The 57501-nt window shown below is 55.3% G+C and carries 54 protein-coding genes (2 of these 54 running past the window's edge); 31 read left to right on the top strand and 23 right to left on the bottom strand.

Features of this window, described 5'->3' with window-relative positions; all coding sequences use genetic code 11:
• The 3 genes from proY to RTU33_RS01575 form a co-directional block, all read left to right on the top strand.
• Positions 1-1024, top strand: the 3' portion of a protein-coding gene (proY, locus tag RTU33_RS01585; RefSeq protein ID WP_312624823.1) for a proline-specific permease ProY. Its footprint begins 350 nt before the window's first position; the window shows 1024 of its 1374 coding nt (coding positions 351-1374); its start codon lies off the left edge, out of view; the stop codon is at positions 1022-1024.
• 257 nt (positions 1025-1281) lie between these two features.
• Positions 1282-2604, top strand: coding sequence for an MFS transporter (locus RTU33_RS01580; RefSeq protein WP_312624822.1), 1323 nt, complete (start codon positions 1282-1284; stop codon positions 2602-2604).
• The gene (locus RTU33_RS01575; RefSeq protein ID WP_312624821.1) at positions 2601-3389 is read left to right on the top strand and encodes a substrate-binding domain-containing protein; all 789 of its coding nucleotides are present in this window, start codon (positions 2601-2603) and stop codon (positions 3387-3389) included. Before RTU33_RS01580 ends, RTU33_RS01575 begins: the two co-directional genes overlap by 4 nt.
• Here the strand turns inward: RTU33_RS01575 and RTU33_RS01570 are convergent.
• Positions 3367-4260, bottom strand: coding sequence for a LysR family transcriptional regulator (locus RTU33_RS01570; protein WP_312624820.1), 894 nt, complete (start codon positions 4258-4260; stop codon positions 3367-3369). The two genes, RTU33_RS01575 and RTU33_RS01570, sit on opposite strands and share 23 nt — an antisense overlap.
• Positions 4261-4446: 186 nt before the next feature.
• Here RTU33_RS01570 and malZ point away from each other — a divergent pair, with 186 nt between their 5' ends.
• The gene (malZ, locus tag RTU33_RS01565) at positions 4447-6267 is read left to right on the top strand and encodes a maltodextrin glucosidase (protein ID WP_312624918.1); all 1821 of its coding nucleotides are present in this window, start codon (positions 4447-4449) and stop codon (positions 6265-6267) included.
• A gap of 93 nt (positions 6268-6360) precedes the next feature.
• Here malZ and RTU33_RS01560 read toward each other — a convergent pair whose 3' ends face one another.
• Positions 6361-7263 (bottom strand): LysR family transcriptional regulator, encoded by a 903-nt coding sequence (locus RTU33_RS01560; protein WP_312624819.1) that lies wholly within the window; start codon positions 7261-7263, stop codon positions 6361-6363.
• A 293-nt stretch (positions 7264-7556) separates the two neighbouring features.
• Here RTU33_RS01560 and RTU33_RS01555 point away from each other — a divergent pair, with 293 nt between their 5' ends.
• The 3 genes from RTU33_RS01555 to RTU33_RS01545 are packed head-to-tail and all read left to right on the top strand — an operon-like array spanning position 7557 to position 10687.
• Positions 7557-8198, top strand: coding sequence for a hydrolase (locus tag RTU33_RS01555; protein WP_312624818.1), 642 nt, complete (start codon positions 7557-7559; stop codon positions 8196-8198).
• A gap of 54 nt (positions 8199-8252) precedes the next feature.
• Entirely contained in the window at positions 8253-8798 is a 546-nt protein-coding gene (locus RTU33_RS01550) for an antibiotic biosynthesis monooxygenase (protein WP_312624817.1), read from the top strand.
• Between the two features lie 20 nt (positions 8799-8818).
• On the top strand, positions 8819-10687 hold the full coding sequence (locus RTU33_RS01545; RefSeq protein ID WP_312624816.1) for an amidohydrolase: 1869 nt from the start codon (positions 8819-8821) through the stop codon (positions 10685-10687).
• A gap of 206 nt (positions 10688-10893) precedes the next feature.
• Here RTU33_RS01545 and RTU33_RS01540 read toward each other — a convergent pair whose 3' ends face one another.
• Together RTU33_RS01540 and acpH are read right to left on the bottom strand one after the other, a co-directional pair.
• Entirely contained in the window at positions 10894-11496 is a 603-nt protein-coding gene (locus tag RTU33_RS01540) for a peroxiredoxin C (protein WP_097161464.1), read from the bottom strand.
• Between the two features lie 169 nt (positions 11497-11665).
• Entirely contained in the window at positions 11666-12247 is a 582-nt protein-coding gene (acpH, locus tag RTU33_RS01535; protein ID WP_312624814.1) for an ACP phosphodiesterase, read from the bottom strand.
• Between the two features lie 94 nt (positions 12248-12341).
• On the opposite strand from acpH, the gene queA reads away from it, so the two are divergent.
• The 6 genes from queA (at position 12342) to RTU33_RS01505 (ending at position 19309) form a co-directional block, all read left to right on the top strand.
• Complete coding sequence (gene queA, locus RTU33_RS01530; RefSeq protein ID WP_312624812.1) at positions 12342-13412, top strand: tRNA preQ1(34) S-adenosylmethionine ribosyltransferase-isomerase QueA; 1071 nt, start codon at positions 12342-12344, stop codon at positions 13410-13412.
• A gap of 53 nt (positions 13413-13465) precedes the next feature.
• Positions 13466-14593 (top strand): tRNA guanosine(34) transglycosylase Tgt, encoded by a 1128-nt coding sequence (gene tgt / locus RTU33_RS01525; protein WP_312624810.1) that lies wholly within the window; start codon positions 13466-13468, stop codon positions 14591-14593.
• 22 nt (positions 14594-14615) lie between these two features.
• Complete coding sequence (gene yajC, locus RTU33_RS01520; RefSeq protein WP_097161468.1) at positions 14616-14948, top strand: preprotein translocase subunit YajC; 333 nt, start codon at positions 14616-14618, stop codon at positions 14946-14948.
• Positions 14949-14975: 27 nt separating this feature from the next.
• Entirely contained in the window at positions 14976-16823 is a 1848-nt protein-coding gene (secD, locus tag RTU33_RS01515; RefSeq protein ID WP_312624807.1) for a protein translocase subunit SecD, read from the top strand.
• A 10-nt stretch (positions 16824-16833) separates the two neighbouring features.
• Entirely contained in the window at positions 16834-17805 is a 972-nt protein-coding gene (gene secF, locus RTU33_RS01510; RefSeq protein WP_312624805.1) for a protein translocase subunit SecF, read from the top strand.
• A 112-nt stretch (positions 17806-17917) separates the two neighbouring features.
• A complete protein-coding gene (locus RTU33_RS01505) occupies positions 17918-19309 on the top strand; it encodes a M24 family metallopeptidase (protein WP_312624803.1) in 1392 nt (463 codons plus the stop codon).
• Between the two features lie 101 nt (positions 19310-19410).
• Here RTU33_RS01505 and RTU33_RS01500 read toward each other — a convergent pair whose 3' ends face one another.
• The gene (locus tag RTU33_RS01500; RefSeq protein ID WP_312624916.1) at positions 19411-20295 is read right to left on the bottom strand and encodes a nucleoside-specific channel-forming protein Tsx; all 885 of its coding nucleotides are present in this window, start codon (positions 20293-20295) and stop codon (positions 19411-19413) included.
• A gap of 309 nt (positions 20296-20604) precedes the next feature.
• Positions 20605-21147 (bottom strand): DUF3251 domain-containing protein, encoded by a 543-nt coding sequence (locus RTU33_RS01495; RefSeq protein WP_312624914.1) that lies wholly within the window; start codon positions 21145-21147, stop codon positions 20605-20607.
• 143 nt (positions 21148-21290) lie between these two features.
• Between RTU33_RS01495 and nrdR the strand changes: the two genes are divergently transcribed.
• The 6 genes from nrdR (at position 21291) to pgpA (ending at position 25384) form a co-directional block, all read left to right on the top strand.
• A complete protein-coding gene (gene nrdR, locus RTU33_RS01490; RefSeq protein ID WP_312624801.1) occupies positions 21291-21740 on the top strand; it encodes a transcriptional regulator NrdR in 450 nt (149 codons plus the stop codon).
• Positions 21741-21743: 3 nt separating this feature from the next.
• On the top strand, positions 21744-22847 hold the full coding sequence (gene ribD, locus RTU33_RS01485) for a bifunctional diaminohydroxyphosphoribosylaminopyrimidine deaminase/5-amino-6-(5-phosphoribosylamino)uracil reductase RibD (protein ID WP_312624799.1): 1104 nt from the start codon (positions 21744-21746) through the stop codon (positions 22845-22847).
• Positions 22848-22935: 88 nt separating this feature from the next.
• Positions 22936-23406, top strand: a complete 471-nt coding sequence (gene ribE / locus RTU33_RS01480) for a 6,7-dimethyl-8-ribityllumazine synthase (protein WP_312624798.1) — start codon at positions 22936-22938, stop codon at positions 23404-23406.
• Positions 23407-23425: 19 nt separating this feature from the next.
• Positions 23426-23845: a transcription antitermination factor NusB gene (gene nusB, locus RTU33_RS01475; protein ID WP_312624796.1), complete on the top strand. Its 420-nt coding sequence runs from the start codon at positions 23426-23428 to the stop codon at positions 23843-23845.
• A 71-nt stretch (positions 23846-23916) separates the two neighbouring features.
• On the top strand, positions 23917-24891 hold the full coding sequence (gene thiL / locus RTU33_RS01470) for a thiamine-phosphate kinase (protein ID WP_312624795.1): 975 nt from the start codon (positions 23917-23919) through the stop codon (positions 24889-24891).
• The gene (pgpA, locus tag RTU33_RS01465; protein WP_312624794.1) at positions 24872-25384 is read left to right on the top strand and encodes a phosphatidylglycerophosphatase A; all 513 of its coding nucleotides are present in this window, start codon (positions 24872-24874) and stop codon (positions 25382-25384) included. The genes thiL and pgpA overlap by 20 nt, the downstream gene beginning before the upstream one ends.
• Positions 25385-25475: 91 nt before the next feature.
• Here the strand turns inward: pgpA and RTU33_RS01460 are convergent, their stop codons facing one another.
• From RTU33_RS01460 to xseB, 4 genes are read right to left on the bottom strand one after another with little or no spacing between them, the layout of a single operon-like run.
• Positions 25476-26450: an aldo/keto reductase gene (locus RTU33_RS01460; protein ID WP_312624793.1), complete on the bottom strand. Its 975-nt coding sequence runs from the start codon at positions 26448-26450 to the stop codon at positions 25476-25478.
• 57 nt (positions 26451-26507) lie between these two features.
• Positions 26508-28370, bottom strand: coding sequence for a 1-deoxy-D-xylulose-5-phosphate synthase (gene dxs / locus RTU33_RS01455; protein WP_312624792.1), 1863 nt, complete (start codon positions 28368-28370; stop codon positions 26508-26510).
• 23 nt (positions 28371-28393) lie between these two features.
• A complete protein-coding gene (gene ispA, locus RTU33_RS01450; RefSeq protein ID WP_312624791.1) occupies positions 28394-29293 on the bottom strand; it encodes a (2E,6E)-farnesyl diphosphate synthase in 900 nt (299 codons plus the stop codon).
• Between the two features lie 3 nt (positions 29294-29296).
• Positions 29297-29539 carry an exodeoxyribonuclease VII small subunit gene (xseB, locus tag RTU33_RS01445; RefSeq protein ID WP_312624790.1) on the bottom strand — a complete coding sequence of 81 codons (243 nt, stop codon included), beginning with the start codon at positions 29537-29539 and terminating at the stop codon, positions 29297-29299.
• Between the two features lie 198 nt (positions 29540-29737).
• Between xseB and thiI the strand changes: the two genes are divergently transcribed.
• Positions 29738-31189: a tRNA uracil 4-sulfurtransferase ThiI gene (gene thiI, locus RTU33_RS01440; RefSeq protein WP_312624789.1), complete on the top strand. Its 1452-nt coding sequence runs from the start codon at positions 29738-29740 to the stop codon at positions 31187-31189.
• A 98-nt stretch (positions 31190-31287) separates the two neighbouring features.
• Here thiI and yajL read toward each other — a convergent pair whose 3' ends face one another.
• Both yajL and panE read right to left on the bottom strand, forming a co-directional pair.
• Positions 31288-31881 carry a protein deglycase YajL gene (gene yajL / locus RTU33_RS01435; protein ID WP_312624787.1) on the bottom strand — a complete coding sequence of 198 codons (594 nt, stop codon included), beginning with the start codon at positions 31879-31881 and terminating at the stop codon, positions 31288-31290.
• On the bottom strand, positions 31841-32755 hold the full coding sequence (gene panE, locus RTU33_RS01430) for a 2-dehydropantoate 2-reductase (protein WP_312624785.1): 915 nt from the start codon (positions 32753-32755) through the stop codon (positions 31841-31843). The genes yajL and panE overlap by 41 nt, the downstream gene beginning before the upstream one ends.
• 144 nt (positions 32756-32899) lie before the next feature.
• Between panE and RTU33_RS01425 the strand changes: the two genes are divergently transcribed.
• Complete coding sequence (locus RTU33_RS01425) at positions 32900-33391, top strand: YajQ family cyclic di-GMP-binding protein (RefSeq protein WP_312624783.1); 492 nt, start codon at positions 32900-32902, stop codon at positions 33389-33391.
• Here RTU33_RS01425 and RTU33_RS01420 read toward each other — a convergent pair.
• Positions 33388-35169 (bottom strand): sigma-54-dependent Fis family transcriptional regulator, encoded by a 1782-nt coding sequence (locus tag RTU33_RS01420; RefSeq protein ID WP_312624781.1) that lies wholly within the window; start codon positions 35167-35169, stop codon positions 33388-33390. The genes RTU33_RS01425 and RTU33_RS01420 overlap by 4 nt on opposite strands.
• A 257-nt stretch (positions 35170-35426) precedes the next feature.
• Between RTU33_RS01420 and RTU33_RS01415 the strand changes: the two genes are divergently transcribed.
• Positions 35427-36944 carry an aldehyde dehydrogenase family protein gene (locus RTU33_RS01415; protein ID WP_312624779.1) on the top strand — a complete coding sequence of 506 codons (1518 nt, stop codon included), beginning with the start codon at positions 35427-35429 and terminating at the stop codon, positions 36942-36944.
• A gap of 68 nt (positions 36945-37012) precedes the next feature.
• On the opposite strand, the gene RTU33_RS01410 is transcribed toward RTU33_RS01415, so the two are convergent.
• From RTU33_RS01410 to RTU33_RS01375, 8 genes are all read right to left on the bottom strand, one after another.
• Positions 37013-38377 (bottom strand): MFS transporter, encoded by a 1365-nt coding sequence (locus RTU33_RS01410; RefSeq protein WP_312624778.1) that lies wholly within the window; start codon positions 38375-38377, stop codon positions 37013-37015.
• A 149-nt stretch (positions 38378-38526) separates the two neighbouring features.
• Positions 38527-39414 carry a heme o synthase gene (gene cyoE / locus RTU33_RS01405; RefSeq protein WP_312624777.1) on the bottom strand — a complete coding sequence of 296 codons (888 nt, stop codon included), beginning with the start codon at positions 39412-39414 and terminating at the stop codon, positions 38527-38529.
• A gap of 11 nt (positions 39415-39425) precedes the next feature.
• Positions 39426-39752 (bottom strand): cytochrome o ubiquinol oxidase subunit IV, encoded by a 327-nt coding sequence (locus RTU33_RS01400; protein WP_312624776.1) that lies wholly within the window; start codon positions 39750-39752, stop codon positions 39426-39428.
• Entirely contained in the window at positions 39752-40366 is a 615-nt protein-coding gene (locus RTU33_RS01395; RefSeq protein WP_154160238.1) for a cytochrome o ubiquinol oxidase subunit III, read from the bottom strand. Before RTU33_RS01395 ends, RTU33_RS01400 begins: the two co-directional genes overlap by 1 nt.
• Positions 40356-42347, bottom strand: a complete 1992-nt coding sequence (gene cyoB, locus RTU33_RS01390) for a cytochrome o ubiquinol oxidase subunit I (RefSeq protein ID WP_312624774.1) — start codon at positions 42345-42347, stop codon at positions 40356-40358. The genes RTU33_RS01395 and cyoB overlap by 11 nt, the downstream gene beginning before the upstream one ends.
• Before the next feature lie 18 nt (positions 42348-42365).
• Positions 42366-43310, bottom strand: coding sequence for a cytochrome o ubiquinol oxidase subunit II (gene cyoA / locus RTU33_RS01385; RefSeq protein WP_312624773.1), 945 nt, complete (start codon positions 43308-43310; stop codon positions 42366-42368).
• Between the two features lie 468 nt (positions 43311-43778).
• On the bottom strand, positions 43779-45254 hold the full coding sequence (ampG, locus tag RTU33_RS01380; protein ID WP_312624913.1) for a muropeptide MFS transporter AmpG: 1476 nt from the start codon (positions 45252-45254) through the stop codon (positions 43779-43781).
• 43 nt (positions 45255-45297) lie between these two features.
• Positions 45298-45876 carry a lipoprotein gene (locus RTU33_RS01375; protein ID WP_097161501.1) on the bottom strand — a complete coding sequence of 193 codons (579 nt, stop codon included), beginning with the start codon at positions 45874-45876 and terminating at the stop codon, positions 45298-45300.
• Between the two features lie 321 nt (positions 45877-46197).
• Here RTU33_RS01375 and bolA point away from each other — a divergent pair, with 321 nt between their 5' ends.
• The 9 genes from bolA (at position 46198) to RTU33_RS01330 (ending at position 56551) form a co-directional block, all read left to right on the top strand.
• Entirely contained in the window at positions 46198-46515 is a 318-nt protein-coding gene (gene bolA / locus RTU33_RS01370; RefSeq protein WP_312624771.1) for a transcriptional regulator BolA, read from the top strand.
• A 347-nt stretch (positions 46516-46862) separates the two neighbouring features.
• Positions 46863-48161 carry a trigger factor gene (tig, locus tag RTU33_RS01365; protein WP_312624770.1) on the top strand — a complete coding sequence of 433 codons (1299 nt, stop codon included), beginning with the start codon at positions 46863-46865 and terminating at the stop codon, positions 48159-48161.
• A gap of 257 nt (positions 48162-48418) precedes the next feature.
• A complete protein-coding gene (gene clpP, locus RTU33_RS01360; RefSeq protein WP_097161504.1) occupies positions 48419-49042 on the top strand; it encodes an ATP-dependent Clp endopeptidase proteolytic subunit ClpP in 624 nt (207 codons plus the stop codon).
• A 107-nt stretch (positions 49043-49149) separates the two neighbouring features.
• Positions 49150-50424: an ATP-dependent protease ATP-binding subunit ClpX gene (gene clpX, locus RTU33_RS01355; RefSeq protein WP_312624769.1), complete on the top strand. Its 1275-nt coding sequence runs from the start codon at positions 49150-49152 to the stop codon at positions 50422-50424.
• Between the two features lie 183 nt (positions 50425-50607).
• Positions 50608-52962, top strand: a complete 2355-nt coding sequence (lon, locus tag RTU33_RS01350; RefSeq protein WP_312624768.1) for an endopeptidase La — start codon at positions 50608-50610, stop codon at positions 52960-52962.
• 210 nt (positions 52963-53172) lie between these two features.
• Complete coding sequence (hupB, locus tag RTU33_RS01345) at positions 53173-53445, top strand: nucleoid-associated protein HU-beta (protein ID WP_002444653.1); 273 nt, start codon at positions 53173-53175, stop codon at positions 53443-53445.
• Positions 53446-53656: 211 nt separating this feature from the next.
• Positions 53657-55531, top strand: a complete 1875-nt coding sequence (gene ppiD / locus RTU33_RS01340; protein ID WP_312624767.1) for a peptidylprolyl isomerase — start codon at positions 53657-53659, stop codon at positions 55529-55531.
• Positions 55532-55678: 147 nt separating this feature from the next.
• A complete protein-coding gene (locus tag RTU33_RS01335) occupies positions 55679-56053 on the top strand; it encodes a helix-hairpin-helix domain-containing protein (protein ID WP_312624766.1) in 375 nt (124 codons plus the stop codon).
• Positions 56054-56152: 99 nt separating this feature from the next.
• Positions 56153-56551, top strand: a complete 399-nt coding sequence (locus RTU33_RS01330) for a YbgC/FadM family acyl-CoA thioesterase (protein ID WP_312624764.1) — start codon at positions 56153-56155, stop codon at positions 56549-56551.
• 49 nt (positions 56552-56600) lie between these two features.
• On the opposite strand, the gene queC is transcribed toward RTU33_RS01330, so the two are convergent.
• Positions 56601-57296 (bottom strand): 7-cyano-7-deazaguanine synthase QueC, encoded by a 696-nt coding sequence (queC, locus tag RTU33_RS01325; RefSeq protein ID WP_312624762.1) that lies wholly within the window; start codon positions 57294-57296, stop codon positions 56601-56603.
• Positions 57297-57370: 74 nt separating this feature from the next.
• A protein-coding gene (locus tag RTU33_RS01320; RefSeq protein ID WP_312624760.1) for an SgrR family transcriptional regulator crosses the window boundary here: on the bottom strand, positions 57371-57501 show its 3' end. Its footprint extends 1573 nt past the window's final position; 131 of the gene's 1704 nt are visible here — the last part of the coding sequence; its start codon lies beyond the right edge, outside the window — the gene reads right to left on this strand; its stop codon occupies positions 57371-57373.

Raw genomic sequence — 57501 nt, 5'->3', positions numbered from 1 at the left:
GTTCCCGGCGGTGCCGCACTGGATTTGGGTGCTGAGCGTGGTGCTGCTGATTTGTGCCATTAACCTGATGAGCGTGAAGGTCTTCGGCGAGCTGGAATTCTGGTTTTCGTTCTTTAAGGTCGCCACCATCATCGTGATGATCGTTGCCGGGTTTGGCATCATCATCTGGGGGATCGGCAACGGCGGGCAGCCGACGGGTATTCACAACCTCTGGAGCAATGGTGGCTTCTTCAGCAACGGCTGGATCGGGATGGTGATGTCCTTGCAGATGGTGATGTTCGCCTACGGCGGGATTGAAATCATCGGCATTACTGCCGGTGAGGCGAAAGACCCGGAGAAATCTATTCCGCGCGCTATCAATTCGGTACCCATGCGTATTCTGGTGTTCTATGTGGGCACGCTGTTTGTGATCATGTCGATTTACCCGTGGAACCAGGTCGGCACCAACGGCAGCCCGTTCGTGATGACCTTCCAGCATATGGGCATTACTTTTGCGGCCAGCATCCTGAACTTCGTGGTGCTGACGGCTTCGCTTTCCGCGATTAACTCTGACGTCTTCGGCGTGGGGCGCATGCTGCACGGCATGGCGGAGCAGGGCAGCGCGCCGAAGGTGTTCGCCAAAACCTCGCGTCGCGGCGTGCCGTGGGTGACGGTGGCGGTGATGACCATTGCTCTGCTGCTGGCGGTCTACCTGAACTACATCATGCCCGAAAACGTCTTCCTGGTGATTGCATCGCTCGCGACGTTCGCCACCGTCTGGGTGTGGATCATGATCCTGCTGTCGCAAATTGCCTTCCGTCGTCGCCTGTCGCCGGAAGAAGTGAAGAATCTTAAATTCAGGGTGCCTGGCGGCGTATTTACCACCGTTGTCGGTCTGCTGTTCCTGGTCTTTATCATTGTGCTGATTGGCTGGCATCCGGATACCCGTATTTCGCTTTACGTCGGCTTCGCGTGGATTGTGCTGCTGCTGATTGGCTGGCAGTTTAAGGTTCGTCGCGAGCGCCAGCGGGCTTTCGCGCAGTAATCTTTTTAAGCCCGGCGGCGTTCTGCTGCCGGGTTTCCCTTCTGGTTCAAACGTGTGAGAAATCACAAAACGCGTTAAGCGATTCCCTGCTCATATATGAGCAATTTGTGCATGGTGACTCGTCTTCTCCGGCATTAATGCGTCTGACGCATTAACAGATGCGGTAAATGCACTTATTCAGTCGCGCACTTTCACGCATCCTCATGGTTGATAAAAAGTTAAATATGTTAACTGATTTGTTAATCATGGAGGGCGAGATGCCTGTCACCACTGAAACTACTGCATTCCGCGCCAGGGCGATGGCCATTCTGCGCGTGACGTCGGGCAACTTCCTTGAGCAGTTCGACTTCTTCCTGTTTGGCTTTTACGCCACCTATATTGCCCACACCTTTTTTCCGGCAGAAAGCGAATTTGCTTCGCTGATGATGACCTTCGCGGTGTTTGGCGCAGGCTTCCTGATGCGCCCGATTGGGGCGGTTGTCCTGGGGGCGTGGATCGACAAAGTTGGACGCCGCAAGGGGCTTATCGTCACGCTCTCCATTATGGCTGCCGGGACGTTTATGATCGTGCTGGTGCCGGGCTATCAGTCCATCGGGCTGTGGGCGCCGCTGCTGGTGTTGTGTGGACGTTTGCTGCAAGGCTTCTCTGCCGGTGCGGAACTGGGCGGGGTGTCGGTCTATCTGGCAGAAATTGCCACGCCGGGGCGCAAAGGGTTTTACACCAGCTGGCAGTCGGGTAGCCAGCAGGTGTCAATCATGGTGGCGGCGCTGCTGGGTTTTACCCTGAATGAAATGATGGGGGCAGACACTCTGCAGGCCTGGGGATGGCGTATCCCGTTCGTTGTGGGCTGTCTGATTGTGCCGTTCATCTTTATGCTGCGCCGTCAGCTGACGGAGACGCAGGAGTACGAACAGCGCGACAACCATTTGCCGCTGAAACAGGCGATGAGTACGCTGCTGCAAAACTGGCGTGTGGTGGTGGCAGGCATGCTGATGGTGGCAATGACGACCACCGCGTTTTATCTGATCACCGTTTATGCCCCGACGTTTGGCAAAAAAGTCCTGCTGCTCAGCGCCTCCGACAGCCTGCTGGTCACTTTGCTGGTGGCGATTTCTAACTTCATCTGGCTACCGATCGGCGGCATGATTTCGGACCGGTTTGGCCGCAAGCCGGTGCTGATTGCCATGACGCTGCTGGCGATTTTCACCAGCTGGCCTGCGTTAACCGTGCTCGCCCATGCGCCGAGTTTTAGCATGATGCTGATTGTGCTGCTGTGGCTCTCCTTTATTTATGGCATATACAACGGCGCGATGATCCCGGCACTAACGGAAATCATGCCCGGGGAAGTGCGCGTCGCTGGTTTCTCTCTGGCCTATAGCCTTGCGACGGCGCTTTTTGGCGGCTTCACGCCGGCCGTTTCCACCGCGTTAATTCAATACACCGGCGATAAAGCGGCACCAGGATACTGGATGAGTTTCGCTGCTATCTGTGCGCTGCTTGCCACGCTCTATCTCTATCATCGAGCCTCATCTCACGGCTGGAGCAGCCGTCACTCTCACCCTTCAGGAGCAACACGATGAAACGTTTGGCCTTTTGGATGGCACTCACCTTTGCGGGCACCTTTAGCCTGAGCGCCAGTGCTGAAGAGATCACGGTGATGATTTCCGGTGGCTTTTCCGCAGCGCTCGATAAGTTGGCCCCGCAGTATGAAAAGGCAACGGGCGATACGGTGCATATTGTTCATGGTCCGTCGATGGGGAAATCTCCGGAGGCCATTCCGAACCGGCTGGCGGCAGGGCAGCCTGCTGATGCGGTGATCATGGTGGGATATGCGCTGGATAACCTGCAAAAAGCGGGAAAAATTGCGCCAGCTAGCCGAATGGAATTGGCAGACTCCCGCATCGGCATGGTGGTGAAAGCAGGTGAACCCGCGCCGGATATCCGTTCCGAAGCGGCACTCAAAGCGACGCTGCTGAAAGCCAAATCGATAGCCTACTCTGACAGCGCCAGCGGACGCTACGTACAAAGCGAGCTTTTCACTAGACTCGGTATTGCACAGGACGTGCAGGGCAAAGCAAAGATGATCGAAAAAACGCCCGTCGCCTCGCTGGTGGCAAAAGGAGAGTACGCCGTGGGCTTCCAGCAGGTTAGCGAGCTGCTGCCGGTGAAAGGGGCGGAATTTGTCGGGCGAATTCCTGAGCAGGTTCAGTACGTCACACGCTTTGCCGGTGCGGTGGTTAACAAAGCGGCACATGAGAACCAGGCCCGTGCTTTACTGCGTTATCTTGCTTCGCCGCAGGCCCAGGCGATAGTCCGCGAAACCGGGCTTGATCCCCTGCCCGCTAAGGCCGGAACAGGCCGATAATCATCTGCTCCAGTTCGGTTGCCAGCGGGGAAAGTTCGGTCCCCGCTTTTTTGATCAGGCCAACCTGTCTTTTTACTACCGGGTCAGTCAGCGGTTTTTGCACCAGCGCCGGGTTACCGCCTTCCGGTAGCGCCATGGACGGCACGGCGGCAATACCCAGCCCGGCTTCCACCATTCCGATCATCGTTGTGACATGGCGGGTTTCACAAACCGCAGGTCTGCGCGCGGTAATGTCGCCTAATGCCTGGTCGAGCAAATGCCGGTTACCGGACGATTTATTGAGCCAGATGTAATCGGCTTCGAAAAATGTTTTCCAGCTCAGGGAGGGCAGATGCGCCAGCGGGTGATCGTGCCGGCAAATGAGCTGATAGGTTTCATCCACCAGCGGCATAAAGGTGAGATCGGATTCCCCGCTGGAAAGAAAGCTGAGCCCAAAATCGGCCTGCCGGTTCTGCACGGCGGAGTAGACGTTACCTGCGCTGGTATCCACCAGTTTGATCCTGGCCCTGGCGAAGCGTTGACGAAAGTGAGCGATCACTTTGGGCATAAAATAGTAGGCGGCAGAAGGGATACAGGCCACGGTGACAATGCCGCTGCCGTAAAACATTTTGTCGCTAATGCCGGTCAGCGCATCTTCGAAATCCGCCAGCAGCTGCTGGGCTCGCGGGGCAAAGGTTCTGCCTACCTGCGTTAAGGTGACGCTGCGGGTCGTTCTGTCGAAGAGTCGAACGCCAAGGGCCGATTCCAGTTTTTCAATCCGGCGGCTGAGGGCCGATTGCGAAATACAGATGGCTTCCGCCGCATAGCGAAAGCTGCCGTGTTCACACAGGGCGATAAAAGCGTACAGATCCTGGAGGTCAAAATCAGGCACGGTGCGTCTCAGTTAACATTTGGATAACATACAGTGTATCGTAACTCTCTTTGCCGACGCACTCACACTTTTCAGCCTTATTTCGGTTTCTCCACCCCCTCTCTCCACCCAAAGAAAGCGCCATAATGATGAGTTGTACGCCGTCTGACTGTGGCATGGTGAACGCATTTTGAACAAAGGGGAATGATGATGTTGAAGGCATGGCATCTGCCTGTTGCGCCGTTCATTAAACAGCAGCAGGACCGACTGACGATTACGCTGTGGCTGAGCGGGGAGACGCTGCCGCTGAAGGTTACGCTTCGTGCGGAAGAGGATAACGAGGAGATCTCGCTGCCGATGCACCGTTTGCGCAGTGAGCCGCATCCGGGCGTGACCGCCTGGCGTGCGGAAATCGATCTGAGTCGCGGCCAGCCCCGCCGCCGCTACAGCTTTAAGCTGCTGTGGGCCAACCGTCAGCGCTGGTTTACGCCGCAGGGCTTTAGCGCGTATCCACCCGCGCGGCTGGAGCAGTTTGCGGTTGACGTGCCGGATACCGGGCCGCAGTGGGTCGCCGATCAGGTCTTCTATCAAATATTCCCCGACCGTTTCGCCCGCAGTGAACCGCGCACCGCGGAACAGGACAACGTCTATTATCACCATGCCGCCGGGCGCGATATTGTGCTGCGCCGCTGGGATGATCCTTTAACGGCAGAAGCCGGAGGATCGACGTTTTACGGCGGCGATCTCGACGGCATCAGCGAAAATCTGCCGTACCTGAAAAAACTTGGCGTCACGGCGCTGTACCTGAACCCGGTGTTCGTCGCCCCCAGCGTGCACAAGTACGATACCGAAGATTACCGCCACGTTGACCCGCAGTTTGGCGGCGACCAGGCACTGCTGCGGCTTCGGCACAATACTCGTCGGGAGGAAATGAGGCTTATCCTCGACGGCGTGTTTAACCACAGCGGCGATTCGCACAGCTGGTTTGACCGACATAACCGTGGGAGCGATGGCGCCTGCCACAACTCTTCTTCACACTGGCGCGACTGGTATAGCTTCTCAGCAGAAGGTAAAGCGCTGGACTGGCTCGGCTACGCCAGCCTGCCGAAGCTGGATTTCAGTTCCGAAACGCTGATCAATGAGATCTATCGCGATGAGGACAGCATCGTGCGCCACTGGCTGAAGGCACCCTGGAGCATGGACGGCTGGCGGCTGGACGTGGTGCATATGCTGGGCGAAGGCGGCGGGGCGCGCAACAACCTTCAGCACATCACAGGAATTACCCGGGCGGCAAAAGAGACGCAGCCGGAAGCCTATATTCTCGGCGAGCATTTTGGCGATGCGCGCCAGTGGCTGCAGGCCGATGCGGAAGATGCGGCGATGAATTATCGCGGTTTTACCTTCCCGCTGTGGGGCTTCCTCGCGAATACCGATATCTCGTACGATCCGCAGATGATCGATGCGCAGACCTGCATGGCGTGGATGGATAACTACCGCGCCAGCCTGTCGCACCAGCAGCAGCTGAGGATGTTTAATCAACTGGACAGCCACGACACTGCGCGCTTTAAATCCCTGCTCGGCAAGGATGTGGCGCGCTTGCCGCTGGCGGTGGTGTGGCTGTTCACCTGGCCGGGTGTGCCCTGCATTTATTACGGTGACGAGGTAGGACTTGATGGCAACAACGACCCGTTCTGCCGCAAGCCGTTCCCGTGGGATAAAGAGCAACAGGACAGAGATCTGCTGGCGCTCTATCAGCGGATGACGAAGCTGCGTCATCGCACGCAGGCGCTGCGCCACGGTGGCTGTCAGGTTCTTTACGCCGAGGATAATGTGGTGGTGTTCGTCCGCGTACTGAAACAGCAGCGCGTGCTGGTGGCGATAAACCGGGGCGAGCCGTGCGAAGTCGTGCTGGAAGCCTCTCCGCTGCTTGATGTAAAAGAGTGGCATATCAAAGAGGGCAAAGGCACATTGGCGGACGATGTTTTAGCCCTACCCGCTATTTCTGCGTCGGTGTGGGTCGGCAATTAGCGGCCAGGATGCCCGGCGGCGCTTCGCTTGCACGGGCCTACAACGGAAATGTTCTCATGTAGGCCGGGTCAGGCGTAGCCGCCACCCGGCATGTTAATGGTATAACTGCATAAACACATCTTCATCCAGCAGCGCTTCCCGCCACCAGCGCTGGGCCAGCCCATCGTTATGGTTGCGCCATGCCATGTAGGCTACGTCCTTCTCACGAAACGACAGCACCTCTTTCTCCACCAGTTCACCGTTTTCAAGCCACGGCCGCGCGATGTGGTGGGGGAGGAAACCGCAGCCCATGCCCGCCCGCAGCAGCATGACTTTGGAATGAAAATCATCCACGCGAATTTGCGGCTGTTCGTCCATCAGATTGCTGTTGATAGGCTGACAGCTGCGGGCGCTGTCGCTGATCACTACTGCGCGATGCAGGCAGAGCTGATCGTTGGAGAGTGGCATATGTATCTGCGCCAGCGGGTGTGAAGGGGCCACAACAAAGACGTTATCCAGCGTGCCGAGCATTTTGTACGACCACGCGGCTGACGTGGGTGGCTCGTTGATGGCGCCGAGGATCATATCCGCCCCATGATGCGTCAACTCTTCCCACGCGCCCGCGAGTGTGTGATGGGTGAAATTGAGTCGTGTTTGTTTGTTGAGGGCGTGAAACTCATCGATCAGCGGAAGCAGGGCTTTGAATGGAAAGGAGTCATCCAGCGCGATTGACAGCTCTTTCTCCCAGCCGGAGTGCACCTGCACCGCCTGTTTCTCCAGATCTTTTGCCGCGTTCAGCAGCAGACGCCCCTTCTCCAGCATCATCCTGCCCGTATCGGTGAATTTAGCCCGGTGACCGGAACGATCTAACAGCGTGATATTCAGATCGCTTTCCAGCTTTTGAATCATATAGCTGAGCGCGGCGGGGGTTTTGAACAACGATTCCGCCGCCGTGGCGAAGGATCCATGTTTGTCCAGTGCATCCAGAATCAGTAAGACATCAAGGTTTAAGCGCATGGTGGGAAAGCGTCAGAGGAAACAATACTGAGATTTTCCCTGAACCCGTTTATCGATAAAAGTGAAAAAATAAGAACGCTCCGGCGCAATTTTTTGACTAAGCCTGATAATTATTGCCGGGTGAATGAGTGTGGCGAAAATATATTTCGGCCTGCTGTCAGCAAACGGAAAATTTCTTTAATAACTCGTTAGATATTTCCGCCTATACTCATCTGACTTTCTCCCTCAGGATCCAACTGTTTACAACAGTCTTAGACCGTTGCCTTTTAACTTATTGATTAAGAAGGTGTGATATGTCTATCCGGGAACTGATTGACCCACAAAATTCTGCGCTTATTTTTATTGACCACCAGCCGCAAATGTCTTTTGGCGTAGCGAATATTGACCGTCAGACGCTGAAAAATAATACCGTCGCACTGGCTAAGGCCGGCAAAATTTTTAATGTGCCAACCCTTTATACCTCCGTGGAAACCAAAAGCTTTAGTGGATATATCTGGCCAGAGCTGCTGGCCGTGCATCCGGACGTCAAACCGATTGAGCGTACTTCCATGAACTCCTGGGAGGATGAGGCGTTTGTGAAAGCGGTGAAGGCAACCGGGCGCAAAAAGCTCATTATTTCCGCGCTGTGGACCGAAGTGTGCCTGACCTTCCCGGCGCTGATGGCGCTGGATGAAGGTTTTGAAGTTTACGTGGTGACTGATACCTCAGGCGGTACGTCCGTCGATGCCCATGAACGCGCTATCGATCGTATGGTGCAGGCGGGCGCGGTGCCGTTGACCTGGCAGCAGGTGCTGCTTGAGTACCAGCGTGACTGGTCACGTAAAGCCACTTACGACGCAGTAATGGATCTGGTGCGTGAACACTCCGGCGCTTACGGGATGGGCGTGGACTACGCTTATACCCTGGTGCACGGCGCGCCTGAACGTAAAGCGTAATGCTGACCGGCGGGCGATGGCCCGCCTTTTTGCGACCGTAAGGAATCCATCGCCATGAGCCAACAGAAACACGTGACGCTGGTCATCACCCATGCGCTGAACCCGCAGGATAGCTCCCGATACGAAGCGTGGCTGGGGAAAATTATGCCCGTGGCGGCGGAATTTCCCGGCCATCTTGGGGCCAACGTTATTCGTCCGGCCGACGGGCAGGGGATGTGGAACATCATTATTCGTTTCGATACGCTTGAGCATCTCTACGCCTGGACGCAGTCCGAAACCCGCAGGCAGCTGGTGGATGAGATCACGCCGCTGCTGACCGAAGGCGACCGGACAGAGGTGCGCACCGAAGCGGCCTTCTGGTTCACCCCGCCTGCCGCAAACGTTTGTCAGCCTAAACGCTGGAAGCAGTTTCTCATTACGCTGCTGGTGATTTTCCCGAGCACGAACCTGGTGCCTGCCGTCACCGGCACGCTGTTCCCGATGCTGAAAGGCTCGTTGCTGCTGCATCTGATAAACGATGCCTGCGTGGTGGCACTGGTCGTCTGGCTCTGGATGCCCCTCGTTACCCGAATTTTTGCCGGCTGGCTGAAAAAAGCCTGAGCCGGTCTGAGGAGTCTGAAATGTCTCAATACGCCACTTTGATCCTGACCCACGGTGACATTCATACGCTTGATAAACAGAACCCGCTGGCGGAAGCCGTTGCAATAGCTAACGGGAAGATCATCGCTGCGGGCACTCACGAACGCGTGATGAGTTTCGCCAATGACGGAACGCAGATTGTCGATCTGAAAGGTCATACGGTGATCCCCGGCCTGAACGATTCCCACCTGCACCTGATCCGCGGCGGCCTGAACTACAACCTGGAGCTGCGCTGGGAGGGCGTGCCGTCGCTTGCCGACGCGCTGCGCATGCTGAAAGATCAGGCCGATCGTACGCCTTCGCCGCAGTGGGTGCGCGTGGTGGGCGGCTGGAGTGAGTTCCAGTTTGCTGAACGCCGTATGCCAACCATTGAAGAACTGAACGACGCCGCGCCGGACACGCCGGTGTTTGTGCTGCATCTCTACGATCGTGCACTGCTTAACCGTGCGGCACTGAAGGCGGTGGGCTACACCAAAGATACGCCCGATCCGGCCGGCGGCGAGATCGTTCGTGATAAAAACGGCAATCCGACAGGGATGCTGGTGGCGAAGCCTAATGCCATGATCCTTTATTCGACGCTGGCGAAGGGGCCGAAGCTGCCGATCGAGATGCAGGTAAACTCCACTCGCCAGTTTATGCGTGAGCTGAACCGTCTTGGGTTAACCAGCGCCATCGACGCGGGCGGCGGCTTCCAGAACTATCCGGAAGATTATCAGGTGATCGACGAGCTGCACGCCAAAGATCAGATGACGGTGCGTATCGCCTATAACCTCTTCACTCAGCGTCCGAAACAGGAGCTGGAGGACTTCGAACGCTGGACTGATATGCTTAAACCGGGGCAGGGCACTGATTTCTACCGTGCCAATGGTGCCGGGGAGATGCTGGTGTTTTCGGCGGCCGATTTTGAAGACTTCCTGCAGCCGCGCCCCGATCTGCCGGAAGGGATGGAAGACGAGCTGGAACGCGTGGTGCGCCACCTGGTTGAGCACTGCTGGCCGTTCCGTCTGCATGCCACCTACGACGAGTCCATCAGTCGGATGCTTGACGTGTTCGAGAAGGTGAACCGTGATATTCCCTTCAACGGCCTGCACTGGTTCTTTGACCATGCGGAAACCATCACCGAGCGTAACATTGAGCGCGTAAAAGCGCTGGGCGGCGGCATTGCCGTGCAGCACAGAATGGCGTTCCAGGGGGAGTACTTTGTCGACAGATACGGCAAAGAGGTGGTGAAACACACCCCGCCGGTGGCAAAAATGCTCGAACTGGACGTGCCGGTTGGTCTGGGTACGGATGCAACTCGTGTGGCGAGCTACAACCCGTGGACCGCGCTGTACTGGCTGGTGTCTGGCCGTACCGTCGGCGGGATGGCAATGTATGACGATAACAACCGACTGCCGCGCGACGTGGCGCTGGAGCTGTGGACGGCGGGCAGCGCCTGGTTCTCCAGCGAACAGGGTAAAAAAGGGCGTATTGTTGCCGATCAGCTGGCGGATTTGGTGGTGTTGTCGAAAGACTACTTCCGCGTGCCGGAAGAGGAGATCAAAGGCATTGAATCGGTGCTGACAATTGTCGACGGCAAGGTGGTGTACGCCGCCGGGCACTTCAGCCCGCTTGCGCCGCCGTCTATCCCAATCGTACCGGACTGGTCGCCGGTGGTGAAAGTGCCCGGACATTATCGTTCCGCACCGCCAGCCGCAGCGAAGGTTGGCGCGGTGGTGCAGATGCATCAGTGCGCCGGCAGCTGTGGTGTGCATGGGCATTCGCATGATATTGCGCGGAAGTCAGGTATTCCGGTATCGGATGACCAGGCCTTCTGGGGCGTGCTGGGGTGCAGCTGTTTTGCTTTTTGAGATCGGAGCGGCCTGATCCCCTCTCCCCGGCCCTCTCCCAAAGGGAGAGGGAGAAAAAAGAGCCCAGCTCAAGAGGGGGAGGGAGAAAACCGCACAGAACAGTTCCCTCTCCCTGCGGGAGAGGGTTAGGGAGAGGGAGAAACCTCAATCACCAGACATAAAAAAGGCCCGCATTCGCGGGCCTTTCGTTCATCAATCAGCGCTGATTACAGGCCGTTGACGTTCTCAGTCAGGTATTTAGCAACACCGGCTGGAGAGGCGTTCATGCCTTCTTTGCCTTTTTCCCACTGAGCCGGGCATACTTCGCCGTGCTCTTCGTGGAACTGCAGCGCGTCAACCATACGCAGCATTTCGTCGATGTTACGACCCAGCGGCAGATCGTTCACAACCTGGTGACGAACGATGCCGTTCGCGTCGATCAGGAAGGAACCGCGCAGCGCAACGCCTGCGTCCGGATGTTCGATGCCGTAAGCCTGCTGGATTTCACGTTTAATGTCCGCAACCATCGCGTATTTCACTGCACCGATGCCGCCTTTGTCGACAGGGGTGTTGCGCCATGCGTTATGAACAAATTCAGAGTCGAAGGAAACGCCAACCACTTCTACGCCGCGTTTCTGGAACTCTTCGTAACGCTTGTCGAAAGCAATCAGCTCAGACGGGCATACGAAGGTGAAATCCATTGGCCAGAAGAACAGCACGGTCGCTTTGCCAGCGGTGTGCTGCTTGAAGTTGAAGTTATCAACGATTTCGCCGTTACCCAGTACAGCAGCGGCGGTAAAGTCAGGAGCAGGACGGGTTACCAGAACCATGAGGTTCTCCTCTAAATTTATAAGGTTAATGGAACGCAACGCGGGCCAGTATAGGGAGAGGAAGCAGGTGACTCAATGAGGCGCTGACAATCGTTGAGACAGGTTTTACCTATCAATTATTATTTTAACAACCGTTCCAGCTTAGCGATTCTGTGAGAAAGCGCAAGTTTTACAGCGCTTGTGCTTTCGCCTGCGCCATCATGCGCGGGTAAAACGCCCAGAAAGTTTCTTCGAGCTGTGCGTAATGCATGTCCAGATCCTGCCAGGAATCACGCAGGGCATCCAGACGCGGGCGGCGGCTTGCCATGCCGTTCAGTACGCTCTGAATAAAATCCATATCGCTGTAGCGCTCGAGCCAGCGTTCGGACCACAGGTAGTGGTTGAGATTCACAAAGCGCGGCGGCGAGTCGGGCAAAATGGTGGATACCTGCGCGTGAGCGTGGCGAACAAATGCGGGCAGCGACATCTCTGGTGACAATTTTTCCCAGTCCCGCGATAAGAAGTGATCCCACATCACGTCGAGCGTAATGGGCGCCACGCGGCGGGTTTCCGGGCGAAACCACGCTTTCGCAGTTTTCACTTCTGCCAGGTTATCCGTCAGCACGTCGATGCGGCGATGCATGTAGATACCGCTGACGACATCAGGGGCATAGTCATCGTCCGGGTTACCGCGAACAAAATCGGCCAGCAAATTGCCCGGCAGCGAGCTGTTGGCGAGGTGTGCGAGATGCAGGTGAGCCAGAAAGTTCATGAGTCCGTTATCCGTATTTAAAGGGCTTACAGGTTGCAGCCAAAGCAGCCTGCCACTAGACTACCCGCCTCTTTATTATGCTTGAGTTACCGTCATGCGCGTCGCCGATTTTTCTTTTGAACTGCCCGAATCTCTTATTGCCCACTACCCACAGCCGGAGCGCAGTGGCTGCCGTTTGCTGTCGCTGGATGGGCCAACGGGCGCGCTGACGCACGGTACTTTCACCGATCTGCTCGAGAAGCTCAACCCTGGCGATCTGCTGGTCTTTAACAATACCCGCGTGATCCCGGCGCGCCTGTTCGGTCGTAAGGCCAGCGGCGGCAAGATTGAAGTGCTGGTTGAGCGGATGCTCGATGATAAACGTATTCTGGCACATATTCGCGCCTCGAAAGCGCCTAAGCCTGGTGCGGAACTGCTGCTGGGCGACGATGAAAGCATCAACGCGACGATGGTCGCTCGCCATGACGCGCTGTTTGAAGTTGAGTTCAACGATGAGCGCCCGGTGCTCGATATCCTCAACGCTATCGGCCATATGCCGCTGCCGCCGTACATCGATCGTCCGGACGAAGACTCAGACCGCGAGCTGTACCAGACCGTCTACAGCCAAAAGCCCGGCGCGGTAGCTGCGCCGACGGCGGGTCTGCATTTCGATGAGCCTCTGCTGGCGAAACTGCGCGAAAAAGGCATTGAGATGGCGTTTGTGACGCTGCACGTCGGTGCGGGTACCTTCCAGCCGGTACGTGTCGACAGCATCGAAGATCACATCATGCACTCCGAATATGCGGAAGTGCCGCAGGAAGTCGTGGATGCGGTGCTGGCAGCGAAAGCGCGCGGCAGCAAAGTGGTTGCGGTAGGCACCACGTCTGTTCGTTCTCTGGAAAGCGCGGCGCAGGCGGCGAAGGGGGATCTCATCGAACCGTTCTTCGGCGACACGCAAATCTTCATCTATCCGGGCTATCAGTACAAAGTGATCGATGCGCTGGTGACCAACTTCCACCTGCCGGAGTCCACGCTCATCATGCTGGTCTCGGCCTTTGCCGGTTATCAGCACACGATGAACGCCTATAAGTCTGCGGTAGAACAAAAATATCGCTTTTTTAGCTACGGGGATGCCATGTACATCACGTACAATCCGTCGGCTATTCATGAACGCGTTGGGGAATAATTCCGCGGCGCTGGGTTAATACGTCAGACTGTCTTTCTGACGCTGGAGCAATAATGAAATTTGAACTGGATACTACCGACGGACGCGCACGCCGCGGCCGCCTGGTCTTCGATCGCGGCGTGGTTGAAACGCCTGCCTTTATGCCCGTTGGTACCTACGGCACCGTAAAAGGAATGACGCCGGAAGAAGTCGAAGCCACCGGCGCACAGATTATTCTCGGCAACACCTTCCATCTGTGGCTGCGTCCGGGCCAGGAGATCATGAAGCTGCACGGCGATCTCCACGATTTTATGCAGTGGAAAGGCCCGATCCTCACCGACTCCGGCGGCTTCCAGGTGTTCAGCCTCGGCGACATCCGTAAGATCACGGAAGAGGGCGTGCACTTCCGCAACCCGATCAACGGCGATCCGATTTTCCTCGATCCGGAAAAATCCATGGAGATTCAGTACGATCTCGGTTCTGACATCGTCATGATCTTTGACGAATGTACGCCGTACCCGGCGGACTGGGATTACGCTAAGCGCTCAATGGAAATGTCCCTGCGCTGGGCGAAACGAAGCCGCGATCGTTTTGATTCGCTTGAGAATAAAAACGCGCTGTTCGGTATTATTCAGGGCAGCGTTTACGAAGATTTACGTGATATCTCCGTGAAAGGTCTGGTGGAGATTGGCTTTGATGGCTACGCTGTCGGCGGCCTGGCTGTCGGCGAGCCGAAGGAAGACATGCACCGCATTCTTGAGCATGTTTGCCCGCAAATCCCGGCAGACAAACCACGATACCTGATGGGAGTGGGCAAGCCGGAAGACCTGGTGGAAGGCGTTCGTCGCGGTATCGATATGTTCGACTGCGTGATGCCAACGCGTAATGCCCGCAACGGTCACCTGTTTGTCACCGACGGCGTGGTGAAAATCCGTAATGCGAAGCATAAAAGCGACACCAGCCCACTCGACGCAGAGTGCGATTGCTACACCTGTCGCCATTATTCACGCGCTTATTTGCATCATCTCGATCGTTGCAACGAGATTTTGGGCGCGCGTCTCAATACCATCCATAATCTTCGCTACTATCAGCGCTTAATGGCTGGTTTACGCAAGGCTATCGAAGAGGGTAAATTAGAGAGCTTTGTGACGGAGTTTTACCAACGCCAGGGTCGGGATGTTCCGCCTTTAAACGTTGATTAATTTTAATAATGAGGGAAATTCAATGAGCTTTTTTATTTCTGATGCGGTAGCCGCTACCGGTGCACCGGGCCAAAGCAGCCCGATGTCTCTGATCCTGATGCTGGTGGTGTTCGGTCTGATTTTCTACTTCATGATCCTGCGCCCACAGCAGAAGCGTACCAAAGAGCATAAAAAGCTGATGGACTCCATCGCTAAAGGTGATGAAGTGCTGACCAACGGCGGTCTGGTTGGTCGCGTAACCAAAGTTGCTGAAGCGGGCTACATCGCTATCGCGCTGAACGATACCACCGAAGTGGTTATCAAGCGTGACTTCGTCGCTGCCGTGCTGCCGAAAGGCACCATGAAGGCGCTGTAATTTCTTGTTTTCCCAAAGGGAACTGCCGTGTTAAACCGTTATCCTTTGTGGAAGTACATTATGCTGGTCGTCGTGATTCTCGTCGGCCTGCTTTACGCACTTCCCAACCTGTATGGTGAGGATCCGGCTGTTCAAATCACTGGCGTGCGTGGTAACGCCGCCAGTGAGCAAACGCTGATCCAGGTCCAGAACACTTTAGAAAAAGAAAAAATCACCGCGAAGTCTGTGGCACTGGAAGAGGGCGCAATTCTTGCTCGCTTCGACTCCACTGACATCCAGCTGCGCGCGCGCGAAGCGCTGGTCGATCTGCTGGGTGACAAGTATGTCGTGGCGCTTAACCTGGCTCCGGCGACGCCGCGCTGGCTCGCTATGCTGAAAGCTGAGCCGATGAAGCTCGGCCTTGATCTGCGCGGCGGCGTACACTTCCTGATGGAAGTGGATATGGACACCGCGCTGGGTAAACTCCAGGAACAAAACATCGATGGCCTGCGCAGCGATCTGCGTGAAAAGGGCATTGGCTACACCACGGTTCAAAAAGCCGATAACTACGGTCTGAGCATTACGTTCCGCGACAGCGCGGCGCGCGATCAGGCTATCGACTATCTTGCGCCTCGCCATCGTGATTTGGTTATCTCAAGCCAGGGCGGCAACCAGCTGCGTGCGGTGATGACCGATGCACGCATGAAAGAAGCGCGCGAGTATGCCGTACAGCAGAACATCAACATCCTGCGTAACCGTGTGAACCAGCTGGGCGTTGCCGAGCCGGTGGTACAGCGTCAGGGTGCAGACCGCATCGTGGTGGAACTACCTGGTATTCAGGACACCGCCCGTGCGAAAGAAATTCTGGGCGCGACCGCGACCCTGGAGTTCCGTCTGGTGAATACCAACGTCGATCAGTCTGCTGCCGCTTCAGGCCGCGTACCGGGCGACTCTGAGGTGAAAAACACCCGTGAAGGCCAGCCGATTGTGCTGTACAAGCGCGTGATCCTGACCGGTGACCACATCACCGATTCCACCTCAAGCCAGGACGAATACAACCAGCCGCAGGTTAACATCTCGCTCGACAGCGCCGGTGGTAACATCATGTCTAACTTCACCAAGGACAACATCGGTAAGCCGATGGCGACCCTGTTTGTGGAGTACAAAGACAGCGGTAAGAAAGATGCGAAAGGCCGTGCCGTTCTGGTGAAACAGGAAGAGGTGATTAACGTCGCTAATATCCAGTCTCGCCTGGGCAACAGCTTCCGTATTACCGGGATCAACAACCCGAACGAAGCGCGTCAGCTTTCGCTGCTGCTGCGTGCCGGTGCGCTGATTGCGCCAATCCAGATTGTTGAAGAACGCACCATCGGTCCAACTCTCGGCCTGCAGAACATCAAGCAGGGCCTGGAAGCCTGTCTGGCCGGTCTGGTCGTGTCGATTCTGTTCATGATCTTCTTCTACAAGAAGTTTGGTCTGATCGCGACCTCTGCGCTGATTGCGAACCTGGTGCTGATCGTCGGCATCATGTCGCTGCTGCCGGGGGCGACGCTGAGTATGCCTGGGATTGCGGGTATCGTGTTAACCCTTGCGGTAGCGGTCGATGCTAACGTACTGATTAACGAACGTATTAAGGAAGAGCTCAGCAACGGACGTACCGTTCAGCAGGCGATTGACGAAGGTTACCGTGGCGCATTCAGCTCCATCTTCGATGCGAACATTACCACGCTGATCAAAGTCATCATCCTGTATGCGGTCGGTACCGGTGCAATTAAAGGCTTCGCCATCACCACCGGTATCGGTGTGGCGACTTCCATGTTTACCGCGATCGTCGGCACCCGTGCCATCGTAAACCTGTTGTACGGCGGCAAACGCATCAACAAGCTGTCTATCTGAGGAGTGCGTTGTGGCACAGGAATATACCGTTGAACAATTGAACCACGGCCGTAAAGTCTATGACTTTATGCGCTGGGACTTCTGGGCCTTTGCAATATCAGGCCTGTTGCTGGTGGCGTCCATCATCGTGATTGGCGTGCGCGGCTTCAACTGGGGTCTCGACTTCACCGGTGGTACGGTGATTGAAATTACGCTGGAAAAACCAGTGGATATGGAGCAAACGCGCGCCTCGCTTGAAAAAGCAGGCTTCGTTGAGCCACTGGTGCAGAACTTTGGCAGCAGCCACGACATCATGGTGCGCATGCCTCCGGTGAAAACCGAGAGCGGCAGCCAGGAGTTGGGCAGCAAAGTGCTGAACGTGATTAACGAATCTACCTCTCAGAACGCGGCGGTGAAGCGTATTGAGTTTGTAGGGCCGAGCGTTGGTGCCGATCTGGCGCAGAGCGGGGCAATGGCGCTGATGGCGGCACTGATCTCCATTCTGGTCTACGTTGGTTTCCGCTTCGAGTGGCGTCTGGCGGCGGGGGTGGTTATCGCCCTTGCGCACGACGTGGTGATCACCATGGGCATTCTCTCGCTGTTCCATATTGAGATTGACCTGACTATCGTCGCGTCGCTGATGTCGGTTATCGGCTACTCGTTGAACGACAGCATCGTGGTTTCGGACCGTATTCGTGAGAACTTCCGTAAGATCCGTCGCGGTACGCCTTACGAGATCTTTAACGTCTCCCTGACCCAGACGCTGCACCGTACGTTGATCACATCCGGTACCACTTTGATGGTTATCCTGATGCTGTTCCTGTTTGGTGGCCCGGTGCTGGAAGGCTTCTCGCTGACCATGCTTATCGGTGTCTCCATTGGTACGGCATCCTCCATCTACGTGGCATCTGCGCTGGCGCTGAAGCTGGGCATGAAGCGCGAGCACCTGCTGCAGCAGAAAGTGGAGAAAGAGGGCGCCGATCAGCCTTCAATCCTGCCGTAAGGCCTGCGTTGCAAAATCAAATCCCGGTCAAATGGCCGGGATTTTTTTATGCCAAATTTATGGGTTTCCGGTAGGGTTAGCGGATTATCTCTGTTTAAAGGACGCTACAGAAATGACCACGTCTCATCACATTCGCCTGCAAAATGTTTCACCACCGCAAACCTGGACCGACTTACCATCCGTCATCCTGAGTGATGCCACGCTTGCGGAACGTAAAAACCGCGTGCTGGCAGGTATGCGTCAGCAGAAAATCGATACGCTGATTGTCTATGCCGACAAAGAGCACGGCGGCAATTTCGAATACCTCACCGGGTTTATTCCGCGTTTTGAAGAGGCGCTGTTGGTGTTGCATCAGGATGGGGAAGCGGTGCTGGTGCTCGGTAACGAAAACCTGAAGCTTGCCCCTCATGCGCGGCTCAAAAACCGGGTGCTGCACGCGCCGTGGTTCTCTTTACCGAATCAGCCGATGGATAACACGCAGTCTTTGCCCGAAATTTTGCGGGATGCGGGCCTGGCGTCGGGAAAAATTTTGGGGCTGGCGGGCTGGAAGCTGTTTACAGGCCTGAATGAAAACGTACGCCAGATGTTCGACATGCCGGCGTTCATTGTCGATGCCATTCGCGAAGCGGCCCCGGACGCAGAATTGTGCAATGCCACCGGCCTGTTTATCTCACCGGCAAACGGTGCGCGCGTTATCAATAATGCCAATGAGCTTGCGCACTACGAGTACGGCGCAAATCTGGCTTCGACGGCTATCCTGCGTGCGCTGAATGCGATAGAGGTGGGGAAAACTGAAAAGCAGATTGCCAGCCTCCTGGCGGCAGACGGGCAGCTCAATAACGTTGTGACCATCGCTGCCACCGGCGATCGTTTTGCACATGCGAATCTCTATCCTGGCGATAAGCAGGTTCAGAAGGGTGACAAATTCTCTTTGACCGTCAGCTACAAAGGCGGCCTCAGCAGTCGCGCAGCTTACGTGGTGGAAAACGCGGCTCAGCTGCCGGAAGCCGTCAATGATTATCTGGACGTGGTTGCGATACCTTATTTCTGTGCTGTTGTAGCGTGGCTGGAGAACATCCATCCGGGCATGACCGGCGGTGAGCTGTATCAGCTGCTCGAAGATGTTTTACCGAAAGCCGACTATCACTGGCATCTGAATCCTGGACACCTGGTGGCGGATGAAGAGTGGCTCTGTTCGCCGGTGTCAGCCCGGTCGGACATTCCATTAGCCAGCGGTATGCTGCTGCAAATTGATATTATTCCCTCCCGCGCGGGTTATGCGGGGGCAAGCATTGAGGACACCGTGGCGCTGGCCGATGAAGCGCTGCGTCAACAGCTTGCTTCTGAGTATCCGCAACTTTGGGCGCGAGTTCAGGCAAGGCGTGAGTGGATCCAGAGAGAAGTGGGGATTAACTTACCGGAGTGCGTGCTGCCGTTTTCCAATACCGTTGGGTATTTGCGCCCGTGGCTGTTGGATCAAAGTAAAGCGTTGAGTCTGAGGTAATAAAAAAAGCCGGGTGGCCGCAATGCCCACCCGGCCTGTGGTTCATATCAGGATTGACTTCTGTAGGCCCGGCAAGCCTGCGCCGCCGGGCATCACGCTTATCAGAAGTTGTAACCCACGACCAGATAACCACCCCAGCCGGTTGAACGGACGCTGAAGTCGCCGTTGCCGAAGTTCAGGCTGGCGTCGTCGTTCCACTGGCCGCCGTTGTGCCAGTAACGGGCAACTACGGAGTAGTGCCAGTGATCGTAGTTCAGCGCCAGGATGTGGCTGGAGGCGATAGAGTTATTGGTACGCGCTTTGTTGCCATTATTATCGCGGAAGCCAATATCGCCCAGCTCTGAGCCCCAGTCAAAGTTGGTGAAGCCGATGTAGCTCAGCTGGCCGCCCCACAGCTGGGTGATTGGCACGAAGTATTTCACCTTGAAGCGGTAGCCGTCCCACTCGTTCTGGTTCTCTGCACCGTAGTTTTGCCATTGGTATTTTGCATAGACGTTCATGGACAGGCTCATTGGCAGGCCGGTGTCGATATCCGTACCCAGGCCCATATACCAGGTGCTCTGACGACCCGAGGCGTTGCGGCCCATGTCGTAGATGTAGTTGTTGGCGAAGTACCACTCTTTGAACGGGCCGAAGCTCAGATCTGCACCGGTCAGCTTATCTATGGAGAAGCGTGGTTCAATTTCCATAAACAATGGAGAGCCGTGGTTCCAGATACCTTTTGCGTCGGTGTTACCACCGAAGAAGACGGGTGCATCCATATAACCATAGAAATCGAACCAATCTTTCTTGGCGAAGGCTTCGTATTCCAGATAGGTATCGTTACGGATCTGTGGTCCGAAACGGGTGTGATAGCTTCCTACCACGTTGACACTCTGGTGCCACCAGTCAGAAACGTATTCAGGTTTGCTGTTTTCTGCTGCGCCTGCGGTGAAAGATGTAGAAAGAGCGAGCACTGCACTGGCTGCAAGTAATGTTTTTTTCATCATGATGCCACTTGTTGAAATCCCTCGCGGGGAGTGAAAAGAATCGCCGGAGCGTTTCTAAATGTAACGGTTTTCTGCGAGGCCTATTATAAGAATCATTGCTCACAAAAATATGTGGTGTTTCACAGTTTTCTCAAGTACGTAATCGATTGCGTTCACGTTTGCGTACATTGTCGGCGGGGATTGTACGGATTATCGTAAATGTTTCCAGGGTTTTCTGAAAAACGGAAAAGATTGCAGAGGGTGTCGAAAGATAAGCGGAAGGAGTCAAACGTTGCCGGATAACGGGCGCTATCCGGCCATAAAGGATTACTGCGGCGTGACGGGCTGAATATCGTGGATGCGCACAAATACCGGCTGTTTGGCATCACTGCCGCTCAGCTGCAGCGGAATGTCCACATCGCTCGGGGCCAGAACGCTGGCCGGAGCGTTGATCAGCTGGTTTTTAACGTTCACTTCCTGGAAGCTATCGGTGGTGCCCTGAATCACGCCCCACTCGACGGTGCCGCTAAATGCGGGGAGCGGATCGTTGGATTCGCCCTGAATACGCAGCGTGGCGCGCAGGCCATCGGCGTTTGGCGCAATATTAATCAGCGACATTTTCAGGGTGCCAATCTGGCTTTCCAGACGTGCTGGCGTATGAGAGCCCGGCAGCAGATAGACGCCGCTTGCCGATTTGGCGTTCAGCGAATTTTGCTGGGTGATTTTCACCGTTTCCTGATTGAGCTTACTCATATCCTGATTCAGCGCGCTGACGCTCTGCTGCATCTGGTGAATTTCGGTTTGCTGTGCACAGGCGCTCAGGGTAAACAGGCTGCCCAGCGCGAGAAGTCGAACGAAACGTCTTGTCATCATGAGGATCCTTGTAGGGGTCTGCCGGGGATAATGGTAGCAGGAGAGGGGATTATTCCTCACGGGGGATTGTCTCAAAATGACGGCTGAGTACGGGTCGTGGTAAAATAGAAAGATGTCACACTTCTTCGTCAGGACGCGCCATGCATTGCCCATTTTGTTTCGCTGTAGATACCAAAGTGATCGACTCCCGCCTGGTCGGGGAAGGATCCTCCGTACGCCGCCGCCGCCAGTGCCTGGTGTGTAACGAACGCTTCACCACCTTTGAAGTGGCAGAACTCGTTATGCCGCGGGTGGTGAAAAGTAACGATGTGCGTGAACCGTTCAATGAAGATAAGCTGCGCAGTGGTTTACAGAAAGCGCTGGAAAAACGCCCGGTGAGCTCAGATGACGTCGAGATGGCGGTCAATCACATTAAATCTCAGCTTCGTGCAACAGGCGAACGTGAAGTACCGAGCAAGCAAATCGGTAATCTGGTGATGGAACAGCTCAAGAAACTGGATAAGGTCGCCTACATTCGTTTCGCTTCCGTCTACCGCAGCTTTGAAGACATTAAAGAATTCGGCGAAGAGATCGCCCGCCTACAGGATTGACCGATGCAAGACGAAATGTACATGGCGCGAGCCCTGCAGCTGGCCGCTCAGGGGCGTTTTACCACGCATCCTAATCCACGCGTCGGCTGCGTTATCGTGAAAGACGGCGAAATAGTCGGGGAAGGGGCACACTATCGTGCGGGGGAACCTCACGCGGAAGTGCACGCTCTGCGCATGGCGGGCGAAAAAGCCAAAGGCGCAACGGCCTACGTTACTCTCGAACCGTGCAGCCATCATGGCCGCACGCCGCCGTGCTGCGAAGCGCTCATTACTGCAGGCGTTAGTCGCGTCGTGGCCGCAATGCAGGATCCTAACCCTCAGGTGGCCGGGCGCGGGCTGTATCGTTTGCAGCAGGAAGGCATCGAAGTCAGCCACGGGCTGATGATGAGCGAAGCAGAAGCGCTCAATAAAGGCTTCCTGAAGCGTATGCGCACCGGCTTTCCGTATATTCAGCTCAAGCTGGGCGCATCCCTCGATGGCCGTACGGCAATGGCGAGCGGTGAAAGCCAGTGGATAACTTCCCCGCAGGCACGCCGTGACGTGCAGCGTCTGCGCGCCGAAAGCCACGCAATTTTAACCACCAGCGCCACGGTGCTGGCGGATAACCCGGCGCTGACCGTGCGCTGGGAAGAGCTCAACGAAGAGGTGAAGGCCAGCTATCCGCAGGAAAATCTGCGGCAGCCCGTGCGCATCGTGCTCGACAGGCTGAATCAGGTCACGCCGGAGCATCGCATCGTGCAGCAGCCGGGCGAAACCTGGTTTGCCCGAACTCAGCCTGACTCACGTGAATGGCCGGAGTCTGTGCGCACTGTGCAAATTCCGGAACACAACGGCCATCTCGATCTCGTCCTGCTGATGATGCAGCTTGGCAAACAGCAAATTAACAGCATCTGGGTGGAAGCAGGTCCGACGCTCGCGGGAGCGCTGCTCCAGGCCGGGCTGGTTGATGAGCTGATTGTGTACGTCGCGCCTAAACTATTAGGCAGCGATGCCCGTGGATTATGTGTCCTGCCAGGGCTTGAGAAACTCGCCGATGCACCCCAGTTCAGTTTCAGCGAGATACGCCACGTTGGCCCGGATCTCTGTTTGCATTTAAGACCTGCGTAAGTTGCTCTCAATAACCGAAGCAGCACACGAAATATTATGATAAAATCCGCCCCCCTCATGGGGTAAGTCGAATCCCAAAAGGAAAAGTATGAACATTATCGAAGCTAACGTAGCGGCACCTGAAGCCCGCGTCGCCATCACCATTGCGCGTTTCAACAACTTCATCAATGAAAGCCTGCTGGAAGGTGCGGTTGACGCCCTGAAGCGTATTGGTCAGGTGAAAGACGAAAATATTACCGTTGTCTGGGTTCCGGGCGCGTACGAACTGCCGCTGGCAGCGGGCGCACTGGCGAAGACCGGCAAATACGACGCGGTGATCGCGCTGGGCACCGTAATTCGTGGCGGTACTGCTCACTTTGAATATGTCGCCGGTGGCGCAAGCAATGGCCTGCTGCACGTTGCGCAGGAGAGCGAAATTCCGGTTGCCTTCGGCGTTTTGACCACCGAAAGCATCGAACAAGCCATCGAACGCGCTGGCACCAAGGCCGGTAACAAAGGTGCAGAAGCTGCACTGACCGCGCTGGAAATGATTAATGTATTGAAGGCCATCAAGGCCTGAATTTTGTAAGGGGAATTCCGTGAAACCTGCTGCTCGTCGCCGCGCCCGTGAGTGTGCTGTCCAGGCGCTTTACTCCTGGCAGTTGTCCCATAACGACATCGCTGATGTTGAATATCAGTTCCTGGCGGAACAGGACGTGAAAGACGTCGACGTCGTGTACTTCCGCGAACTGCTGTCCGGAGTGGCGACCAACAGCGCGTATCTTGACGGCCTGATGAAGCCGTATCTCTCCCGCCTGCTCGAAGAGCTGGGTCAGGTTGAGAAAGCCGTGCTGCGCATCGCGCTGTTCGAGCTGGCTAAGCGTGACGATGTGCCGTACAAAGTGGCCATCAACGAAGCTATCGAGCTTGCGAAAACCTTCGGCGCTGAAGACAGCCACAAGTTCGTTAACGGCGTGCTGGATAAAGCAGCTCCGGTCATCCGTCCCCGCAAGAAGTAATCTGTTTAGCCGACGTTAACGGGCACTCCGTTATCGTCGGCATTCTCTTTTCCCGGCTCGAGGCATGACCTATGGCTTGCGGCGAATTTTCTCTCATTGCCCGTTATTTTGATCGCGTCAGAAGCTCCCGTCTGGATGTTGAAACCGGCATCGGCGACGACTGCGCGCTGCTGAACGTTCCCGAAAAACAAACCCTGGCGATCAGCACCGATACGCTGGTATCGGGCATTCATTTCCTACCGGATATTAATCCTGCTGATTTGGCCCGCAAGGCGCTGGCGGTGAACTTAAGCGATCTCGCCGCAATGGGCGCCGATCCTGCGTGGCTCACGCTCGCGCTGACCTTACCTGCCGTCGACGAAGCCTGGCTTGCCGCGTTCAGCGACAGTCTGTTTGAACAGCTGAACTACTACGATATGCAGCTGATTGGCGGTGACACCACTAAAGGGCCGCTGTCGATGACGCTGGGCATTCACGGCTTTGTGCCGGAAGGACGAGCGCTCAAGCGTTCCGGGGCGAAACCGGGCGACTGGGTTTACGTCACCGGTACGCCGGGCGACAGCGCGGCAGGGCTGGCGATTTTGCAGGAGCGTTTGCGGGTTTCGGTGAAAGAAGACGCAGACTATCTGGTGAAGCGTCATCTGAACCCGACTCCGCGAATCCTGGCGGGGCAGGCGCTGCGCGGTCTGGCGAATGCGGCTATCGATCTTTCTGATGGCCTGATTTCCGATCTCGGTCATATCCTCAAGGCCAGCGAGTGCGGCGCCCGAATCGATTTGGATGCACTGCCGTTCTCTGAAGCGATGCAGCGTTGCGTGGAGCCTGAGCAGGCGCTGCGCTGGGCGCTGTCCGGCGGCGAAGACTATGAGCTCTGCTTCACCGTACCTGAACTCAACCGCGGTGCGCTGGACGTGGCGCTCGGTCATTTTGGCATGAAATATACCTGCATCGGCCAGATTAGTGCCGACGTGGAAGGCCTGCATTTTCAACGTGACGGCAAGCCGGTCACGCTCGACTGGAAGGGATATGACCATTTTGCGCAGTAAAGATGTCGCCAAAAGCCGCCTGAACCTGCTGAATCCGTGGCACCTGTTAGCCACCGGTTTCGGCAGCGGGCTGAGCCCGATTATGCCCGGTACGGCGGGATCGATTGCCGCTATTCCCTTCTGGTATCTGATGACCTTCCTGCCCTGGCAGCTCTATTCGCTGGTGGTGATGCTTGGGATCTGCATCGGCGTCTACATTTGCCATCGCACCGCGAAGGATATGGGCGTGCACGATCACGGCAGCATCGTCTGGGATGAGTTTATCGGCATGTGGATAACGCTGATGGCGCTGCCGACCAACGCCTGGCAGTGGGTGGCGATCGGCTTTGTGCTGTTCCGCATTTTTGACATGTGGAAGCCGTGGCCAATTCGCTGGTTCGATCGCAACGTGCACGGCGGGATGGGGATCATGGTTGATGACATTATCGCCGGGATCATCGCCGCGGGCCTGCTGTATCTGATTGGGCATCACTGGCCGATCGGATTGATCTGACAGCGATTTTCCGGGCGGCACGCCGTTTTCCCGGCCTGCTCCGGCCCGGTTTGTAAGCCCGGTAAGCACAGCGCCACCGGGCAATCTGGCTCTACTTAAACCCCACCACCGGATGCGGCTGATAAGGCGTTTCCAGCTCGGCAATCTGCTCCGGCTTAAGCGTAATATCGACGGCGTTCAGCAAATCATCCAGCTGTTCCTCTCTGGACGTACCGATAATGGGCGCGGCCACGCCGGGCTTGCTTAGCAGCCATGCCAGCGCGACCTGCGCACGCGAAACCCCCAGCTCTTCGGCGATTGCCGCCAGCCGCTCGGCGATCTGCGCATCGTTATCTTCCGTCGTGCTGTAGAGCGTTTTACCAAACTCGTCAGACACGACACGCGCGGTGGTTTCACCCCATGGACGCGTAAGACGTCCGCGCGCCAGCGGGCTCCATGGGATCACCGCCACGCCCTCGCTGTAGCACAGCGGCAGCATCTCGCGCTCTTCTTCGCGGTAAATCAGGTTGTAGTGATCCTGCATGGTGACAAAGCGCGCCCAGCCGTGCTTTTTCTGCAAATCGAGAGCCTGGGCAAACTGCGAGGCGTGCATAGATGATGCGCCGATGTAGCGCGCTTTTCCGGCTTTTACGACATCATTCAGCGCTTCGAGGGTTTCTTCAATTGGCGTGTTGTAATCCCAGCGGTGGATTTGCAGCAGGTCGACGTACTCCATGCCCAGACGCTTCAGGCTGTCGTCAATTGAACGCAGAATTTGCGCCCGCGAAAGCCCCTGCGGCAAATCGCCGGTCTGATGGTAAACCTTGGTCGCGACCACCACGTCTTCACGGCGGGCAAAGTCCCGCAGCGCACGGCCCACAATCTCTTCGCTGCTGCCGTCGGAGTAGCTGTTGGCGGTGTCAAAGAAGTTAATGCCGCCTTCCAGGGCGTGTTTGATGATTGGGCGGCTGCTCTCTTCCGGCAGCGTCCAGGCGTGATTGCCGCGGTCGGGCTCGCCAAAGGTCATGCAGCCGAGACACAAGCGGGAGACGTTGAGGTCGGTCGATCCTAATTTGTTGTATTGCATGGTTCCACTCCTGCGATGAATATCCTTTAAGCATAGCAGGAGCGGAAAGGGGAGGGATCAGGCGAGCCAGGCGGTGATTTTGGTTTCGATACCTGCGGCGTCGAGGCCGATAGCCGCGCGAGCTTCTTCCTGCGTGCCCTGCGGAATAAAGAAGTCCGGCAGGCCGAGGTTCAGCACCGGCACCGGCTTGCGGTGTGCCATCAGCACTTCATTCACGCCGCTGCCTGCGCCACCCATGATGGCGTTTTCTTCCAGCGTCACCAGCGCGTCGTGTTGCACGGCCATCTCCAGAATCAGCGCTTCATCCAGCGGCTTCACAAAGCGCATATCGACCAGGGTAGCGTTGAGATTATTTGCCACGACTTCGGCATCTGCCAGCAGGGTGCCGAAATTCAGAATGGCAATTTTCTCACCCTGACGTTTAACGATACCTTTGCCGAGCGGCAGTTTTTCCAGCGGGGCCAGCGCTGCGCCCGTGCCGCTGCCGCGCGGATAGCGCACTGCGCTTGGGCCGTCGCTGTAGTGATAGCCGGTAAACAGCATCTGGCGGCATTCGTTTTCATCGCTTGGAGTCATGATGACCATATCCGGGATGCAGCGCAGATAGGAGAGATCAAACGCGCCCTGATGGGTCTGACCGTCGGCACCGACGATGCCCGCGCGGTCGATGGCAAACAGCACCGGCAGCTTTTGAATCGCGACGTCGTGAATGACCTGATCGTAGGCGCGTTGCAGAAAGGTGGAGTAAATCGCGACCACGGGCTTATAGCCGCCGATCGCCAGTCCCGCCGCGAAGGTGACCGAATGCTGCTCGGCAATTGCCACATCGAAATACTGGTCAGGGTATTTTTTGGAAAACTCCACCATGCCGGAGCCTTCACGCATGGCGGGCGTGATGGCCATCAGCTTGTCGTCTTTTGCCGCCGTTTCGCACAGCCAGTCGCCGAAAATTTTTGAGTAGCTCGGCAGGCCGCCGCTGCTTTTCGGCAGCACGCCGCTGGTGTGATCGAATTTCGGCACGGCGTGGAAGGTGATTGGGTCTTTTTCCGCGGGCTCGTAGCCGCGCCCTTTTTTGGTCATGATGTGCAGGAACTGCGGGCCTTTCAGGTCACGCATGTTCTTCAGCGTGCTGACCAGACCCAGCACGTCGTGACCGTCAACCGGGCCGATGTAGTTAAAGCCAAGCTCTTCAAACAGCGTGCCGGGCACTACCATGCCTTTGATATGTTCTTCGGTACGCTTGAGCAGCTCTTTAATCGGCGGCACGCCGGAGAAGACTTTTTTGCCGCCTTCCCGCAGCGAGGAGTAAAGCTTTCCGGAGAGCAACTGGGCGAGGTGATTGTTCAGCGCGCCGACGTTCTCGGAAATCGACATTTCGTTATCGTTGAGGATAACCAGCATGTCAGGCTTGATGTCGCCTGCGTGGTTCATGGCCTCAAACGCCATGCCTGCGGTGATCGCGCCGTCGCCAATCACGCAGACGGTGCGGCGCTGTTTTGCCTCTTTTTCTGCGGCAACGGCAATGCCTATACCGGCGGAGATGGAGGTCGACGAGTGGCCAACGCTCAGCACGTCATACTCGCTTTCACCGCGCCACGGGAACGGATGCAGGCCACCTTTCTGGCGAATGGTGCCGATGCGGTCGCGTCGTCCGGTCAAAATTTTGTGTGGGTAAGCCTGGTGGCCCACGTCCCAGATAAGCTTATCAAACGGGGTGTTATAGACGTAGTGCAGCGCCACGGTGAGTTCCACCGTGCCAAGCCCGGAGGCGAAGTGTCCGCTGGAGCGGCTCACGCTGTCGAGCAGGTAGCGACGCAACTCGTCGCAGAGCTTCGGCAGGCTCTCTTTAGGCAACAGACGCAATTCCTGAGTGGACTCCACCAGCGCCAGCGTCGGGTATTTGGCAATATCAAAACTCATCAGAGACTCATCGTGGTGTTTTTTTATTTATCGCGCTGAATAATGTAATTCGCTAGCGCTTCCAGTGCCGTGGTGTCCAGAGACTGCGCGGCCAGTACCGTTAACGACTGGCGGGCCTCTTCAATGAGATCACGGGCTTTGCTTTGGGCTTGCTCAAGTCCCAGCAGGGCAGGGTAGGTGCTTTTGCCAAGCTGCTGATCGGCACCCTGACGTTTACCAAGGGTCGCAGTATCCCCTACCACATCCAGAATGTCATCCTGCACCTGGAAGGCGAGGCCAATGCTTTCGGCGTATTTGTCGAGCACCGGCAGCGCAGCCAGGCCTTTTTCGCCTGCGCTGAGTGCACCCAGGCGCACGGCGGAGCGAATCAGCGCTCCTGTCTTATGGCGATGAATACGCTCCAGCGCCTGCAAATCGACCTGCTTGCCTTCGGCTTCCAGATCTAACGCCTGACCGCCGCACATGCCCGCTACGCCGCTGGCTTGCGCCAGTTCGGAGACCATCTTCAGGCGGAACGCGTCGGCAACGAACGGCATCGGCGCATCACTCAGTATAGAAAAGGCCAGCGTTTGCAGCGCGTCTCCGGCCAGAATCGCGTTCGCTTCACCATATTTAATATGGCAGGTTGGCTGACCCCGGCGCAGATCGTCATCATCCATCGCCGGTAAATCGTCGTGAATCAGCGAATAAGCATGAATGCATTCCACCGCAGCGGCGGGCGCATCCAGCGTGGAGAGGCTGACGCCAAACATGCGGCCGGTGGCGTAAACCAAAAACGGGCGCAGACGTTTACCGCCCAAGAGTGCGCCATAGTGCATGGCTTCCACCAGCGGAGTGTTCTGAAAGGGCTGCGGCGCAATAAACTGGCGCAGCGCTTCGTTAGCCCGCTCAACGCAGGACTGCAACTGTTGCGAGAACTCCATCTTTTACTCTGCGTCCGGCGTGAAGGGAGTCAGCGGGGCATCTTCGCTGTCGGCCAGCAGGATTTGCACGCGCTGCTCGGCCTGCTGCAGCTTCACCTGACCCTGACGCGCCAGCTGCACGCCGCGCTCAAACTCATTCAGCGCGTCTTCCAGCGGCAGGTCGCCGTTTTCGAGGCGGGAAACAATCTGCTCAAGTTCGGTCAGCGCACTCTCAAAGGTGGCTGGCGCTTCATTTTTCTTTGGCATAGTGAATGTTTGACTCTGTTTTATCGCGACTTGCCTAATGGTAGCGAAGTCCTCGGGCATATGAAATAACGCATAATGGTAACGCGCAGGTTGACCGCGATGGTGGTATACTTCCGCGCCTGGATGCAGCCGGGAAGTCATGGCTGCTGTATTTTTTTCTACAGACCCCGTCGGGTTTGCCAACGAACCATTGCCGCCATGAAGTTTATCATTAAATTGTTCCCGGAAATCACCATCAAGAGCCAATCTGTGCGCATACGCTTTATTAAGATGCTCACTGGGAACATTCGTAATGTGCTGAAGCACTATGACGAGACGCTCGCCGTTGTTCGTCACTGGGATCATATCGAAGTTCGCGCTAAAGATGAGAACCAGCGCCCGATTATCCGCGATGCGCTGACCCGCATTCCCGGCATTCACCATATTCTGGAAGTGGAAGATGTGCCGTTCACTTCCCTCCATGACATCTTCGAGCAGACGCTGCCGCTGTGGCGCGAACAGCTGGAAGGTAAATCCTTCTGCGTGCGCGTAAAACGTCGCGGTAAGCATGAGTTTACCTCTATTGAAGTGGAACGTTACGTCGGCGGCGGCCTGAACCAGCACATTGAAACGGCGCGCGTGAAGCTGACCAACCCGGACGTCACCGTGCATCTGGAGATCGAAAACGATCGCCTGCTGCTGGTGAAAGGCCGCTATGAAGGCATCGGCGGTTTCCCGATTGGCACTCAGGAAGACGTGCTGTCGCTGATTTCCGGCGGCTTCGATTCCGGCGTCTCCAGCTACATGTTGATGCGTCGCGGCTGTCGTGTGCATTACTGCTTCTTCAACCTTGGCGGCGCGGCGCACGAAATCGGCGTTCGTCAGGTGGCGCACTATCTGTGGAACCGTTACGGCAGCTCGCACCGCGTACGCTTCGTGGCGATCAACTTTGAGCCTGTTGTCGGTGAAATCCTCGAAAAAATCGACGACGGCCAGATGGGCGTGGTGCTGAAACGTATGATGATGCGTGCAGCTTCTCAGGTAGCAGAACGCTACGGCGTGCAGGCGCTGGTCACCGGCGAAGCGCTGGGCCAGGTCTCCAGCCAGACGCTGACCAACCTGCGTCTCATCGACAACGTTTCTGACACGTTGATCCTGCGTCCGCTGATTTCTCACGATAAAGAGCACATTATCGATCTGGCCCGTGAAATCGGTACCGAAGATTTTGCCCGTACCATGCCGGAATACTGCGGCGTGATTTCGAAGAGCCCAACCGTGAAGGCGGTGAAGGCGAAGATAGAAGCAGAAGAGCAGAACTTCGATTTCACGATCCTCGATAAAGTGGTGGCGGAAGCCAACAATGTCGATATCCGTGACATCGCGCAGCAGACCCAGCAGGACGTCGTGGAAGTGGAAACCGTCAGCGGCTTCAGCGCCAACGACGTGATCCTCGATATCCGCTCTATTGATGAGCAGGACGACAAGCCGCTGAAGGTTGAAGGCGTGGAAATCGCTTCTCTGCCGTTCTACAAGCTGAGCACCAAATTCGGCGATCTGGATCAGAGCAAAACCTACCTGCTGTGGTGCGAGCGTGGGGTGATGAGCCGCCTGCAGGCGCTGTATCTGCGCGAGCAGGGCTTTGCTAACGTGAAGGTTTATCGTCCGGAGTAATCTGCCGCGTCGTAAAACTGCCGGGCGGCACGTTGTTTGCCCGGCCTACCGGACCGTAGGCCGGGTACGGCATAGCCGCCACCCGGCACTGCGCTAAATTACTCTGAGTAGTAGTTGTAAATCCCGGCAGCCATCACCAGCTGTGAGGCGACCTCATAGGCCTTTTCCTGACCCACCAGCAGGTCGATAAGCTTCAGCCCAAAATCAATGCTGGTGCCGGGCCCCTGGCTGGTTAACAGGTTGACGCGTGGGTCCCAGACTACGCGCTTATCCTGCCACTGCCCTTCCGGAATCGTCTCTTTCAGCGCCGGAAACCCCGTCATGTTGCCAATCGGAAAAATGTCGTGCGGCACCAGCACGGTGCCTGCTGCGGCGCAAATGGTGGCGACGATTCGGCCTGAACGATGGAACTGTTTTACCGTTTCCACCAGCAGCGGGCTGTCGCGGAAACATTCTGCGCCCTTCAGGCCACCCGGCAGCACGATGGCATCAAAGTCACCGTCGGCCACCTGAACCAGCGGCGCGTCGGCAAGCAGCTTCACGCCGCGTGAACAGGTAATGACCAGATCGCCACTGCTTTCGACGCTTGCGGTAGTGACCTTGATGCCGCCGCGAACCAGCAGATCGATGGTGGTCACCGCTTCCATCTCCTCACTCCCAGGGGCGAGACAAACCAGCGCTGATGCGCTCATACGAATTCTCCTTACGTTTAACCTGTTCAAACAGGCGGGCGTTTTCCGGCACCGCGATCCCATGGGCGCGGGCCCGTTTGAGCAGGTATCCGGTGATATAGTCGATTTCAGTCTGGCGCTGTGCGCGCACATCCTGAAGCATGGACGAAATGTTATTCGCCGTGCTGTCAATCACTTGCCAGACGTAGGCCAGCAAATCTTCGGGGCTGGCGTGGTGCCCCTCACGCGCCATCACCATGGCGACTTCCGCGCTGACGCGCTCTACTTCGCTGGCATAATCGCGCAGCTGCCCGTTTGGGCAATCACAGAGCGCCGTCAGCGGGTTGATGACGCAGTTCACCGCCAGCTTTCGCCAGCTTGCATTGCCGATATCGTTATGCCACGCGACATCCGGCAGCACGGTATGCAGCGTATCGGCCAGAAAGCTGTACTCCTGAGCGACGGCGTTACCGGGGCCGATATGAGTAGTGCCGTTGGCGACATGAATAATCAGGTTGCCATCCCGGCGAGCGGCCTGCGTGGTCATGCCGAGCAGCAGCGGCTGTTTCAGCGAACGCAGCTCGTCCACTGTCCCCATGCCGTTGTGCATCAGCAAAATGGGGCAGGTGGCCGGAAGCTGGAGGGCCAGGTTTTTGACGGCGGTCGATACCTGCCAGGCCTTCAGAGTAACCAGCAACAAATCGCTGCTGGCGAGAAAATCGGGGTCGTTGGCCGTCACCAGCTCGTTAAAGACGCGCCCGTCAGTATCCTGCAGGTTGACGCTGCACCACGGAGCAGGCACGCGCAGCCAGCCCTGAACGTCATGCCCTTGCCGGATAAGCGCAGTCAGCCATAATTGTCCCAGGGCGCCGCATCCAAGCACGGTAATTTTCATTGTTCCTCCTCACCTGCTGCGGGATCGGGCGTGATGTTATCAGTATAGCGCCGACAGCATGCCCGCCGTCACCGGGATAACAGGTTGTGTTCTCTGACGTTGCGGGTATTATGCATCGCAACAAAAAGAGAGGGAGAATAAAACATGCCATCTTTCGATATTGTCTCTGAAGTTGATCTTCAGGAAGCCAAAAACGCCGTGGATAATGCTGCGCGCGAAGTGGAGTCTCGCTTCGATTTTCGCGGTGTGGAGGCGAGCATCGAGCTGAATGAAAAGAATGAGAGCATCAAGGTGCTGAGCGAATCTGATTTCCAGGTGAATCAGCTGCTGGACATCCTGCGCGCCAAGCTGCTTAAACGTGGCATCGAAGGCAGCTCAATCGAGGTGCCGGAAGAGTTCGTTCACAGCGGCAAGACCTGGTTTGTGGAAGCGAAGCTGAAAACCGGCATCGAAAGTTCGGTGCAGAAGAAAATCGTCAAGCTGATCAAAGACAGCAAGCTGAAGGTGCAGGCGCAGATTCAGGGCGAAGAGATTCGCGTGACCGGTAAATCCCGCGACGATCTGCAGGCGGTGATGGCGCTGGTTCGCGGCGGCAATCTCGGCCAGCCGTTCCAGTTTAAAAACTTCCGCGATTAATTCCCGTCACGGACGCGTGCGGCACGCCGGTAGAGCGTGCTGCGCGCCACGCCCAGCGCCTGGGCGGCCTTACTGATATTGCCGTTGAAGCGCGCTAGCGTGCTGGCAATCAGGGCTGTGTCATGCTGTTTCAGGTTTTCCATAACTTCAGGCGTGGCCTGCCGGTACTCAGCCGGTAAAGCATCAACGCCAAGCGTTTCCCCTTCTTCAGCCAGCGCCAGCAGCACTTTCATCAGGCTGCGTAACTGGCGGACATTCCCCGGCCAGGCAAAGTGTGCCAGCGTTTTCAGCAGCGGCGGAGAAAGCGTGATGTGCCGCGCTGGTCCTCCAAGCTCCTGCCACTGCTGTTCAATAAATGCCGGAAGCGTCGGCCATTCCCGCAGCGGTGGGATGGTCAGGGTAAATTCCTGCAAACGATAAAGCAGGTCTTCGCGAAATTCGCCGTCGGCGACAAGCTGCGCCAGATTACGGTGGGTGGCGCAAATCACGGCAAAATTCACCGGCCAGCTACGGCTTGAGCCCAGCGGCGCGACGACCTTATCCTGCAACACTCTGAGCAGACGGGTTTGCAGAGCGAGCGGCATGTCGCCAATCTCATCAAGGAACAGGATCCCGCCGTCCGCTTCACGGATTTTGCCGATATAGCCGTTTTTGTTCGCGCCGGTAAACGCGCCGGGCTGATAGCCAAACAGCTCTGATTCAATCAGTGACTCCGGAATAGCCGCGCAGTTAATCGCGATAAATTTCCCTTCCCGCCAGCAGCTGCGCTGATGCAGCGTCTGGCTGACAAACTCTTTCCCGCTGCCGGTTTCCCCCTGAATGCACAATGACACGCCAGCGTTGAGCAGGCGCACCATTTTTTCGCCGTCCTGCTTCAGTGAAAAAGGCCACTCCGCGGCAGGTTTTGGCGGCACGCTGACGAGGGTTTGCGTCGGCGCACGCAGGCGGTAGTAGTAGGTCTGAGCGGAGTGGGTGACCGGTGCTGGCAGCGGGCAGGGGGTTTGTTTTAGTAAAGGGAATAACTGCCCAAAAGTGATATGGCCGAGTCGGGCGGGGTCGATGCCCAGCCTGCGCAGCGCGAGACGGTTGGCTGCGATCAACGTATTGTCGGAAAACACCAGCAGTAACTCTTCAACGCTGTCGAGCTTTTGCGGATCGGGGTGCAGGCTCATCAACCACTGTTGCGGATGGAGACTCTGTTTGACCCACAGATACTCTATCTGCCGTGCGGCGCTTTTGACCCAGGCCAGCGTATGCGCATGAGAGAAGTGTGCCGGGCCGGAGATGTCCAGCACGCCCGCGATCTGACCATCCGGCGTTTGCAGAGGAATGGCGGCGCAATAAAGGTTTTGATTGCTGGTGAGGAAATGCTGTTCGCCGTCGATCTCGCAGCTGTCATCAATGGCGAGGGCTGTGCCAATCGCGTTTGTTCCACGGCCGCTTTCGCTCCAGAGCGTGCCGGGCGAAAGCGCGAAACGCTGCGCTTTTTCCATTGCGCTCAGATTGCCTACCGTCTGTAACACCACGCCTGTGTCATCGGTTAATACCACCACCGACTGGGTTTCCGTGAGGCTTTTCGCCAGTTGAGTGACCATGGGTAAGGCGTAGCGCTGTAAACCGGAATGACTGGCAAGACGATCGGCCAGCTCTCCCTGCCCCAGAAGCGGGAAGTCTTCGGCGTTGCGCTCCAGGCCATACAGCTCGCTGCGAAACCACGACTCGCGCAGCAGCGGGCTGCAGTGGGTATGACCAACGCTGTCGGTTGATTTTCCCTGCATCAGACACCTCAATGAACGAGAAAGTGTTGCGATATTGTAGCTTAGTGGTTTGTTTAATGTTGCGTTACGCAACACGGAAGCGAACATTGCTGAGATAAATGCACTCTGTCCATGTATCTAAATTATTAAGTTATTGATATTAAATAAATTATGAGGCCGTGTGAATTCTGGCATGCTGGATGCATTGGTTGAACAACAGTACGCGAGACCAAATAGAGTCACGCCGCTGTTCCTCAACCCTACAGAAGGAGTTCGCCATGCGTTATGCACATCCTGGCAAACCGGGTGCCCTGATCACGCTTCAGGCCACCTACGGCAACTACATCGACGGTCAGTTCGTCGAACCCGTGAACGGCGAGTACTTCATGAATACCTCGCCCGTGGATGGCAGTAACATCGGCCAGTTCCCGCGTTCCGGCGCAGCGGATATTGATAAGGCGCTGGATGCGGCCCATCGCGCTGCGGCGGCCTGGGGTAAAACCTCCGCGCAGCATCGCTCTAATTTGCTGTTGCAGGTCGCTGACCGGATTGAAGAGCATCTGGAGAGGCTGGCGATTGCCGAAAGCTGGGATAATGGTAAACCCGTGCGTGAAACGCTGAATGCGGATATTCCGTTGGCAGTGGATCACTTCCGCTATTTTGCGGGCTGTTTACGCGCCCAGGAAGGCAGTACGGCGGAGATTGACGAAAATACGGTGGCTTACCATTTCTACGAGCCGCTGGGCGTGGTTGGGCAAATTATCCCCTGGAACTTCCCGCTGCTGATGGCGGCGTGGAAGCTCGCTCCAGCGCTGGCGGCGGGTAACTGCGTGGTGCTCAAGCCTGCAGAACAGACGCCGTTAAGCATCACGCTGCTGATGGAAATTATCGGTGACCTCTTCCCGGCGGGCGTAGTGAACATCGTTCAGGGCTACGGCCGTGAAGCAGGTGAGGCGCTGGCAACCAGCAAGCGCATTGCGAAGATTGCCTTTACCGGATCGACGCCGGTTGGGCGGCACATTATGGCCTGTGCGGCAGAGAACATTATCCCCTGTACCGTGGAGCTTGGCGGAAAATCACCGAATATCTACTTTGCCGACGTCATGGACGCCGAAGAGTCCTTTATTGAAAAAGCGGTGGAAGGGCTGGTGCTGGGCTTCTTCAACCAGGGTGAAGTCTGTACCTGTCCGTCACGTGCGCTGATCCACGAGTCGATTTACGAGCCGTTTATGGAACGCGTGATGGCGAAAATCGCTAATATCCGCCGCGGCGATCCGTTTGACACAGACACCATGATTGGCGCGCAGGCCTCGCGTCAGCAGTACGATAAGATCATGTCGTATATCAATATTGCCCGCGAAGAGGGCGGGAAAATCCTCACGGGCGGAGATAAGGCGATGGTCAACGATCTGGATAACGGCTTCTACATTCAGCCGACCCTGATCAAAGGCAACAACGCCATGCGCAGCTTCCAGGAGGAGATCTTTGGCCCGGTGATCGGTATCCTGACCTTTAAGGATGAGGCGGAAGCGCTGGCGTTGGCCAACGACACGCAGTATGGCCTGGGGGCTGGCGTCTGGACGCGGGACAGCAATCTTGCCTACCGCATGGGAAGAGGAATTAAAGCGGGACGAGTCTGGACGAACTGTTACCACGTCTACCCGGCACACGCGGCGTTTGGCGGCTACAAGCAGTCCGGCGTAGGACGCGAAACCCACAAAATGGCGCTGGATGCTTATCAGCACACCAAAAATATTCTGGTGAGCTACGGCACGGCACCGTTAGGCCTGTTCTGATTTTTTATCAGGCGCAAATATCACAACGGCTTCCCTGGGGAAGCCGTTCATTTTTCTGTATCGCCCGTTTAAGGATTGGCTATCAGGGTTTCGACGTCGTAGCGGTTGGTCACTTTACTGTCGATTTTTACGTACGCCGAACGTTCTGCGGCGATGACGAGTACTTCTTTCACGCCCTCTTTCGCCAGCAGGCGGTTTTTCAGGTGCTCGTTGGCGTCAATACCATCAGGAATGGCGATACGCAGGCTGCTGACGTATTGCGGCTCCTGCATGGTCATCGCCACCAGTAGCCAGACCGTAGCCAGAAGAGCCCCCATCAGAAACACGGTTTGTGAGTCGAAGTATCCATCCAGCCAGCCGCCGAGTGAGCCGCCGATAGCGACACCCAAAAACTGGCTGGTGGAGTAGATGCCCATCGCGGTGCCTTTATAGCCCGCCGGGGATTCTTTACTGATGAGCGACGGCAGCAGCGCTTCCATCAGGTTGAAGGCAAGGAAGAACAGCTGCACGCCTGCAACCAACTCCCAGAAGTAAGCCCCCGATCCCCAGAGCACAATTTCCGCAATCAGAATCAGGGCGATGCAGAGCAGGAAGACGCGCTTCATGCGGCGTTTTACTTCGGCATAGATGATAAATGGCACCACGGCGACAAAGGAGACGACCATGGTGACGAAGTAAATTTTCCAGTGTTCCGCTGCCGGGAATCCTGCGGCCTCAAGCTGGCCTGGCAGGGCAACAAACGTCGACATCAGCAGAATGTGCAGACACATGATGCCGAAGTTGAGCTTCAGCAGTTTTGGCTCCATCAGCACCTTGCTGAAGCAGCCTTTTACCATGCCGGATTCGCGGTTCAGGACGTGGTTCTCGCTGTTCGGCACGACCCACAGCGTCAGTAAAATACCCAGCGTGGCAAGTCCTGAGATCATCCAGAACAGGGCATGCAGGCCAAGCCTGTGGGTGATAATCGGACCGAGCACCATGGCGATAGCGAACGTGACGCCAAAGCTGACGCCGATAAATGCCATCGCTTTGGTTCGGTTCTGCTCGCGGGTGAGGTCGGACAGCAGCGCCATCACGGCGGCGGCAATCGCGCCGGAACCCTGCAATGCGCGGCCAAGAATGATGCCCCAGATGGAGTCAGAGAGTGCGGCAATCACGCTGCCGAGGACGAAAATCAGTAAGCCGCCGATAATCAACGGCTTGCGGCCAATGCGATCGGACATCAGGCCGAAGGGGATCTGAAACACCGCCTGAGCGAGGCCATAAATACCAATGGCGATGCCAATCAGCGCTTCGCTTGCGCCCTGTAGCGCCATGCCGTAGGTGGTCAGAACGGGCAGAACCATAAACATGCCGAGCATGCGCAGTGAGAATACGGTCCCTAAACCCCAGGTTGCGCGCAGTTCGCCCGGCGTCATTTTAAAATCGTTCATTTCCACCTCAGAATAAAAGCAGCGCTTAGTGTAAGGCCAGGGAAGGGCAGGGTAAATAAGGGGTTGTGTAACAAATATTACATCGGGATTTTATTGATAATGCGAATAAAAAAGGGTGCCGAAGCACCCTTTTGACCGGTTAGCTGGGTTTACCAGACGTAAGCCAGCACGGAATGTGAATCCGGCACCATAAAGTCGACGGACATCATCACCGAAAGCGAGGTAATCGCAACGATTGAGAAGACGAACAGCTTGCGCGCCCAGACTCTGTCATCTGCCACTTTGTACCCGCGCAGCGCCATCCCGAGCCACCAGACGCTCACCGCGGCGGCCACCACCAGATATTTGTATCCGGCATAACCGCCCAGAGAGAGCATCAGTGTCGCAACGGCGAAGGCGATGATGTAGAGCGTGATGTGGTTCTTGGCAACGGAAATTCCCTTAACAACCGGCAGAACCGGAATGTTGGCCGCCTGATAATCCTTGAAGCGGAAAATCGCGATGGCGTAGGAGTGCGGCATCTGCCAGAGGCTGAAAATCGCCAGCAAAATGGCCGCACCGCTGTCAAAGCTGCCGGTCACGGCACAGTAGCCAATTACCGGCGGCGCCGCGCCAGAAAGGGAACCAATCAGCGTGCCGTAAACGGAATGGCGCTTCATATACAGGCTATAAACGCCGACGTACACCACGAAGCCCATTACGCCAAGCCAGCAGGCCAGCGGATTCGCGCCGAACCACAGCAGAGCGAAGCCAGCAATACCCAGCAAAGTGGCATACACCAGCGAAACGTTCGCAGAAATCAGGCCTTTAACCAGCACCCGATTCTTGGTTCGTTCCATCTTCTTGTCGATATCCCTGTCGATGTAGTTGTTGAACACACAGCCGGACGCAACGACCAGCGACACGCCAACCAGAGTGTAGATAAACAGCGGGTAATCGATGTGGCCCTTGGAGGCCAGCAGGAAACCGCCGATCACCGAGATCAGGTTACCGAAGATGATGCCTGGTTTTGTAACTTGCAGGTATTGCTTAAACATACTCGCCGCTCTTATCGAACCATCATGTTGTAGTTAAGGTTCCACATGATCCAGATTGAACCTACCACCACAATCGCAATGATTAGCACAGTAAAGACGAAAGCCGTCATGTTCCAGCCTTCATCTGACTTGGTGTTCATGTGCAGGAAGCACACCAGATGCACCACGATCTGTACTACCGCTGCTGCCAGCACGCAGCCAATCATGGCAAGGTGCGAAGCCGAACCGTTCATCACCATCGCAAACGGGATAATCGTCAGGATGATCGACAGGACAAAGCCTGTCATGTAGGTTTTTACGCTGCCGTGGGAAGCGCCGTGATCGGTTGAATGACTCATTACATCGCCCCCATCAGATAGACTACAGAGAACACGCAGATCCACACCACGTCCAGGAAGTGCCAGAACAGGCTCAGGCACAGGATACGGGTACGGTTGGTGCTGGTCAGGCCGCGACGGCTAATCTGGAACATCAGTACTGCCATCCAGATAAGACCAGAAGTCACGTGCAGACCGTGGGTGCCGACCAGCGCGAAGAACGCGGACAGGAAGCCGCTGCGATCCGGGCCCATACCTTCAACAATCAGGTGATGGAATTCGTAGATTTCCATCGCGATGAACCCTGCACCGAACAGCCAGGTCAGGGCAAGCCAGGAGATAACCTGGCTCTTGTTGTTTTTGTACATGGCGATCGCTGCCATGCCGTAGGTGATGGAGCTGAATAACAGCAGGGCAGTTTCAACCAGCACGAACGGCAGCTCGAAAATGTCCTTACCTGCCGGGCCACCGGCGGTGTTGTTTACCAACACCGCGTAGGTCGCGAACAGAATAGAGAACAGAACGCAGTCGCTCATCAGGTAGATCCAGAAGCCGAAGACTTTCGTCGGCCCTGTATCATGGTGCCCATGTTCGTGCGCGTGGGCGTGCGCGTTTGTCAGAGTATCAGTTGCCATTTTTCAGCCCTGCCTTTGAGATCTCATCGAAATGCTGATTTTCCAGTTTTTCGATTTCTGCAACCGGCACGTAGTAATCCACGTCCTCGTCGAAGCTTTTCACAATCCAGCTGATCACGATGCCGAGGAAGCCGACGATCGCCATCCACCAGATATGCCAGATCATGGCAAAACCGAAGATAGTCGCGAAGGCCGCAATCACGATGCCGGCGCCGCTGTTTTTCGGCATGTGGATCTCTTCATAGCCTGCAGGTTTCTTGTACGCTTCGCCTTTCTCTTTCATTTCCCAGAACGCGTCACGCTCATGAACGTGCGGTACGTGGGCAAAGTTGTAGAACGGCGCAGGAGAGGATGTTGCCCACTCCAGCGTACGACCACCCCATGGGTCACCGGTCAGATCACGGTTCTGCTCGCGGTCGCGAATAGAGACGTAGTACTGAATCAGCTGGCACAGGATACCGCAGGCAATCAGCGCCGCACCGCAGGCTGCAACAACCAGCATTGGGTGGAACTGCGGATCGATCTGCTGGCTCAGGCGACGGGTCATGCCCATGAAGCCCAGCACGTACAGCGGCATAAACGCCACGAAGAAGCCGATGATCCAGAACCAGAAGGCGCGTTTGCCCCAGGTTTCGTTCAGGGTGAAGCCAAAGGCTTTCGGCCACCAGTAGGTGATCCCTGCGAAGCAACCGAACACCACACCGCCGATGATGACGTTATGGAAGTGCGCAATCAGGAACAGGCTGTTGTGCAGCACGAAGTCCGCGCCCGGTACCGCCAGCAGAACGCCGGTCATACCGCCGACCGAGAAGGTGACGATAAAGCCGATGGTCCACAGCATCGCAGAATGGAACACGATACGGCCCTGATACATGGTGAACAGCCAGTTGAAGATCTTAACCCCGGTTGGGATCGCGATAATCATCGTGGCAATACCGAAGAAGGCGTTTACGTTCGCGCCCGCACCCATGGTGAAGAAGTGGTGCAGCCAGACGATGAACGACAGAACGGTAATACACACGGTTGCCCACACCAGCGAGGTGTAACCAAACAGACGCTTGCGGGAGAAGGTGGCTGCCACTTCGGAGAACACACCAAACACCGGCAGCACCAGAATGTACACTTCCGGATGGCCCCAGGCCCAAATCAGGTTGATGTACATCATCATGTTGCCGCCCATTTCGTTAGTGAAGAAATGGGTACCGATATAACGGTCAAGGGTCAGCAGCGCGATGGTGACGGTCAGGATTGGGAACGACGCAATAATCAGGATGTTAGCGCACAGGGAAGCCCAGGTAAAAACAGGCATCTTGAACATGGTCATGCCAGGCGCACGCATCTTGATGATGGTAACGAAGAAGTTAATCCCCGTCAGCGTTGTACCGATACCGGAGAGCTGAAGAGCCCAAATCCAGTAATCGACCCCGACGCCCGGACTGTACTCAATGCCCGACAGCGGCGGATAAGCCAGCCAGCCGGTCTGAGCGAACTCGCCGACGCCGAGCGAGAGGTTAACCAGGATAACGCCGACGACGGTGAACCAGAAGCTCAGGTTGTTCAGGAACGGGAACGCAACGTCGCGCGCGCCGATCTGCAAAGGAACAACCACGTTCATCAGGCCGATAACCAGCGGCATCGCCACGAAGAAGATCATGATAACGCCGTGAGCGGTAAAGATCTGATCGTAGTGGTGCGGTGGCAGGAAGCCAGCTTCACCCGCCGAGGCGAGTACCTGCTGGCTACGCATCATGATGGCGTCAGCAAAGCCACGAATCAGCATCACAATACCGACGATGCAGTACATGATGCCGAGTTTTTTGTGATCGACAGACGTCAGCCACTCTTTCCACAGGTAGGTCCACTTACCGAAGTAAGTGATCAGCGCCAGCAGCGCCAGACCCCCGATAATAATGGCAGCCACCGTAACCACGATAATCGGTTCGTGGTAGGGCACTGCATCCAGTGTTAATTTTCCGAACATCGTTTCTTCCTCGGCCCCTTAGTGAGCGGTTTCCGCGTGGCTCATGTCCATGCCTTCCATCCCTTCGTGTGAGGCGTGCTCACCGGCAGGCTGGCTCATGTCCATGTGACCGTGCCCCATAAATTTGTTGATAACATCAACAAACAGGTCTGGTTTCACGCTGGAGAAGTATTCCACCTTGTTGTATTCGCTCGGTGCAGCCAGTTTCTCGTAAGCGGCCATGTCATTCATGGTGCTCTGAGACTGTTTCACCTTCGCGACCCACTGATCAAACGTTGCCTGATCCGGTGTGGCAATGGCTTTGAACTTCATTCCGGAGAAGCCCGGGCCACTGTAGCTGGCGGAGATACCGTCGTAGGTGCCTGCTTCATTCGCGATCAGGTGCAGGTTGGTCTGCATACCAGGCATCGAATAAATCTGGCTACCTAAACGTGGGATAAAGAACGAGTTCATCACGGAGTTGGAGGTCACTTTGAACTGCACCGGAACGTTTGCCGGGAAGGCGATTTCGTTAACGGTGGCAATGCCCTGATCCGGATAAATGAAGAACCATTTCCAGTCCATTGAAACGACTTCAATGGTGATCGGCTTTTCGTCATGAACCAGCGGTTTGCTAGGCTCAAGCGCGTGCGTTGTTTTCCAGGTCAGCACGGCAAGGAACAGGATGATAAGGATAGGCACCGTCCAGACCACAGCTTCCACTTTATTGGAGTGTGACCAGTTAGGGCTGTACTTCGCATCTTTGTTGCTCGCACGGTACTTCCAGGCGAAACCAACTGCCATCAAGATGGCGGGAATGACGACGATTAACATCAGGCCAAAAGCCGTCAGTATCAACGAACGTTGCTCCAGTCCAATCTGTCCTTTGGGGTCAAGTAGCGCAGAATCACAGCCACTGAGCAAAACAGTGCCTGCGAGTAATGACAACCATCCCAAACTTTTATTGTATTTCCTGAGTCTCATGTAACGACCTCAATTCCACGGGATTTGGTGGCGTTTAAAGTGTGGGGGCATTTTACGGGAAGGTTACATTACTGTAAACATGATTGGAGAAGTGTCTTTCGGGTGTTACCGGGTTCTGCCGGGCCTGTCACAGATGTTGCCGATTGTGTCTAAAATCCAGGCAGATAGCGCACTGTCGCAGTTTTATAACAAAACGGGAGTGAAAAAATGTAATCGCCTGGTAAAAGGTATAACCAATGGCAAAACAACACAAATGGTTAACAATTAATTATCAAAGTGACGACATCGGGAAAACAATAAAATAATCGTTCTTTGGCTGAATCGGTTAAGGAAATATCCTCAATTTAAATAGCTCCAGTAATTTCCGAAATATATAACGCACAAAATAACAATCGAAAAAAATGAATGGATTATTGCCGTTATAATTACAGACGGTAACTACAACGGCAAATAATGTTTATTTATTGCTCAAGCCAGACGTGTTTTTCGCAGCGCCAGCGCGTCAAGAGCCCCGCCCAGCACAATCCCGAACACCGCAATCAGCGCGCCGATTTCCAGCAGGCCGGTCAGGAAGGAAAACGTCGTCAGATCCAGCGCGTTGAGGATCAGCAGCGCCAGCCAGACAGCCAGTACCAGACAGCCGATAGCCAGTACTCTCAGTGCGACTGAGTAGCCAGCTTTAAACGCCGTACGCGGCATAAAACTTTCGCTTTGCCAGGTGTATTCCAGCGTCTGGCGGCACAGCAGCAACAGCAAAATACCCGGAACGGCGGCAAAGACGGAGAACAGATAGAAGGTCGGCCAACCGTGGGCTTCCACAAACCAGCCAGCAATCGGCCCAACATAGACGCGCCCGACGGCGGAGAGTGCTGACAGCAGCGCGAACTGGGTTGCGGAAAATGACTTATTGCACAGCGTCATCAACAGGGCAACGAACGCCGAGGTGCCCATGCCGCCGCAGAGGTTTTCGAAGAAGACGGCGGTCCCCATGCTCAGCATGTGCTTATCCGTGATTGATAACAGCCAGTAACCGGCGTTGGAAGCACCCTGCAAAATGCCGAAAATTAGCAGCGCGCGGAAAAGCGATAAACGCTGCATCAGCACGCCGCCGTAGAGTGCGCCAAGAATGGTGGCGAAAAGACCCAGTGTTTTATTCACCACGCCCACTTCGCCTGCGTCGAACCCAACGCCGCGAATCAGGAAGGTTGTGGTGAGGCTCATCGCGAACGCATCACCCAACTTATAAAGGACGATCAGCAGCAGAATCAGCCAGGCATTATTACGACCAAAGAAGTCGCGAAGGGGTTCGGCCACGGCCTCTTCCAGAGTCTTCGGTGCCGGAATGACGTCGCTCGGTTCTGGTGCCAGCAATGTTGCGATAATGCAGGGTATCATCAGGGCAGCCATCAGCCAGTACATCGCCTGCCAGCCAAGCCATTGATCGGCCAGCCACAGCGCGAGACCACCGGATACCAGCATTGCCAGACGGTAGCCGAGCACGCTGATGGCTGCACCGGTTCCGCGTTCCTCCGGAGGGAGCACGTCCGTTTTCCACGCATCGAACACGATGTCCTGCGAGGCGGAGCAAAAAGCAATCACGACCGCCAGTGCCGCCATCCAGCGCAGCTGACTCGACGGTTCAAGGAAGCCCATCGCGGCAATCGAGAGCAACAGCAATACCTGGGTGGTCAACAGCCAGCCGCGACGTCGCCCTAAAAACGGCGGCGTGTAGCGATCCATCATCGGTGACCAGAGGAACTTAAAGACGTAGGCCTGGCCAACGAGAGAAAAGAAGCCGATGGTTTTAAGATCGATGTTCTCAACGGTCATCCACGCCTGAAGCGTGCCGGAGGTGAGCGCCAGCGGGAGGCCGGAGGCGAAGCCGAGAATCAGCAGAATGGCTGATTTGGGCTGCTGGAAAAAGCGAAAGTAGTGAGTCGACATGGGCATAAATAACTGACCCGGCACGAGGCCGGGTCAGAAAGGATTAACGGGCGTTCTGCTTGATGAAGTCGTGGACGCTGGTGTCCTGTGCCATATCGGAGATGGTATCCGTCAGCACGCTGTTCACCGCGTTAGCAATGTTCTGGTTGTTGGCGGTGAAAGCCCCTTCAACCTGGTAGCTTGCACGGTAGTTTTTGGTCATCTTGTTGCCGTTCTTCGCGGTGGCAATGATGGCGATATCCGCTTTGGTCGCGATGTTGTAACGCACGTTGCCCTGAGAGACATCTGCATACAGGTTGTTGACGATGATCTGCAGATCGACAGCGCCGTTTGGCCCAATCATGTAGCCGCGCGCGGTCATTTGTTTCTCAAGCACTTCCTGCAGCAAGAAACGCAGGTCGCGGGAAGCGGTTAACGTAACCAGTTGATTGTCACGGGTGACTTTAGCCAGCGCCTGATCCGGACGCTGATCCGCGCCGTTGATGCTGACGGTAACGCCCATCAGGCTTGGATCCTGGGAAGGCAGCGTGATTTTAGGGGAGACATCAATGGTGGTTTGCGGCTTGGCACAACCGGCCAGCATAAACATCGCAACCAACGGGAAGAGGATTTTTTTTAACATGTTAAGACTCTCGGCGTTTCAGCTGTTTAATGGACTTAAAGTTCAACGGGCGAAAAATTCCCGCCATCATAACATCGCCAACGACGAGGGGAAGTGGGTGATGCATGTAAATTCATCGTGTTGACTGTTTTCTGAGCTCAGGCCCGGTTTCATCCTCTTTTTTGCGATAATTCGCATGGCAGAGTTCGCAAACTTCATCCGTTTGACTGAGAAACCAGGACGAAAGCTAAATTTTTGTTGTTTTCATGTTATGGAAACGGTAAAAGCGGCTAACATTTAAAAGGAAGGGCGGCATCTCAGCGTTGTCGGAGGAGTAAATTCATGATGATACGTGAAAAGATAGAAGAAAAACTGAGGGCGGCGTTTGACCCCTTATTCCTCGAAGTGGTGGATGAAAGCTATCGCCACAATGTTCCGGCTGGCTCCGAAAGTCACTTTAAAGTGGTGCTGGTCAGCGATCGCTTTTCTGGAGAACGTTTTCTTAATCGTCACCGAATGATTTACGGCACGTTAACCGCTGAATTGTCCACGACCGTGCACGCGCTGGCGCTGCATACCTACACCGTTAAGGAATGGGAAGGGTTGCAGGATACGATCTTTGCTTCCCCGCCATGTCGTGGTGCAGGTACAATCGCATAGAATTCACATTTGCAACTGTCGGAACTTTTCCAGTATGTTGCGTACAGAATTATTGAGAAACGGCCTGCGGGCCGTTTTGTTTTGCTTGAATTTTGAGCGAGAGACGCATTTTTTAGGGCAAAATTACCTCAAAACTGTGAAAAATGGCGCACCCGTGCGGCATTCCCGTTCTCGACTCACTACAGTGATGCCGCTATAATGCTGCGTCTTATTTTCGGAATGTCTTCGGGATGATTCTGGCAACAGGGATTGTACTTCTGTAATGAAGCGGACATCCCGGTTCTGCGAAGTTTGCGATACGCGCTTCCAGAGTTGACCGAGCACTGTGATTTTTTTGAGGTAACAAGATGCAAGTTTCAGTTGAAACCACTCAGGGCCTTGGCCGCCGTGTAACGATTACTATCGCTGCTGACAGCATCGAAAACGCTGTTAAAAGCGAGCTGGTCAACGTAGCGAAAAAAGTTCGCATCGACGGTTTCCGTAAAGGGAAAGTACCGATGAATGTTGTTGCTCAGCGCTATGGCGCCTCTGTTCGCCAGGACGTGCTGGGCGACCTGATGAGCCGCAACTTCGTTGATGCGATCATCAAAGAGAAAATCAACCCGGCTGGCTCCCCGAACTACGTTCCAGGTGAGTACAAACAGGGTGAAGACTTCACCTATGCCGTTGAGTTCGAAGTGTATCCGGAAGTTGAACTGCAGGGTCTGGAAGCTATCGAAGTTGAAAAACCAGTGGTTGAAGTGACCGATGCTGACGTTGACGGCATGCTGGAGACCCTGCGCAAGCAGCAGGCGACCTGGAAAGAGAAAGACGGCGCTGTTGCTGATGAAGATCGCGTGACCGTTGACTTCTCTGGTTCCGTAGACGGTGAAGAGTTCGAAGGCGGCAAAGCCACTGATTTCGTCCTGGCAATGGGCCAGGGTCGTATGATCCCAGGCTTTGAAGACGGAATCAAAGGCCATAAAGCGGGCGAAGAGTTCACCATCGACGTGACCTTCCCTGAAGAGTACCATGCAGAAAATCTGAAAGGTAAAGCAGCGAAATTCGCTATCAACCTGAAGAAAGTCGAAGAGCGTGAGCTGCCAGAACTGACTGCAGAATTCATTAAGCGTTTCGGCGTTGAAGATGGTTCCGTAGACGGCCTGCGTGCTGAAGTGCGTAAAAACATGGATCGCGAGCTGAAAGGCGCGGTGAAAAACCGCATCAAGTCTCAGGCAATCGAAGGTTTGGTTAACGCCAACAACATCGACGTGCCAGCAGCCCTGATTGACGGTGAAATCGATGTTCTGCGCCAGCAGGCTGCGCAGCGCTTTGGCGGTAACGCTAAACAAGCGATGGAGCTGCCGCGCGAGCTGTTCGAAGAGCAGGCTAAACGCCGCGTTGTTGTTGGTCTGCTGCTGGGCGAAGTGATTCGCACCAACGAGCTGAAAGCTGACGAAGACCGCGTTAAAGGCCTGATCGAAGAGATGGCTTCTGCTTACGAAGATCCGAAAGAAGTGATCGAGTTCTACAGCAAAAATAAAGAGCTGATGGACAACATGCGTAACGTCGCGCTGGAAGAGCAGGCTGTTGAAGCCGTTCTGAACAAAGCGAAAGTGTCTGAAAAAGCCACTACTTTCAACGAACTGATGAACCAGCAGGCGTAATTAACGCCTTTGCCGTTTAAAGTTTGAGCGAAAAACCCGTTACCTTCTGGTGACGGGTTTTTTTATTGCTGTAATAGATGACGAAGCGTGCCAAAACGCGGTTTCGGTGTTAGCGTTACAGCAAAATATTGTTATGCTTGAAACAGGGCACTGCCGCCCCCATAAAAGGGGAAGCAACAGACAGACTGGCTGATGATCCGTCCGCAAGGTTACAATCAGTACAGCAGGTATATTCACTTTTTATCCAGGAGACGGACATGTCATACAGTGGCGAACGAGATAACTTTGCACCCCATATGGCCCTGGTGCCAATGGTCATCGAACAGACCTCACGCGGCGAACGTTCTTTTGATATCTATTCTCGTCTTCTGAAGGAGCGCGTTATCTTTCTGACCGGCCAGGTGGAAGACCACATGGCAAACCTGATCGTAGCGCAGATGCTGTTTCTGGAAGCGGAAAACCCGGAAAAAGACATTTACCTGTACATCAACTCACCGGGCGGCGTGATCACCGCAGGCATGTCGATTTACGACACTATGCAGTTCATCAAGCCAGACGTCAGCACTATTTGTATGGGGCAGGCCTGTTCCATGGGCGCATTCCTGCTGACCGCCGGGGCGAAGGGCAAGCGTTTCTGCCTGCCAAACTCCCGCGTAATGATTCACCAGCCGCTGGGCGGCTACCAGGGTCAGGCGACGGACATTGAGATCCACGCGAAAGAAATCCTGAAAGTTAAAGCGCGCATGAATGAACTTATGGCGCATCACACGGGGCACTCTCTTGAGCAGATTGAGCGCGATACGGAGCGCGATCGCTTCCTGTCCGCGGCAGAAGCCGTGGAGTACGGACTGGTCGACTCCATTTTGACCCATCGTAATTAATGCCACTATGATGAGTGCCGCTATACTGTAGAAGGGTGGCATTCCGTTAAGACTGGCATTTGCGTCGTCATGTGCGGCACAAAGAACATAGAAAGAGGTTTGGACTCATGACAGATAAACGCAAAGACGGTTCAGGCAAACTGTTGTACTGCTCTTTTTGCGGCAAAAGCCAGCATGAAGTGCGCAAGCTGATCGCCGGTCCGTCAGTGTATATCTGCGACGAATGCGTTGATTTATGTAACGACATCATTCGCGAAGAAATTAAGGAAGTCGCTCCGCATCGTGAGCGCAGTGCACTGCCGACGCCGCATGAAATTCGTCATCACCTGGACGATTACGTTATCGGTCAGGAAAGAGCGAAGAAAGTGCTGGCCGTGGCGGTATACAACCACTACAAACGTCTGCGTAACGGCGATACCAGCAACGGCGTGGAGCTCGGCAAAAGTAACATTCTGCTGATTGGCCCAACCGGTTCCGGTAAAACGCTGCTGGCTGAAACGCTGGCGCGTCTACTGGATGTGCCATTTACCATGGCGGATGCCACCACCCTGACCGAAGCTGGTTACGTGGGTGAAGACGTGGAAAACATCATCCAGAAGCTGCTGCAGAAGTGCGACTATGACGTACAGAAAGCGCAGCGCGGTATCGTGTATATCGATGAAATCGACAAAATTTCCCGTAAATCGGATAACCCGTCGATTACCCGTGACGTGTCCGGCGAGGGCGTTCAGCAGGCTCTGTTGAAGCTTATCGAGGGCACCGTGGCTGCGGTTCCACCACAGGGCGGACGTAAGCATCCACAGCAGGAGTTCCTGCAGGTCGATACCTCTAAGATTCTCTTTATCTGCGGCGGTGCGTTTGCCGGCCTGGATAAAGTGATCGCTAACCGCGTTGAAACAGGTTCTGGCATCGGTTTCGGCGCAACGGTGAAGGCAAAATCTGAAAAAGCGAACGAAGGCGAGCTGCTGGAGCAGGTTGAACCGGGTGACCTGATTAAATTCGGTTTGATCCCTGAGTTCATTGGTCGTCTGCCGGTTGTCGCAACGCTCAACGAATTGAGTGAAGACGCGCTGATTCAGATCCTGAAAGAGCCGAAAAATGCGCTGACCAAGCAGTATCAGGCGCTGTTCAGTCTTGAAGGTGTGGATCTTGAGTTCCGCGATGAAGCGCTGGACGCGATTGCCCGCAAAGCGATGGCCCGTAAAACCGGTGCCCGTGGCTTGCGTTCTATCGTTGAAGCCGCTCTCCTCGACACTATGTACGATCTGCCTTCCATGGAAGACGTCGAAAAAGTGGTGATCGACGAGTCCGTTATCGACGGCCAGACCAAGCCGCTGTTGATTTACGGTACCAGCGAAACGCAGCAGGCATCTGGCGAATAATTCACCAAATTACTCAGTTAGTTAACGAAAAGGGGGATATTTTATCCCCCTTTTGCTTTTCCTGTATTCCTGCCGTTGAATGTGTGGGAAACATCCCCATATACTGGATTACATGTTAACGGTGGCGTCATCACAGTAACGCCACTGACTACCCTGGCGGACATTAAACTAAGAGAGAGCTCTATGAATCCTGAGCGTTCTGAACGCATTGAAATCCCCGTATTGCCGTTGCGCGATGTGGTGGTTTATCCGCACATGGTCATTCCCTTATTTGTAGGGCGGGAAAAATCTATCCGTTGTCTCGAAGCTGCCATGGACCATGATAAAAAAATCATGCTGGTTGCTCAGAAAGACGCGTCAACGGATGAGCCGGGTGTAAACGATCTTTTCACCGTCGGGACCGTGGCCTCTATTTTGCAGATGCTGAAACTGCCTGACGGCACCGTAAAAGTGCTGGTCGAAGGCCTTCAGCGTGCGCGCATTTCCGCATTGTCAGACAACGGCGAGCATTTCTCGGCGAAGGCTGAATACCTTGATTCGCCGGATATCGAAGAGCGCGAGCAGGAAGTGCTGGTGCGCACGGCGATTAGCCAGTTTGAAGGCTATATCAAGCTGAACAAGAAAATCCCACCGGAAGTGCTGACGTCGCTGAACAGCATCGACGATCCAGCTCGTCTGGCAGACACCATTGCTGCACACATGCCGCTTAAGCTGTCGGACAAGCAGTCTGTACTGGAAATGTCTGACATCAACGAGCGTCTGGAATACCTGATGGCGATGATGGAATCGGAAATTGACCTGCTGCAGGTTGAGAAACGTATCCGTAATCGCGTCAAAAAACAGATGGAAAAATCTCAGCGCGAGTACTATCTGAACGAGCAAATGAAAGCCATTCAGAAAGAGCTCGGTGAGATGGACGATGCGCCGGACGAAAACGAAGCGCTGAAGCGTAAAATCGACGCCGCTAAGATGCCGAAAGAGGCAAAAGAGAAGGCGGAAGCCGAGCTTCAGAAGCTGAAAATGATGTCGCCTATGTCCGCAGAAGCGACCGTCGTGCGCGGCTATATCGACTGGATGGTTCAGGTTCCGTGGAACGCGCGCAGTAAAGTTAAAAAGGATCTGCGCCAGGCGCAGGAGATCCTCGATACCGACCACTACGGTCTGGAACGCGTGAAAGATCGCATCCTTGAGTATCTCGCAGTCCAGAGCCGCGTTAACAAGCTTAAAGGGCCAATTCTGTGCCTGGTTGGGCCTCCTGGTGTGGGTAAAACCTCTCTGGGCCAGTCCATCGCCAAAGCAACAGGGCGTAAGTACATTCGTATGGCGCTGGGCGGCGTGCGTGACGAAGCGGAAATTCGTGGTCACCGCCGTACTTATATCGGTTCCATGCCGGGCAAGCTGATTCAGAAAATGGCGAAAGTGGGCGTTAAAAACCCGCTGTTCCTGCTGGATGAAATCGACAAAATGTCTTCGGACATGCGCGGCGACCCGGCATCTGCGCTGCTGGAAGTGCTTGATCCAGAACAGAACGTGGCGTTCAGCGATCACTATCTGGAAGTCGATTACGATCTCAGCGATGTGATGTTTGTGGCGACCTCTAACTCCATGAATATTCCGGCGCCGCTGCTGGATCGTATGGAAGTGATTCGCCTCTCCGGCTATACCGAAGATGAAAAGCTGAACATCGCGAAACGTCACCTGTTGCCAAAACAGATTGAGCGTAACGCCCTGAAAAAAGGCGAAATCACGGTTGAAGACAGCGCAATCATCGGCATCATTCGTTACTACACCCGTGAAGCGGGCGTGCGTAGCCTGGAGCGTGAAATCTCCAAACTGTGCCGTAAAGCGGTGAAACAGCTGCTGCTGGATAAGACGCTCAAGCACATCACCATCGACGGTGACAACCTGCATGATTACCTTGGCGTGCAGCGCTTCGACTATGGTCGTGCGGATGATGAAAACCGTGTCGGTCAGGTAACGGGCCTCGCGTGGACCGAAGTGGGCGGCGATCTGCTGACCATCGAAACAGCATGCGTGCCGGGCAAAGGTAAGCTGACTTATACCGGCTCCCTTGGCGAAGTGATGCAGGAATCCATCCAGGCGGCGCTGACCGTCGTTCGCGCGCGTGCAGAGAAGCTCGGCATCAACGGCGACTTCTACGAAAAACGCGACATCCACGTTCACGTGCCGGAAGGCGCAACGCCGAAAGACGGTCCGAGTGCGGGTATTGCTATGTGTACCGCGCTGGTTTCATGCCTGACGGGTAACCCGGTGAGAGCCGATGTTGCCATGACTGGTGAAATCACGCTGCGCGGTCAGGTTCTGCCGATCGGCGGTCTGAAGGAAAAACTGCTGGCGGCACACCGCGGTGGCATTAAGACTGTTCTGATTCCGGATGAAAACAAACGCGATCTGGAAGAGATTCCGGATAACGTGATTGCCGATCTGGACATCCATCCGGTCAAGCGCATTGAAGAGGTTCTTGCCCTTGCACTGCAAAATGCTCCTTACGGCATGCAGGTTGTAAGCGCAAAATAGTGACTTCGCGCAAAGAGCGTTAATAAAAATGGGGCTGGGAAGTGATTTCGCACTTGCCAGCCTTTTTTTGTATAGCTAATTTAGATTGCTGGTTGGGTATGTCATAGGCAACGGGTGTTGTAAGGGCATGACACTCCTGATATAACTGCTGCGCCGTCGTACTGCGAAGGATTCCAGTGCGATATAAATTATAAAGAGAGGAAGAGAACAGTGAACAAATCTCAACTGATTGACAAAATTGCTGCAGGTGCGGATATTTCTAAAGCTGCTGCTGGCCGTGCGTTAGATGCTTTGATCGCTTCCGTTACTGAGTCTCTGCAGGCTGGGGATGACGTTGCGCTGGTAGGTTTTGGTACTTTTGCTGTTAAAGAGCGTGCTGCCCGTACTGGTCGCAACCCGCAAACCGGTAAAGAGATCACCATTGCTGCTGCTAAAGTTCCGGGTTTCCGTGCAGGTAAGGCACTGAAAGACGCGGTAAACTGATCGCTTTCCCTCCCCGGGAACGTGACAAAGTACAAGGGCGCATCATCAGATGTGCCTTTTTTATTTGTTTAGTCTGATTTTCAGCGGCTTCAGGCGACTTTCAGGCTGACAATACCCCTCGTTTCTTGCCAAAATACGTCATCGTGCGCAGCCGCTCTCGTGCTATGCTGTGCAAGGTTTAAAGTCACCTACAGCGGAGCGTTGTTACACCATGATGGACTCCTTACGTACGGCAGCCAATAGCGTCGTGCTCAAGATTATTTTCGGTATCATTATCGTGTCGTTCATTTTGACCGGCGTGAGTAGCTACCTGATTGGCGGTAACAAAGAATATGCCGCAAAAGTGAATGGCCAGGAAATTGGTCGCGCGCAGTATGAGAATGCCGTTGCCAGCGAAAGAAATCGCATGCAGCAGCAGTTAGGCGATCGGTTCTCCGAGCTGGCTTCTAACGAAAATTATATGAAAACGATGCGTCAGCAGGTGCTCAACCGCCTGATTGATGAATCGCTCCTCGACCAGTACGCCAGACATCTGAATCTCGGCATCAGCGACGATCAGGTGAAGCAGGCGATTTTCCAGACTCAGGCTTTCCAGTCTAACGGCAAATTCGACAACCAGCGCTTCAGCGGGATCGTCGGCCAGATGGGCATGACCACCGATCAGTATGCGCAGGCGCTGCGTAACCAGCTGGTGACCCAGCAGCTGATCAACGCCATTGTTGGCTCTGAATTCATGCTACCCGGCGAAACTGACCAGCTGGCGGCTCTTGTTTCTCAGCAGCGTGTCGTCCGTGAAGCCACGATTGATGTAAATGCGCTGGCAGCGAAGCAGCAGGTCAGCGATCAGGAAATTACCAGCTACTACGAGCAGCATAAAAACCAGTTTGTCGCACCGGAGCAGTTCCGCGTCAGCTACATCAAACTGGATGCTGCCAGCCTGCAGGAAACGGCCTCTGACGCGGATATTCAGTCCTGGTACGATCAGCATCAGGATCAGTTCACCCAGCCACAGCGCGTGCGCTACAGCGTCATACAGACCAAAACAGAATCCGATGCGAAAGCTGCGTTGGATGAAATCAACAAAGGGGCGAATTTTGCTGACGTTGCGAAGGCAAAATCCACCGATATCATCTCCGCCAAAAATGGTGGCGACATGGGCTGGCTGGAAGCCTCTACCACGCCGGACGAGCTGAAAAATGCCGGTCTGAAAGAGAAAGGTCAGCTGTCTGGTGTGATCAAATCCAGCGTGGGTTTCCTGGTTGCCCGTCTTGATGACGTGGTGCCTGCGAAGGTGAAACCGCTGGCAGAAGTACGTGATGAAATCGCGGCGAAAGTGAAGCAGGAAAAAGCGCTTGATGCCTACTACGCAATGCAGCAGAAAGTCAGCGATGCGGCCAGCAACGATAACGAATCCCTGGCGGGCGCCGAGCAGGCATCCGGTATCAAAGCGATCGAAACCGGCTGGTTTGGTCATGATAATCTCCCGGCGGAGCTGAACTTCAAACCCGTTTCTGATGCTATCTTCAACGGTGGCCTGGTAGGTGAAAACGGCACGCCTGGCAGTAACTCCGACATCATCACCGTCGACGGTGACCGTGCGTTTGTTCTGCGCGTTAGCGAGCATAAAGCAGAAGCCGTTAAGCCTCTGGCTGAGGTGAAGGATCAGGTCACGGATATCGTGAAGCACACCAAAGCAACGCAGCAGGCTAACCTGACGGCTGAGAAGCTGCTGGCCGACCTGAAAGCGGGCAAAGGCGATGAGGCCATGAAAGCCGCTAACCTGAGCTTCAGTGCAGCAAAAACGCTGAGCCGTACCGGTCAGGATCCGCTGAGCCAGACTGCGTTCACGCTGCCGTTACCGCAGAAGGATAAGGCAAGCTATGGCGTTGGCTCTGACATGCAGGGTAACGTGGTTCTGGTTTCGCTGGATGAAGTGAAAGATGGCACCATGCCGGAAGAGCAGAAAAAAGCGATGGTGCAGGGCATCACTCAGAACAATGCTCAGGTGGCCTTTGAAGCACTGATGGCGAACCTGCGCAAAGAAGCGAAAATCAAGCTGGGTGACATTGCTGAACAGCAGCAATAATTCGGGCACGCTCGCAGATTTTCGTAACGAACTGCAATAACAAAAGGCCGCTTTCGCGGCCTTTTCCATTTTTGAAATCTGCCCTTAGCGCTGTTTTCGCTGTCCGGTTATGGTGACCTCGCTGTCAACAAACAAGGAGATAACAGCATGAAAACAGGAATCAAAACGCTACTTTTCGTCTTAATGCTTATCGGCTCAGGTTTCAGCTCGCAGACCCTTGCGGCCACCGCCACGGGAAAAGCGCCGCCAGATGTCAAAGCCGCGGCGACAATGTCCCCCGGAACTGAGAAAAGTGCTGCATCCACCAAAAACGATCGGGGCAACGGCGATAAGGTCAGCATTAATACCGGCAGCGCTGAAGAGCTTGCCCGCGTGATGAACGGCGTCGGGCTCAAAAAAGCCCAGGCTATTATCAGCTACCGTGAGGAGTTCGGCCCTTTTAAAAGTATCGATGATTTGCGTCAGGTGCCGGGGATGGGAGGCGCCCTGGTTGAAAGAAATCTTTCGCATCTGATGCTCTGACCCCGGCAAGAGGTTGCACAGTTGTAAAAAAATGCCAGACTAAAGAGGTCGTACCAGTGTGCGACCTCTGACTCTATTAATAAGAAAGGCTATTGCGCTATGCAGACTCAAATCAAAGTTCGCGGATATCACCTCGATGTCTACCAGCACGTCAATAACGCCCGCTATCTGGAGTTTTTAGAAGAAGCCCGCTGGGACGGGCTGGAAAACAGCTCCGGATTCCAGTGGATGACGAAGCACAACATCGCGTTTGTGGTGGTGAATATCAACATCAACTATCGCCGCCCTGCGGTGCTGGGCGATTTGCTCTCCGTCACCAGCAAGGTGCAGCAGCTAAACGGTAAAAGCGGCGTGTTGAGCCAGGTCGTGACCCTGGAGCCTGAGGGCGAAGTGGTGGCAGACGCACAAATCACGTTTGTTTGCATCGATCTGAAAACGCAAAAGGCGCTGGCGCTGGAAGGTGAGCTTCGCGAACATCTGGAAGCAATGGTGGGGTAATTCGGCGAGATAATCCCCGGCTGGCATTTTTACCGCCGGGGATGATGGGTTATTTCAGACCCGTTTTCGCCTTCATGGCTGCCATCACGCCAGCTTTGTCTGCCAGATAGTGATTCAGGCCATTGGCGCGCAGGGTACAGGCGGCACAGTGCCCACAGCCGTCACCCTTAATGCCGTTATAGCAGGTAAGGGTTTCGCTTCGCACCAGCTCGAGATGTCCCCAGTAATCAGCCAGCGCCCAGGTTTCGGCTTTATCAATCCACATCAGTGGGGTTTCAAAGCGAATCTCTTTGGCCATGCCGAGATTGACCGCGTGGTTGAGTGCTTTCACGAACTCATCCCGGCAGTCCGGGTAGCCGGAAAAATCGGTCTCGCACACGCCGGTAATCACCGCTTCGGCTTTAACTTGATAGGCATAAATCGCGGTCAGCGTCAGAAACAGAATATTGCGGCCGGGAACGAACGTATTCGGAATGCCGTCAGCCTCCGGCTCGTAGTCCGGTACAGGAATGCTGTCGCGCGTCAGGCTGCTGACAGCCAGTTCGTTAAGCAACGTCACGTCCAGGACTTTGTGGGCACGGGCGCCGAGTTTTAATGCCAGTTCACGCGCCACGTCGATCTCTGCACGATGGCGCTGCCCGTAATCAAAGGTTACGCAGTGCACTTCGTCATACTGCTGGAGAGCCTGTACCAGGCAGGTGGTGGAGTCCTGACCTCCGCTGAAAACCACAACGGCGCGTTTCATAGCAAATCCTGTCAATTCTGAGAAAACGCTATGGTAACGCCTGAGCGTTACGTCCACCAGCGACAACACGTGCTTTACGTCGATGTGGATGCCGGAAGCCACGCTTCGGTGAAATCAAACCAGCCCCGCGCGTTCAGTCGTATCCCGTTGACGCCAGGCGGCGCGCTGATTCTGTACTGATAGTTAAACAGCGGCGTCAGCACGG

This window comes from Scandinavium sp., from assembly GCF_032012665.1.
GTDB lineage: Bacteria > Pseudomonadota > Gammaproteobacteria > Enterobacterales > Enterobacteriaceae > Scandinavium.
Note: the sequence above shows the minus strand (reverse complement) of the source record. Positions and strands in the feature narration are given on the sequence as shown.

Coding starts and splice junctions, on each gene's coding strand:
- RTU33_RS01580 (WP_312624822.1), top strand. CDS start 1,282: ATGCCTGTCACCACTGAAACTACTGCATTCCGCGCCAGGGCGATGGCC.
- RTU33_RS01575 (WP_312624821.1), top strand. CDS start 2,601: ATGAAACGTTTGGCCTTTTGGATGGCACTCACCTTTGCGGGCACCTTT.
- malZ (WP_312624918.1), top strand. CDS start 4,447: ATGATGTTGAAGGCATGGCATCTGCCTGTTGCGCCGTTCATTAAACAG.
- RTU33_RS01560 (WP_312624819.1), bottom strand. CDS start 7,263: ATGCGCTTAAACCTTGATGTCTTACTGATTCTGGATGCACTGGACAAA.
- RTU33_RS01555 (WP_312624818.1), top strand. CDS start 7,557: ATGTCTATCCGGGAACTGATTGACCCACAAAATTCTGCGCTTATTTTT.
- RTU33_RS01550 (WP_312624817.1), top strand. CDS start 8,253: ATGAGCCAACAGAAACACGTGACGCTGGTCATCACCCATGCGCTGAAC.
- RTU33_RS01545 (WP_312624816.1), top strand. CDS start 8,819: ATGTCTCAATACGCCACTTTGATCCTGACCCACGGTGACATTCATACG.
- RTU33_RS01540 (WP_097161464.1), bottom strand. CDS start 11,496: ATGGTTCTGGTAACCCGTCCTGCTCCTGACTTTACCGCCGCTGCTGTA.
- acpH (WP_312624814.1), bottom strand. CDS start 12,247: ATGAACTTTCTGGCTCACCTGCATCTCGCACACCTCGCCAACAGCTCG.
- queA (WP_312624812.1), top strand. CDS start 12,342: ATGCGCGTCGCCGATTTTTCTTTTGAACTGCCCGAATCTCTTATTGCC.
- tgt (WP_312624810.1), top strand. CDS start 13,466: ATGAAATTTGAACTGGATACTACCGACGGACGCGCACGCCGCGGCCGC.
- yajC (WP_097161468.1), top strand. CDS start 14,616: ATGAGCTTTTTTATTTCTGATGCGGTAGCCGCTACCGGTGCACCGGGC.
- RTU33_RS01505 (WP_312624803.1), top strand. CDS start 17,918: ATGACCACGTCTCATCACATTCGCCTGCAAAATGTTTCACCACCGCAA.
- RTU33_RS01500 (WP_312624916.1), bottom strand. CDS start 20,295: ATGAAAAAAACATTACTTGCAGCCAGTGCAGTGCTCGCTCTTTCTACA.
- RTU33_RS01495 (WP_312624914.1), bottom strand. CDS start 21,147: ATGACAAGACGTTTCGTTCGACTTCTCGCGCTGGGCAGCCTGTTTACC.
- nrdR (WP_312624801.1), top strand. CDS start 21,291: ATGCATTGCCCATTTTGTTTCGCTGTAGATACCAAAGTGATCGACTCC.
- ribD (WP_312624799.1), top strand. CDS start 21,744: ATGCAAGACGAAATGTACATGGCGCGAGCCCTGCAGCTGGCCGCTCAG.
- ribE (WP_312624798.1), top strand. CDS start 22,936: ATGAACATTATCGAAGCTAACGTAGCGGCACCTGAAGCCCGCGTCGCC.
- thiL (WP_312624795.1), top strand. CDS start 23,917: ATGGCTTGCGGCGAATTTTCTCTCATTGCCCGTTATTTTGATCGCGTC.
- pgpA (WP_312624794.1), top strand. CDS start 24,872: ATGACCATTTTGCGCAGTAAAGATGTCGCCAAAAGCCGCCTGAACCTG.
- RTU33_RS01460 (WP_312624793.1), bottom strand. CDS start 26,450: ATGCAATACAACAAATTAGGATCGACCGACCTCAACGTCTCCCGCTTG.
- dxs (WP_312624792.1), bottom strand. CDS start 28,370: ATGAGTTTTGATATTGCCAAATACCCGACGCTGGCGCTGGTGGAGTCC.
- ispA (WP_312624791.1), bottom strand. CDS start 29,293: ATGGAGTTCTCGCAACAGTTGCAGTCCTGCGTTGAGCGGGCTAACGAA.
- xseB (WP_312624790.1), bottom strand. CDS start 29,539: ATGCCAAAGAAAAATGAAGCGCCAGCCACCTTTGAGAGTGCGCTGACC.
- thiI (WP_312624789.1), top strand. CDS start 29,738: ATGAAGTTTATCATTAAATTGTTCCCGGAAATCACCATCAAGAGCCAA.
- yajL (WP_312624787.1), bottom strand. CDS start 31,881: ATGAGCGCATCAGCGCTGGTTTGTCTCGCCCCTGGGAGTGAGGAGATG.
- panE (WP_312624785.1), bottom strand. CDS start 32,755: ATGAAAATTACCGTGCTTGGATGCGGCGCCCTGGGACAATTATGGCTG.
- RTU33_RS01425 (WP_312624783.1), top strand. CDS start 32,900: ATGCCATCTTTCGATATTGTCTCTGAAGTTGATCTTCAGGAAGCCAAA.
- RTU33_RS01420 (WP_312624781.1), bottom strand. CDS start 35,169: ATGCAGGGAAAATCAACCGACAGCGTTGGTCATACCCACTGCAGCCCG.
- RTU33_RS01415 (WP_312624779.1), top strand. CDS start 35,427: ATGCGTTATGCACATCCTGGCAAACCGGGTGCCCTGATCACGCTTCAG.
- RTU33_RS01410 (WP_312624778.1), bottom strand. CDS start 38,377: ATGAACGATTTTAAAATGACGCCGGGCGAACTGCGCGCAACCTGGGGT.
- cyoE (WP_312624777.1), bottom strand. CDS start 39,414: ATGTTTAAGCAATACCTGCAAGTTACAAAACCAGGCATCATCTTCGGT.
- RTU33_RS01400 (WP_312624776.1), bottom strand. CDS start 39,752: ATGAGTCATTCAACCGATCACGGCGCTTCCCACGGCAGCGTAAAAACC.
- RTU33_RS01395 (WP_154160238.1), bottom strand. CDS start 40,366: ATGGCAACTGATACTCTGACAAACGCGCACGCCCACGCGCACGAACAT.
- cyoB (WP_312624774.1), bottom strand. CDS start 42,347: ATGTTCGGAAAATTAACACTGGATGCAGTGCCCTACCACGAACCGATT.
- cyoA (WP_312624773.1), bottom strand. CDS start 43,310: ATGAGACTCAGGAAATACAATAAAAGTTTGGGATGGTTGTCATTACTC.
- ampG (WP_312624913.1), bottom strand. CDS start 45,254: ATGTCGACTCACTACTTTCGCTTTTTCCAGCAGCCCAAATCAGCCATT.
- RTU33_RS01375 (WP_097161501.1), bottom strand. CDS start 45,876: ATGTTAAAAAAAATCCTCTTCCCGTTGGTTGCGATGTTTATGCTGGCC.
- bolA (WP_312624771.1), top strand. CDS start 46,198: ATGATGATACGTGAAAAGATAGAAGAAAAACTGAGGGCGGCGTTTGAC.
- tig (WP_312624770.1), top strand. CDS start 46,863: ATGCAAGTTTCAGTTGAAACCACTCAGGGCCTTGGCCGCCGTGTAACG.
- clpP (WP_097161504.1), top strand. CDS start 48,419: ATGTCATACAGTGGCGAACGAGATAACTTTGCACCCCATATGGCCCTG.
- clpX (WP_312624769.1), top strand. CDS start 49,150: ATGACAGATAAACGCAAAGACGGTTCAGGCAAACTGTTGTACTGCTCT.
- lon (WP_312624768.1), top strand. CDS start 50,608: ATGAATCCTGAGCGTTCTGAACGCATTGAAATCCCCGTATTGCCGTTG.
- ppiD (WP_312624767.1), top strand. CDS start 53,657: ATGATGGACTCCTTACGTACGGCAGCCAATAGCGTCGTGCTCAAGATT.
- RTU33_RS01335 (WP_312624766.1), top strand. CDS start 55,679: ATGAAAACAGGAATCAAAACGCTACTTTTCGTCTTAATGCTTATCGGC.
- RTU33_RS01330 (WP_312624764.1), top strand. CDS start 56,153: ATGCAGACTCAAATCAAAGTTCGCGGATATCACCTCGATGTCTACCAG.
- queC (WP_312624762.1), bottom strand. CDS start 57,296: ATGAAACGCGCCGTTGTGGTTTTCAGCGGAGGTCAGGACTCCACCACC.